General features: G+C 65.3%; 46 protein-coding genes and 2 pseudogenes (1 of these 48 cut by a window edge). 21 read left to right on the forward strand and 27 right to left on the reverse strand.

Going from position 1 to position 56713, the window contains the following annotated elements:
* Nucleotides 1–459: 459 nt before the first annotated feature.
* From IX761_RS16595 to IX761_RS16610, 4 genes are read left to right on the forward strand one after another with little or no spacing between them, the layout of a single operon-like run.
* The gene (locus IX761_RS16595) at nt 460–2373 is read left to right on the forward strand and encodes a sigma-54-dependent Fis family transcriptional regulator (protein WP_194790654.1); all 1914 of its coding nucleotides are present in this window, start codon (nt 460–462) and stop codon (nt 2371–2373) included.
* A gap of 3 nt (nt 2374–2376) precedes the next feature.
* Complete coding sequence (locus IX761_RS16600; protein ID WP_194790655.1) at nt 2377–4104, forward strand: ABC transporter ATP-binding protein; 1728 nt, start codon at nt 2377–2379, stop codon at nt 4102–4104.
* On the forward strand, nt 4094–4771 hold the full coding sequence (locus tag IX761_RS16605) for a peptidase S8 and S53 subtilisin kexin sedolisin (RefSeq protein ID WP_194790656.1): 678 nt from the start codon (nt 4094–4096) through the stop codon (nt 4769–4771). The genes IX761_RS16600 and IX761_RS16605 overlap by 11 nt, the downstream gene beginning before the upstream one ends.
* Nucleotides 4764–6053 (forward strand): NAD(P)/FAD-dependent oxidoreductase, encoded by a 1290-nt coding sequence (locus IX761_RS16610; RefSeq protein ID WP_194790657.1) that lies wholly within the window; start codon nt 4764–4766, stop codon nt 6051–6053. The genes IX761_RS16605 and IX761_RS16610 overlap by 8 nt, the downstream gene beginning before the upstream one ends.
* A 224-nt stretch (nt 6054–6277) precedes the next feature.
* Here the strand turns inward: IX761_RS16610 and IX761_RS16615 are convergent, their stop codons facing one another.
* Both IX761_RS16615 and IX761_RS16620 read right to left on the reverse strand, forming a co-directional pair.
* Nucleotides 6278–7591, reverse strand: a complete 1314-nt coding sequence (locus tag IX761_RS16615; protein ID WP_194790658.1) for a hypothetical protein — start codon at nt 7589–7591, stop codon at nt 6278–6280.
* Between the two features lie 120 nt (nt 7592–7711).
* Nucleotides 7712–9205: an aldehyde dehydrogenase family protein gene (locus IX761_RS16620; protein ID WP_194790659.1), complete on the reverse strand. Its 1494-nt coding sequence runs from the start codon at nt 9203–9205 to the stop codon at nt 7712–7714.
* Nucleotides 9206–9736: 531 nt separating this feature from the next.
* Here IX761_RS16620 and peaA point away from each other — a divergent pair.
* The 5 genes from peaA (at nt 9737) to IX761_RS16645 (ending at nt 16057) form a co-directional block, all read left to right on the forward strand.
* Nucleotides 9737–11302, forward strand: a complete 1566-nt coding sequence (peaA, locus tag IX761_RS16625) for a quinohemoprotein amine dehydrogenase subunit alpha (RefSeq protein ID WP_194790660.1) — start codon at nt 9737–9739, stop codon at nt 11300–11302.
* Nucleotides 11303–11353: 51 nt separating this feature from the next.
* Nucleotides 11354–12784, forward strand: coding sequence for a quinohemoprotein amine dehydrogenase maturation protein (gene peaB, locus IX761_RS16630; protein ID WP_194790661.1), 1431 nt, complete (start codon nt 11354–11356; stop codon nt 12782–12784).
* Between the two features lies 1 nt (nt 12785).
* Nucleotides 12786–13109, forward strand: coding sequence for a quinohemoprotein amine dehydrogenase subunit gamma (gene qhpC, locus IX761_RS16635; protein WP_046855356.1), 324 nt, complete (start codon nt 12786–12788; stop codon nt 13107–13109).
* Between the two features lie 19 nt (nt 13110–13128).
* Entirely contained in the window at nt 13129–14250 is a 1122-nt protein-coding gene (gene peaD / locus IX761_RS16640) for a quinohemoprotein amine dehydrogenase subunit beta (protein WP_194790662.1), read from the forward strand.
* Between the two features lie 136 nt (nt 14251–14386).
* A complete protein-coding gene (locus IX761_RS16645) occupies nt 14387–16057 on the forward strand; it encodes a fatty acid CoA ligase family protein (RefSeq protein WP_194790663.1) in 1671 nt (556 codons plus the stop codon).
* A gap of 402 nt (nt 16058–16459) precedes the next feature.
* Here the strand turns inward: IX761_RS16645 and mobA are convergent, their stop codons facing one another.
* The 3 genes from mobA to IX761_RS16660 form a co-directional block, all read right to left on the reverse strand.
* Nucleotides 16460–17032, reverse strand: coding sequence for a molybdenum cofactor guanylyltransferase MobA (gene mobA, locus IX761_RS16650; RefSeq protein ID WP_194790664.1), 573 nt, complete (start codon nt 17030–17032; stop codon nt 16460–16462).
* Between the two features lie 61 nt (nt 17033–17093).
* Entirely contained in the window at nt 17094–20216 is a 3123-nt protein-coding gene (locus IX761_RS16655; RefSeq protein WP_194790665.1) for an efflux RND transporter permease subunit, read from the reverse strand.
* Between the two features lie 11 nt (nt 20217–20227).
* The gene (locus IX761_RS16660; RefSeq protein ID WP_194790666.1) at nt 20228–21403 is read right to left on the reverse strand and encodes an efflux RND transporter periplasmic adaptor subunit; all 1176 of its coding nucleotides are present in this window, start codon (nt 21401–21403) and stop codon (nt 20228–20230) included.
* A gap of 158 nt (nt 21404–21561) precedes the next feature.
* On the opposite strand from IX761_RS16660, the gene IX761_RS16665 reads away from it, so the two are divergent.
* Nucleotides 21562–22263 carry a response regulator transcription factor gene (locus IX761_RS16665; protein WP_194790667.1) on the forward strand — a complete coding sequence of 234 codons (702 nt, stop codon included), beginning with the start codon at nt 21562–21564 and terminating at the stop codon, nt 22261–22263.
* 6 nt (nt 22264–22269) lie between these two features.
* Complete coding sequence (locus IX761_RS16670) at nt 22270–23568, forward strand: ATP-binding protein (protein WP_194790668.1); 1299 nt, start codon at nt 22270–22272, stop codon at nt 23566–23568.
* A 168-nt stretch (nt 23569–23736) separates the two neighbouring features.
* Here the strand turns inward: IX761_RS16670 and IX761_RS16675 are convergent, their stop codons facing one another.
* The 5 genes from IX761_RS16675 to wecB all read right to left on the reverse strand — a co-directional run bounded on the left by IX761_RS16675 (nt 23737) and on the right by wecB (nt 32209).
* Nucleotides 23737–24825 (reverse strand): sensor domain-containing diguanylate cyclase, encoded by a 1089-nt coding sequence (locus IX761_RS16675; protein ID WP_194790669.1) that lies wholly within the window; start codon nt 24823–24825, stop codon nt 23737–23739.
* A gap of 226 nt (nt 24826–25051) precedes the next feature.
* Nucleotides 25052–25885: a DUF4434 family protein gene (locus tag IX761_RS16680; RefSeq protein ID WP_194790670.1), complete on the reverse strand. Its 834-nt coding sequence runs from the start codon at nt 25883–25885 to the stop codon at nt 25052–25054.
* A complete protein-coding gene (locus IX761_RS16685; protein ID WP_194790671.1) occupies nt 25885–28887 on the reverse strand; it encodes a phage receptor in 3003 nt (1000 codons plus the stop codon). The genes IX761_RS16680 and IX761_RS16685 overlap by 1 nt, the downstream gene beginning before the upstream one ends.
* Nucleotides 28884–31058 (reverse strand): cyclic di-3',5'-guanylate-activated glycosyltransferase NrfB, encoded by a 2175-nt coding sequence (nrfB, locus tag IX761_RS16690; protein ID WP_194790672.1) that lies wholly within the window; start codon nt 31056–31058, stop codon nt 28884–28886. Before nrfB ends, IX761_RS16685 begins: the two co-directional genes overlap by 4 nt.
* Complete coding sequence (gene wecB, locus IX761_RS16695; RefSeq protein WP_194790673.1) at nt 31055–32209, reverse strand: non-hydrolyzing UDP-N-acetylglucosamine 2-epimerase; 1155 nt, start codon at nt 32207–32209, stop codon at nt 31055–31057. Before wecB ends, nrfB begins: the two co-directional genes overlap by 4 nt.
* Before the next feature lie 252 nt (nt 32210–32461).
* Between wecB and IX761_RS16700 the strand changes: the two genes are divergently transcribed.
* On the forward strand, nt 32462–32899 hold the full coding sequence (locus tag IX761_RS16700; RefSeq protein WP_194790674.1) for a PACE efflux transporter: 438 nt from the start codon (nt 32462–32464) through the stop codon (nt 32897–32899).
* Between the two features lie 187 nt (nt 32900–33086).
* Complete coding sequence (gene ilvA, locus IX761_RS16705) at nt 33087–34643, forward strand: threonine ammonia-lyase, biosynthetic (RefSeq protein WP_194790675.1); 1557 nt, start codon at nt 33087–33089, stop codon at nt 34641–34643.
* A gap of 107 nt (nt 34644–34750) precedes the next feature.
* On the opposite strand, the gene IX761_RS16710 is transcribed toward ilvA, so the two are convergent.
* The 11 genes and pseudogenes from IX761_RS16710 to IX761_RS27665 all read right to left on the reverse strand — a co-directional run.
* On the reverse strand, nt 34751–36943 hold the full coding sequence (locus tag IX761_RS16710) for an LTA synthase family protein (RefSeq protein ID WP_228533641.1): 2193 nt from the start codon (nt 36941–36943) through the stop codon (nt 34751–34753).
* 145 nt (nt 36944–37088) lie between these two features.
* Nucleotides 37089–38369 carry a hypothetical protein gene (locus IX761_RS16715; protein ID WP_194790677.1) on the reverse strand — a complete coding sequence of 427 codons (1281 nt, stop codon included), beginning with the start codon at nt 38367–38369 and terminating at the stop codon, nt 37089–37091.
* 46 nt (nt 38370–38415) lie between these two features.
* A complete protein-coding gene (locus tag IX761_RS16720) occupies nt 38416–39162 on the reverse strand; it encodes a hypothetical protein (RefSeq protein WP_194790678.1) in 747 nt (248 codons plus the stop codon).
* A gap of 35 nt (nt 39163–39197) precedes the next feature.
* The gene (locus tag IX761_RS16725) at nt 39198–39878 is read right to left on the reverse strand and encodes a C39 family peptidase (protein WP_194790679.1); all 681 of its coding nucleotides are present in this window, start codon (nt 39876–39878) and stop codon (nt 39198–39200) included.
* 65 nt (nt 39879–39943) lie between these two features.
* On the reverse strand, nt 39944–41431 hold the full coding sequence (locus IX761_RS16730) for a heme utilization protein (RefSeq protein ID WP_194790680.1): 1488 nt from the start codon (nt 41429–41431) through the stop codon (nt 39944–39946).
* 49 nt (nt 41432–41480) lie between these two features.
* Nucleotides 41481–42053, reverse strand: a complete 573-nt coding sequence (locus IX761_RS16735; protein WP_194790681.1) for an adhesin — start codon at nt 42051–42053, stop codon at nt 41481–41483.
* Nucleotide 42054: 1 nt separating this feature from the next.
* Nucleotides 42055–42471 (reverse strand): hypothetical protein, encoded by a 417-nt coding sequence (locus IX761_RS16740; protein ID WP_228533643.1) that lies wholly within the window; start codon nt 42469–42471, stop codon nt 42055–42057.
* Nucleotides 42472–42789: 318 nt separating this feature from the next.
* Nucleotides 42790–43341: an AAA family ATPase gene (locus IX761_RS16745; protein ID WP_194790683.1), complete on the reverse strand. Its 552-nt coding sequence runs from the start codon at nt 43339–43341 to the stop codon at nt 42790–42792.
* On the reverse strand, nt 43338–43904 hold the full coding sequence (pnuC, locus tag IX761_RS16750; protein WP_194790684.1) for a nicotinamide riboside transporter PnuC: 567 nt from the start codon (nt 43902–43904) through the stop codon (nt 43338–43340). The genes IX761_RS16745 and pnuC overlap by 4 nt, the downstream gene beginning before the upstream one ends.
* A gap of 133 nt (nt 43905–44037) precedes the next feature.
* Nucleotides 44038–44772, reverse strand: a complete 735-nt coding sequence (locus IX761_RS27660; protein WP_416366794.1) for a methyl-accepting chemotaxis protein — start codon at nt 44770–44772, stop codon at nt 44038–44040.
* Between the two features lie 138 nt (nt 44773–44910).
* Nucleotides 44911–45672: pseudogene (locus IX761_RS27665) on the reverse strand (cache domain-containing protein); the annotation flags it as partial.
* Between the two features lie 298 nt (nt 45673–45970).
* Between IX761_RS27665 and IX761_RS16760 the strand changes: the two are divergent.
* Entirely contained in the window at nt 45971–46801 is an 831-nt protein-coding gene (locus tag IX761_RS16760) for an undecaprenyl-diphosphate phosphatase (protein WP_194790686.1), read from the forward strand.
* An 8-nt stretch (nt 46802–46809) separates the two neighbouring features.
* A complete protein-coding gene (locus IX761_RS16765; protein ID WP_194790718.1) occupies nt 46810–47223 on the forward strand; it encodes a DUF1294 domain-containing protein in 414 nt (137 codons plus the stop codon).
* Between the two features lie 79 nt (nt 47224–47302).
* Here the strand turns inward: IX761_RS16765 and IX761_RS16770 are convergent, their stop codons facing one another.
* Nucleotides 47303–47665 carry an MmcQ/YjbR family DNA-binding protein gene (locus tag IX761_RS16770; RefSeq protein ID WP_194790687.1) on the reverse strand — a complete coding sequence of 121 codons (363 nt, stop codon included), beginning with the start codon at nt 47663–47665 and terminating at the stop codon, nt 47303–47305.
* Nucleotides 47658–48560, reverse strand: coding sequence for a LysR substrate-binding domain-containing protein (locus tag IX761_RS16775; protein ID WP_194790688.1), 903 nt, complete (start codon nt 48558–48560; stop codon nt 47658–47660). The genes IX761_RS16770 and IX761_RS16775 overlap by 8 nt, the downstream gene beginning before the upstream one ends.
* A gap of 134 nt (nt 48561–48694) precedes the next feature.
* Between IX761_RS16775 and IX761_RS16780 the strand changes: the two genes are divergently transcribed.
* Nucleotides 48695–49306, forward strand: a complete 612-nt coding sequence (locus IX761_RS16780) for an FMN-dependent NADH-azoreductase (RefSeq protein WP_194790689.1) — start codon at nt 48695–48697, stop codon at nt 49304–49306.
* Nucleotides 49307–49441: 135 nt separating this feature from the next.
* Nucleotides 49442–50491, forward strand: a complete 1050-nt coding sequence (locus IX761_RS16785) for an alpha/beta hydrolase family protein (RefSeq protein ID WP_194790690.1) — start codon at nt 49442–49444, stop codon at nt 50489–50491.
* Here the strand turns inward: IX761_RS16785 and IX761_RS16790 are convergent.
* From IX761_RS16790 to IX761_RS27410, 3 genes and pseudogenes are all read right to left on the reverse strand, one after another.
* Complete coding sequence (locus IX761_RS16790) at nt 50450–51631, reverse strand: MFS transporter (protein ID WP_194790691.1); 1182 nt, start codon at nt 51629–51631, stop codon at nt 50450–50452. The two genes, IX761_RS16785 and IX761_RS16790, sit on opposite strands and share 42 nt — an antisense overlap.
* Before the next feature lie 379 nt (nt 51632–52010).
* Complete coding sequence (locus IX761_RS16795; RefSeq protein WP_194790692.1) at nt 52011–53597, reverse strand: ABC-F family ATPase; 1587 nt, start codon at nt 53595–53597, stop codon at nt 52011–52013.
* Nucleotides 53598–53629: 32 nt separating this feature from the next.
* Nucleotides 53630–53979, reverse strand: a pseudogene (locus IX761_RS27410) (integrase).
* A 66-nt stretch (nt 53980–54045) separates the two neighbouring features.
* Here IX761_RS27410 and IX761_RS16800 point away from each other — a divergent pair.
* The 4 genes from IX761_RS16800 to IX761_RS16815 all read left to right on the forward strand — a co-directional run bounded on the left by IX761_RS16800 (nt 54046) and on the right by IX761_RS16815 (nt 56005).
* A complete protein-coding gene (locus tag IX761_RS16800; protein WP_194790693.1) occupies nt 54046–54339 on the forward strand; it encodes a hypothetical protein in 294 nt (97 codons plus the stop codon).
* A 124-nt stretch (nt 54340–54463) separates the two neighbouring features.
* Nucleotides 54464–54889 (forward strand): hypothetical protein, encoded by a 426-nt coding sequence (locus IX761_RS16805; protein ID WP_194790694.1) that lies wholly within the window; start codon nt 54464–54466, stop codon nt 54887–54889.
* A 203-nt stretch (nt 54890–55092) separates the two neighbouring features.
* Entirely contained in the window at nt 55093–55473 is a 381-nt protein-coding gene (locus tag IX761_RS16810) for a hypothetical protein (protein ID WP_416366793.1), read from the forward strand.
* Nucleotides 55474–55585: 112 nt separating this feature from the next.
* A complete protein-coding gene (locus tag IX761_RS16815) occupies nt 55586–56005 on the forward strand; it encodes an RDD family protein (RefSeq protein ID WP_194790695.1) in 420 nt (139 codons plus the stop codon).
* 15 nt (nt 56006–56020) lie between these two features.
* Here the strand turns inward: IX761_RS16815 and IX761_RS16820 are convergent, their stop codons facing one another.
* Nucleotides 56021–56713, reverse strand: partial view of an NADH:flavin oxidoreductase/NADH oxidase family protein gene (locus IX761_RS16820; RefSeq protein ID WP_194790696.1) — the 3' portion only. Its footprint extends 543 nt past the window's final position; only the last 693 of its 1236 coding nucleotides appear in the window; its start codon lies beyond the right edge, outside the window; the stop codon is at nt 56021–56023.

The raw sequence follows: 56713 nt of genomic DNA on the forward strand, positions 1-56713 counted from the left end.
GGTTGGGGGGGGAGGATTGGGATTGGGTGAGGGCCACCAGGTGCTTGCCGGTGTTTTTGTAGCGCTCTTGAGATCGAGCGCCGCCCGCGCGGCGCATCGCTGGCAAGCCAGCTCCCACATCTGTTTCGGGCCAATCCATCCTGTGAGGTCTCCACTGTCCGCCCTGATGCATGTCTTGAGTCATGTGGGGCGGCGAAAGCATCCACACTGAAACCGCGCCATACAAGCAGGGCGGACAGTGGAGATGGACCAGGAATAACTGGCCCGAAACAAATGTGGGAGCTGGCTTGCCAGCGATGCGCCGCGCGGGCGGCGCTCGATCTTGAGAACACCACAAACGCATCGCCAAGCCCCTTTTTTTGCCTGCTTCGCTGATGACGGCTGAAGATTTCTGACGCACACTGCCGGAAATTCCGTTGTCCGTTGCCCCGGTCCGCCGGGGCATCGCTGGAGCACGCAATGGCGCGACAAACACCAACAACAAACGCCCATGACCCGCTGCAACAATCCCGCCTGGTCCGCCTCAAGCTGGCCAACGAAGGCGAACTGCCTTCCGGGATGCTGCGCGACGAAATCGACGCCTCCTGGCGGCGCAGCCTTGGCCATGGCCTGGATTGCCTGCAGGGCGAACAGGTAGGGCTGGGCATCCGCCACGGTCTCGACCTGCGCACGCTGCTGGAACACAACCGACTGCTGGTCGACGCGGTCACCCCCGAGTTCGACTACCTGGTGCGGCGCCAGGGCAAGAGTGGCATCGTCATCCTCGGCGACGCCCAGGCCAACGTACTGGCCATTGAAGGCCAGAAGCATGTGCTCGAGCGCGAAGGCCTGCGCGACCTGCACCCTGGCAGTTGCTGGAGCGAGGCGTTGCGCGGCACCAATGCCATCGGCACGGCGGTGGTCGAGGGCCAGCCCACCCTGATCAACTGCGGCGAGCACTACCTCGACCGCCTCAGCCCGTTCTCCTGCACCTCGGTGCCGCTGCGCGACCCCAGCGGCGAGGTGATCGGCGTGCTCGACGTGACCCGCGAAGGGGTCATGGCGCAGCCTCAGGACAGCCTTGGCACCCTGCTGCTGGCCGCCAGCAACATCGAATGCCGGCTGTTTGGCCTGGCGCACCCCGAACACCTGGTACTGGCCTTCCACAGCCGCCCGCAATACCTGGCCAGCGCCTGGCAGGGCCTGCTGGCCCTGAGCCTGGACGGTGAGGTGCTGGCGGCCAACGACAATGCCTGCCAGCTGCTGCAGCTCAACCGCCAGGCGTTGCTCGGCCGGCGTTGCAGCGAGCTGTTGGGCGAACGCTCGCCGGCCTTCATCGCCCGCCTGTGGCAGGGCGGGGTAAGCAGCGTGCAGACCGCCAAGGGCGATTTCTTCTTCCGAGCCGTGCAGTTGCCGCGTCACGCCCAGGTCAGCGCTGCCACGCCAGGCGCCCGGCCCGCCGCGCAGGCCAGGAGCCAGGCCCTGGACGCGCTGGCCGCTGGCGACCCACGCCTGGCGCGCAACCTGCGCATGGCCCGCCAGGGCCTGGGCGCCGGCTTGCCGGTGCTGCTGCTGGGTGAGACCGGTACCGGCAAGGAGGTGGTGGCCCGCGCCCTGCATCAGGTCGGGCCCAGGGGCGACAAGCCGTTCGTCGCGGTCAACTGCGCGGCGATTCCCGAGGGCTTGATCGAGTCCGAGCTGTTCGGCTACCGCGAAGGCGCCTTTACCGGCTCGCGCCGGGGCGGCATGGTCGGGCGGCTGATGCAGGCCCACGGCGGTACGCTGTTCCTCGACGAGATCGGCGACATGCCCTTGGCGCTTCAGGCGCGCTTGCTGCGGGTATTGCAGGAACGCCGGGTGGCGCCACTGGGGGCGGGCGACGAGCAGGAGATCGACGTGGCGCTGATCTGCGCCACCCACCGCGACCTCAAGCGCCTGGTGGCCGAGCAGCAGTTTCGTGAAGACCTGTACTACCGGGTCAACGGTGTGTCCGTGCGCTTGCCGGCGCTGCGCGAGCGCGACGACCTGGCGGGCATCATCGAAACCTTGCTGGGCAAGTGCGGTGGCCGTGGCGTGAGCCTCGACCCGGCGCTGACCGGCCTGCTCGAAGGCTTCGACTGGCCGGGCAATATCCGCCAGCTGGAGATGGTGCTGCGCACCGCGCTGGCCATGCGCGAGGACGGTGAGCAGGTGCTGACCCTGGACCACCTCACCGATTGCCTGCTCGACGAACTGGCCAGCGGCGCGCCGCCGTCGGGCAGCCTGCGCGACAACGAACTGGAGCTGATTCGCAGCGCCCTGGCGCGCCACCAGGGCAATGTCTCGGCCGCGGCCGAGGCACTGGGCATCAGCCGCGCCACCCTGTACCGCAAGCTCAAGCAGTTGCGCGGCTGAACCATGGGCGGACTGTTCTCACGGCTGATCGAATCGAGCGACCCCGTGCTGATGCGCCAGGCCCTGGCCTGGCTGTACGGCTTCGTGCGCCCGCAGCGGCGCGCCATCGGCGTGCTGCTGGGGTTGTCGCTGGGCGCCTCGCTGTTGGCCCTGGCGCAACCCTGGCTGGTCAAGACCCTGATCGACGACGGCCTGCTGGCCAAGGACTACCAGACCCTGTGGCACATGGCGGCGATCATGATTGGCGCCGGATTACTCGGTACCGTGCTGGCCGGGGTCAACCGCTACCTGCACACACGCCTGTCCGGGCGCATCCTGTTCGCCCTGCGCGATGACCTGTACCGCCACTTGCAGCAACTGTCGCCGACCTTCTACGGGCGGCGGCGTACCGGCGACATCCTTTCGCGGTTGGACGGGGATGTTGCCGAGATCCAGCGCTTTGCCGTGGACTCGCTGTTCTCGGCGGTGTCGGCGGTGATCGGCCTGGTCGGCGCGTTGGCGTTGATGCTGCTGCTGTCATGGCAGCTGTCGCTGCTGCTGGCGCTGCTGGTGCCGCTGGAGGTGCTCTGGCTGCGCTGGATGCGGCGCAAGGTCGAGCGCGAAGTACGCAGCCTGCGCGAGCGTTCGGCGGACGTCTCGTCGTTTCTGGTCGAGACGCTGCCAGCGATGAAATTCATCCAGGCCAGCGGTCAGCAACGGCGCGAGGCCGAGCGCTTGGAGCGGCTGGGCCAGGGTTACATGGGCCAGTTGCTCAAGGTGCAGCTCACCGAGTTCTTCACCCAGGCGGTGCCGGGCACCCTGACCTCATGGTGCCGTGCCTGCGCGTTCCTGGTCGGCGGTTGGTGGGTGATCCAGGGGACCTGGCAGTTGGGTGCGCTGATTGCCTTCTCGACCTACCTGGGCATGGCCGTGGGGCCGGTGCAAAGCCTCTTGGGGCTGTACGTGGCGGTGCAGCGCATGGCGGTGAGCCTGGGGCGGGTGATGGAGCTCAAGCGCGAACCGCTCGGCGTGCGGCCAGCCGAGGCGCCACGGCCGATCCCCGAGGGCCCAGGCGAGCTGCGCCTGGAAGGCGTGCATTTTGCCCACGACCAGCGCCAGGGCGGCGTGCTGCGTGGCGTCGATGCCACCTTGCCCGGTGGCCTCAAGGTCGCCATCAGTGGCGCCTCCGGCGTCGGTAAGTCGACCCTGATCGACCTGTTGCAGCGGTTCTACGACCCGGATGCCGGCCATATCCTGCTCGATGGTACCGACCTGCGTGCACTCGACCTGCACGCATTGCGCCGGCGCATCGCCGTAGTCAGTCAAGACATCGTGCTGTTTCGTGGCACCCTGGCGCAGAACCTGGCCTACAGCACCCCCGAAGCGACCCGCGAACAGCTGGAGCAAGTGGTGCGCCTGACCCGCCTGGACGGCCTGGTCGACAGCCTGCCACTGGGGCTGGACGGGCTGCTCGGCGAGCGTGGCCAGCAACTCTCCGGCGGCCAGAAACAACGTATCGCCATCGCCCGTGCGCTGTTGCAGCAACCAGCGATCCTGGTGCTCGACGAGGCCACCTCGGCGGTGGACGAAACCACCGAGCGCGAGGTGATCGCCGCCATCGACCAACTGTTTGTCGGGCGTACCCGCATCCTCATCAGCCACCGTGCCTCGACCCTGGCCGATGCCGACCTGCACCTGCACTTGAGCGAAGGCCTGCTGCGCAGCAAGGAGGCCGCCGGCCATGGCCAGTGAACTGCGCATCGGCATGATCGACAGCGGTTGTGCGCCTGGGCAGGCAGCCGCGCTGCTCCAGGCCCGGCGCTTCTGGCTGGCGGATGGCGTGCTGCAAGAAGGCGAGGCCTTGCCCGACGCCCTTGGCCACGGCAGCGCCGTGCTCGAGCGCATCCGTGTTGGTGCTGGCGACACGCCACTGCTGATGGCCCAGGTGTTCGCCGAGCAGTGGAGTACCAGCGCCTTGCAGGTGGCGGCTGCGTTGCTGTGGCTGGTAGAGCAGGGTGCCTGCGTGGTCAACCTTAGCCTGGGCCTGCACCAGGACCGCCCGGTGCTGCGCCAGGCGTGTGCCGAAGCAGCGGCGGCAGGGGTGTTGCTGTGCGCCTCCAGCCCGGCCCGGGGGGCACCGGTGTACCCGGCGAGCTACCCGGGTGTTATCCGCGTGACTGGCGATGCCCGCTGCGCGCCGGGCCAGTGGTCGTGGCTGGGCACCGCGCAAGCGGACTTTGGTGCCCATGTTGGAGGACAGCAGGGCGCGGGGGCGAGCCTGGCGTGTGCCGCGTTCACCGGCCAGGTCGCCGCACTGCTGCGTGAACAACCAACCCTGGTACCCGAGGCGCTGATCCACTGGCTCAAGGGCGGCGCGGCGTTTACCGGGCCGGAGCACAAGGGGCTGGCCGATGGCTGATGCGCGCATCCTGATCCTCGGTGCCGGCCCGGCCGGCGCCGCCACGGCGCTGGGGTTGCGGCGCCTGGGTTACGCCGTGACGCTGGTGTCGGACTGGCGCCGGTTCGCGGCAGTGGAGGGCGTGTCGCAACGGGTGCTCGATGGGCTGCGCCATGGGGGCCTTGGTGGCGCACTGGCCCAAGCGACCACTGCGGCCATGCGCGAGGTGCACTGGAATGGTGATCGGCTGCGGCTGAACGAAGAGTTCCTGATCGACCGCCAGCGTTTCGACCAGGCATTGCGCGATGATCTGCGCCGCGCCGGCATCGAGCTGATCGAAGGTCGCGTGCGCGAGGTGCGCTGGGACGCTGCCCGGCAGGTGCAGCTGGACGATGACCGGGTGCTGACGGGCGACTTCCTGGTCGAGGCCCGTGGGCGCCAGGCACCATTGAGCGAAGGTCGGCTGCGTGGCCCGGAGACGGTCAGCCTGCTCAATCTGTGGCAAGGCCCGCCGGGTACGCCGGCCTCGGCGGTCGAGAGCCTGGCGGACGGCTGGGCGTGGATGGCACGGCTGGCCGATGGTCGCTGCTACTGGCAGGTGACACTGGATGCGGCCAGCGCTGAACTGCCAGGCAAGGCACGGCTGGCCGACTACTGCGCGGCGCGGCGGCGCGACTCTTCATTAGTGGCCGCGATGTTTGGCGAGCAGGCGTTCGCGCCTGCGCAGGTGTACGCGCGCAGCAGCACGGCGATCCTCGCCGGGGTCTGTGCGGGGCAGGACTGGTTGCGGGTGGGCGATGCAGTGATGGCGGTCGATCCGCTGTCGGGTAATGGGATTTTTCAGTCGCTGTCTTCGGCGTTACAGGCGCCGGTGGTGATCAACACGCTGTTGCGCAGACCCGACAGGGCCGCGCTGGCGCAACGCTTTCATCAGACGCGGATCGAGCAGCTGTTCCTGCGCTTCGCCCGCATCGGGCGGGATTTCTACGCCCAGGAGCAGGTGCGGGCGACGGGTACGTTCTGGGCTGCTCGCCGGGCATGGCCGGATGCGCTGCCGATCCATGCGCCGGCCGATTGGCAGGCGGTGACGGTCGAGCGCCGGCCGGTATTGCGGGACGGTTTCGTCGAGGAGGTCGAGGTGGTGGTGACACCTGATCAGCCGCTGGGGGTGTGGCACCTGCAAGGGATCGAGCTGGCGCCGGTGGTGCGTGGCCTACAGGCGGGGCAGGCGCTGGAACAGTTGGTCGGCGGAGAAGACCAGGTGATGGTGCGGCGCTGGTTGCGCGAACAGGGGCATGCCTGAAACAGGGCGGGGATGCGGTCCATTCGCCGGCAAGCCGGCTCCCACATCTTGCGCGGTATCTGTAGGAGCGGCCTCGTGTCGCGAAAGGGCTGCGCAGCAGCCCCAGCAATTTATACGGGAACGCAAAAACCTGGGGCCGCTGCGCACCCCTTTCGCGACACGAGGCCGCTCCTACAGGTGATGTGCAAGCTTCAGGGTGGGCTTGCTGGCGAACAGCCTGCGGATCAGAAGAAGGTCCCGACCACCAGTTGCAGGTAAGTGTCGGTCTCCCGACTACCCAATTGCACCCCACCATTCTCGGCACTGCGCTGCGGTTTGTAGAACCCCACCAACGGGCTGATCAGCCAATGCTCGTTGACCATCCACTCCACATACAGGTCCAGTTCGCGCCCACCCAGGTTGCCGCGCTCGGTGTCCAGCGGGTCGAAGTCGAAGTACAGCGCGCCCACGGTCAGCCCCTCCCGTGGCGTGGCCTTGAGTGCCACATGGTGCACCTGGCTGTTGCTGTTGAAGGGGCCTGCGTAGTTGGCTGCCACCTCACCCTGGAACCAGGTGCCGTAGCCCCGGCTCAGGCCATAGAACAACGGGTCGAACTGCTCGGAAAAGCGGCTGTAGCGGTAGGTGGCGGTGGGCGACCAGGGCAGGGCTGAGAATGTCCAGTTGCCCTCCAGATACCAGGCGTTCTCCCGCCCGTCGCTGCGGTCCTGGGTGACGTATTCGGCGGCCAGCTCCAGGTCCTTCACCCCCAGGTTGCCGCGCCCGCGCAGGCTTACCGTGTCCATGCCGTCGCGGTGCTCCAGGCCGAGGATCTCGGCGTAGCGACGGTCGACGTCCAGGCCGTGGATCCAGCTCAGGCCGACGGTGCCGGCGTCGGCGACATGCTCCAGGTTGGCCACGGCCATCGAAGTGTCGGCCTGGAAGTGATTGTCGGACTTCAACCACATCAGGTCGCCGCGCCAACCCTGCTTGCCGCCCAGGCGCAGCACCGCAGTACGGTCGAAGGCCTTGCGCGCAGCCAGGTAGTAGGCGCCGCCCCGGTCGAAGTTGGCGCCCAGGTCGACGTTGCCGGCGTTGACCGGGTCGCCCTGGATCAGGAAACCGTCGCCCAAGGTGACCAGCTGGCGGCCGCCGGAAATGTCCACGCCATCTTCGCCCAGTGCCGGGAACAGGGTGCCGGAGCGCCAGCCCAGGTACAGGTCTTCTACCGCGGTGCGGCGTTCGTCGCCGAGGGTGAAGCCAGCGGCGTCGCCATCGCCCCAGGTGGCGGAGCTGAGCAGGCTGAAGGCCCCGTACAGTGCGCCGCTGTCGGCGATCGCCTGGCTGGCACTGAGGCCGTACTTGACGTAGCCCTCGCGCCAGTTGCTGCTGCCGTCCTTGCGGTTGCCGAACTGGTCGAAGCTTTCGTCACTGTGGAAGGCGCCGAACAGGGCTTCGAGGTTGGCGTCCAGGGTGGTGCCGTCGTGGTTGTAGAGTTCGTGGGCCTGGGTGAGCGGTGCGGCCAGCAACAGGGCCAAACCGCAGGCGAGCGGGTGCTTCATGGTGTGCTCCATGTTTTTATTGTGATTGTTGTGTTGCCTGAGGCGGCCCCATCGCGGGGCAAGCCCGCTCCCACGCAATAATCCGTGGGAGCGGGCTTGCCCCGCGATGAGTCCAATTAATCAGAGCTTGATCAGCACCGACTTGAGCTCGGTGTAATGCTCGATCGCCGCCGCGCCCATCTCGCGGCCGACGCCCGACAGCTTGTAGCCGCCGAACGGCAGCGCCGGGTCCAGGGCGCTGTGGCAGTTCACCCACACCGAGCCGGATTTGATGCGCGGGATCATGCGGTGCACGGCGGCCAGGTCGTTGGACCAGATACTCGCGCCAAGCCCATAGGGGTTGTCGTTGGCCATGCGCAGCACTTCATCGATATCGTCGAATGGCATGGCCACCAGCACTGGGCCGAAGATTTCTTCCTGCACCAGGCGATGGCGCTGGTCGACATCGACGATCACCGTCGGTTTGACGAAGTACCCGGGGCCGAAACCCTCGCCGCCGCAGGCGATGGTGGCGCCCAGTTCGCGGCCCAGTTCGATGTAGCCAGTCACCCGGTCCTGCTGCTTGGCCGAGATCAGCGGGCCCATCTGCACTGACGGGTCGAGGCCGTTGCCCAGCTTCATGCCGTTGGCGATACCGGCGATATCGGCCACCACGTTGTCGAAGTGCTTGCGGTGTACGTACAGTCGCGAGCCCGCGCAGCACACCTGGCCCTGGTTGAAGAAGATCGCTGTGGCGGCGCCGGCGGCGGCTTCCTGCAGGTTGGCGTCGGGCAGCACGATGGTCGGCGACTTGCCGCCCAGCTCGAGGGTGACGCGGGTCATGTTGTCCATGGCCGCCTTGCCGATCAGCTTGCCGACCTCGGTGGAGCCGGTGAAGGTCAGTTTGTCCACGCCCGGGTGGCGGCTCAGCGCGGCGCCGGCGTTCAGCCCGGTGCCGGTGACCACGTTGAACACCCCGGCCGGGTAGCCGGCTTCATCCACCAGTTCGGCGAGCTTGAGCGCGGTCAGCGGGGTTTCGTCGGCGGGCTTGAGCACCATCGTGCAGCCCGTGGCCAGGGCCGGGCCGAGCTTCCAGCAGGCCAGCAGCAGCGGGAAGTTCCAGGCGACGATGGCCCCCACCACGCCGACGGCTTCGCGGCGCACGAAGCCATGGAACTCGTCGTTGGGCATCAAGGGCAGCGATGGCTCGACGGTGCTGCCCTCGACCTTGGTGGCCCAGCCGGCCATGTAGCGCAAAAAGTCGATGGCCAGTTGCACGTCCATCACCTGGGCGACGGCGGCACTCTTGCCGTTGTTCAGGCATTCCAGTTCGGCCAGTTGCTGGGCATCGCGCTGCATCAGGTCAGCCAGGCGCCACAGCAGGTTCTGCCGTTCACGTGGGCGCATGCGGCTCCAGGCCGAGTCGTCGAAGGCCTGGCGCGCGGCGCGCACGGCGCGGTCGACATCCGCAGGGTCGGCTGCGGGCACTTCGCCGAGGATCTCCCCCGTGGCCGGGTTGCGGAAACTCAAGGTGCGACCGCTGGAGGCGTCCTGCCAGTCGGCGCCGATGCGCATCTTCAGCTGGCGTGCCAGGAACGCACGGGTGGCGGGGAGGATCGGCAGTTCGGAGTGCATGGGGCGGTGCCTCTTGTCATTGGTTGTGACCAGGGCTGGGGCAATGGGCGTGCCAAAGGACTTCGAAGCGGGTCAATGCCCTGTTGACAGGGGCCTTTGTAGAAATAGGCATGGCGGGAACTATGGTTGACCTGTTGCATATTGAGACCCAGTGAGACGTGATGTGACACACGTGGCTATGTGTTTGGCTCAAGGGCGCTGGGGCCGCTTTGCGCCCCTTTCGCGGCACAAGGCCGCTCCTACAAGAGACCGCGATCCTCTGTAGGAGCGGCCTTGTGTCGCGAAAGGGCTGCAAAGCAGCCCCAGCATGATCAGCCCCGTCGCATGTCTCAAGGTGAAACACCCAGTCGCGAAATGGGACGATCACCTACAACCCCAGAGGCTGGCCCATATCCGCAAAACCCAGGCAACCCACTGATCCAAAACATTTTTGCCACAACTGGCACACTTCCTGTATCGCCACTGTCACATGCACACCGCACTACCCAAGCGTGCAAATAACGATAAGAACAACACCGTGGAGGTCTGACCTTGAACACGACTCGACTCCGGCGGCAGGCGGGCACACTGGCGCTGGTCGCCACCGCACTGTTCACCGCCCAGGCCATGGCGGCCGAGCAGGGCCCGAGCCTGTTGCAGAACAAGTGCATGGGGTGCCATATCCCCGAGGGCAACGACAGCTACAGCCGCATCAGCCACCAGCGCAAGACCCCCGAAGGCTGGCTGATGAGCATCGCTCGCATGCAGGTGATGCACGGCTTGCAGATCAGCGACGATGACCGCCGCACCCTGGTCAAGTACCTGGCCGACAAACAGGGCCTGGCCCCCAGCGAGACCGACGGCGTGCGCTACGCCATGGAGCGCCGGCTCAATACCGTCGAGCACTTTGACGATCAGCTCAGCCAGATGTGCGGGCGCTGCCACTCCGGCGCCCGGGTCGCCCTGCAGCGGCGACCGGCCCAGGAATGGGCGCACCTGGTCAACTTCCACCTCAGCCAATGGCCATCGCTGGAATACCAGGCCCAGGCCCGTGACCGCGACTGGCTGGACATCGCCCTCAAGCAGATGGTGCCGGACCTGGCCAAGCGCTTCCCCCTCGACAACCCGGCCTGGGCCGATTGGCTCAAGGCGCGGCCCAAGGCCGAAACCCTGGCGGGGCAATGGGCGTTCAGTGGCCATATGCTCGCCAAGGGCGACGTGCGCGGGGTGATGAGCGTCAGCGCAGGTGACGGCGACACCTTCAAGGTCGAGGTCAAAGGCACTTACGCCGACGGCACGCCATTCAATGGCAGTGGCTCGGCGATCCTCTACAACGGCTACGAGTGGCGCGGCAACGTCAAGGTCGGCGAGGCCAACCTGCGCCAGGTGTTCGCCGCCATCGACGGCCAGATGAAGGGCCGCATGTTCGAGGCCGAGCACGACGAGCGCGGCCTGGACTTCAGCGCCTCGCAGGCGGGCCAGGGCCGTTTGCTGGCGGTGCAGCCGGCGTTCATCAAGGCCGGCAGTGACAGCGAGATCACCCTGGTGGGCAGCGACCTGGCCGGCAAGCCGGACCTGGGCGCGGGGGTGCAGGTGACCGAAGTGCTGGAATCAACCCCAACGCTGATCCGGGTCAAGGCGCGTGCCGCCAAGGACGCCGCCGCCGGCCAGCGCGAGGTTGCAGTGGGCGCGCTCAAGGGCGTGACGCTGGCGGTCTACGACAAGGTCGACGAGGTCAAGGTGGTACCGGCGTTCTCCATCGCCCGCATCGGTGAAAACGGTGCTTCCGTGCCGAAGGTCCAAGGCCGTTTCGAGGCCGAGGCCTGGGGCAAGGATGCCAGCGGCCAACCGCTGCGCATCGGCTACCTGCCGGCCACCTGGAAAGTCGAGCCGTTCAACGAGCGCGCGGTCGAGGACGAAGACGTCAAGTTCGCAGGCCAGATGCAGGCCGACGGCGTGTTCGTGCCGGGCGGCGCAGGGCCCAACCCCGCGCGCAAGATGATGACCAACAACGCCGGCAACCTGAAAGTGGTCGCCACGCTGGCTGACGGTGGCCAGACCGGCGAGGGCCACATGATCGTCACCGTGCAGCGCTGGAACAATCCGCCCCTGCCATAGGGGTGGGCTGGCCGCGCAATTACCTGACGAATCGAATACCGGGAGGTCGCCATGGGCGCACTACTGAATCTGGTCGAACGCAACCTGCACGAAGTGCAGGTGGATGCCGACCGCATGCTGTTCCATATCCCCAGCAGCTCGCTGTTCGCCACCGACGCGGTGACCGGCGGCATCATCGACACCCTGCGCCGCCAGGGCTGCTCCGCCGAGGAGCTGATGCAGCAGCTCGGCCAGCAGTTCGACGGGCAGGACATCCAGGAAACCCTGCGCGAGCTGATCGCCCTGGAAGTGGTCAGCGACGGCTCGCCATTGACGCCGGAAATCGCCTTGAAGCAGGTCGAGCGCACGGCGCTGAACACTGTGGTGCTCAACGTCAACACCGGCTGCAACCTCAGCTGTACCTACTGCTACAAGGAAGACCTCGACAAGCCTTCGGCCGGCAAGAAGATGAGCGCCGCCACCGCCGAGGCGTCGGTGGAGATGCTGCTCAAGGAATCGCCCGACGAGACCCGCTACAGCGTGGTGTTCTTCGGCGGCGAGCCGTTGTCCAACCGGCCACTGATCGAGCACATGGTGGCTTACTGCGAGCGGCGTTTCGCCGAGGCCGGCAAGCAGGTGGAGTTCATCATGACCACCAACGCCACGCTGCTCACCGAAGAGATCGTCGACTGGCTCAACGCCCACCGTTTCGGGCTGTCCATCAGCATCGACGGGCCCAAGACCGTGCACGACCGCAACCGCATCACCGTGGGCGGGCAGGGCACCTACGACGTGGTGCGGCGCAAGGCCGACATGCTGCTGTCGCGCTATGACAGCCGGCCGGTGGGGGCCCGGGTGACCCTCACCCGTGGCATCACCGATGTCGAGACCATCTGGAACCACCTGTTCAACGAGATGGGCTTTGCCGAGGTGGGCTTCGCCCCGGTGACCTCCGGCGACATGGCCGACTTCAACCTCACCGGCGACGAGCTGGTGCAGGTGTTCGCCAACATGAAGGCCCTCGGCCGGCGTTACCTGGAGGCGGCGCTGGAGCACCGCAACATCGGCTTCTCCAACCTGCACCAGCTGATCACCGACATCCACGAGGGGCACAAGAAGGCCCTGCCGTGTGGTGCGGGGTTGAAGATGCTGGCGGTGGACCACGAGGGGGAGCTGAACCTGTGCCATCGCTTCACCGGCTCCAGCCTGCCGACCTTCGGCAACGTGCACCAGGGCGTCAAGCAAGCACAGCTCAACGATTTCCTGTCGCAACGCCTGGACCGCAGCGGCACCGGCTGCGACAGCTGCCGCATCCGCAACCTGTGCTCCGGCGGCTGCTACCACGAAAGCTACGCCCGCTACGGCGACCCGCAGCACCCGACCTACCACTACTGCGAGCTGATGCGCGACTGGGTCGACTTCGGCATCGAGGTCTACAGCCGCATCATGGCCGCCAACTCGGCCTTCATCGACCGCTACATCACTCCCAGGAAGGCGCACTGACATGAAGCACCTCAAACCGCTGAACAACAAGGCGCGCATCCTTGAACAGGCCGCCGCCGAGGACCGCGTCGAAGAAGTGCTGGCGATGAGCGCGGTGGCCGGCTGCACCGCCACCACCGACCCGGGCTGGGAGGTCGACGCCTTCGGTGGGGTCAGCTCGCTGTGCCAGCCGATGGAGGCCGACCTGTACGGTTGCTCCGACCCTTGCTGGTGGCCGGCCCAGGTGCCGGACATGATGAGCACCTACCAGGACTGGAACGCCCAGGCGACCAATTCTGCCGAAGACTGGCGCAACCTCGGCACCGTATTCCCGAAAGACAAATAGAACGACAAGGGGAAACCGCATGAAACCTGGATTCTGCGCGCAACTCGCGCTCACCGTCGCCGCCACGGCCTGCGCCTGGGCGGCCCAGGCCGACGACGCAGGCAAGGCCCTGCAGGCCGGCCACGAATACCTGATTGCCACCAACTACCCGAACAACCTGCATGTGGTGGACGTGGCCAGCGACACGCTGTTCAAGACCTGCCGCATGCCCGACTCATTCGGCCCGGGCACGGCGATGATGGCGCCGGACAACCGCACCGCCTATGTGCTCAACAACCACTTCGCCGATATCTACGGCATCGACCTGGACAGCTGCAAGACCACCTTCCACGCCAACCTTTCCAGCGTGCCGGGGGAGGTGGGCAAGGCCATGTATTCCTTCGCCATCAGCCCCGACGGCAAGGAGGTGTACGCCACGGTCAACCCCAGCCAGCGCCTGAACGACCACTACGTGGTCAAGCCGCCGCGCCTGGAGGTGTTCCGCACCGGCGATGGTTTGGATGCCAAACCGGTGCGTACCTTCCCGATGCCGCGCCAGGTTTACCTGATGCGCGCGGCCGACGATGGCAGCCTGTACGTAGCGGGGCCAGACATCTACAAGATGGATGTGCAGACCGGCAAGTACACGGTCGCGCTGCCGTTGCGCAGCTGGAACCGCCCGGGCTACAGCGCCCCGGACGTGCTGTACTTCTGGCCGCACCAGAGTTCACGGCATGAGTTCTCGATGCTCTACACCATCGCCAAGTTCAAGGATGCCAAGCAGGATCCGGCCACCACCGAGCCGTTGTATGGCTACCTGAGCATCGACCTGAAGACCGGCAAGGCGCACACGCAAGAGTTCGGCGAGCTGACCGAGCTGTACTTCACCGGCCTGCGCTCGCCCAAGGATGGCAACCAGATGTACGGTGTGCTCAACCGCCTGGCGCGTTACGACATCAAGCAGAAGAAACTGGTCAAGGCAGCTAACCTCGAACACACCTACTACTGCGTGACCTTCGACAAGGCGGGCGACAAGCTGTACCTGGGTGGCACCTTCAACGACCTGGCGGTGTTCGACCCGGACACGCTGGAGAAAGTGAAGAACATCAAGCTGCCGGGCGGCGACATGTCCACCACCACGCCGCAGGTGTTCGTCCGGTAATCGCTGTTGGCCCCATCGCCGGCAAGCCGGCTCCCACAGGGTTGCGTCGCGACCGGGGCCCGCACCGTACCTGTGGGAGCCGGCTTGCCGGCGATGGGGCCGGATAAATCAACACAAGAACAACAAGAGATCTACCATGACCCAGCCAAGTTACTCTCAGGGCGACCCGGCCAAACCCCTGCTGACCCAGTGCATCGGCGACGCCTTCGACGCCACCGTCGCCCGCGTCCCCGACAATGAGGCCCTGGTCGTCCGCCATCAGCAGGTGCGCTACAGCTGGCGGCAACTGGCCGAAGCGGTCAACCAGCACGCGCGGGCACTGATGGCCCTCGGCATCCAGGCCGGTGACCGGCTGGGCATCTGGGCCCCCAACTGCGCCGAGTGGTGCATCACCCAGTTCGCCAGCGCCAAGGTCGGCGCGATCCTGGTCAATATCAACCCGGCCTACCGCAGCAGCGAGCTGGATTACGCCTTGGGCCAGTCCGGCTGCCAGTGGGTGATCTGCGCCGATGCCTTCAAGACCTCCGATTACCACGCGATGCTGTTGGAACTGGTGCCTGAGCTGGCCGACAGCCACCCCGGCGCACTGGCTTGCGAGCGTCTGCCCGAGCTGCGTGGTGTGATCAGCCTGGCCAGCGCACCGCCGGCAGGCTTTCTGCCCTGGCCGGTGTTGCAGGCCCGTGCCGGGGAGGTGAGCGCCGAGCAATTGGCCACTCGTCAGTCCAGCCTGCACCCGGACGACGCCATCAATATCCAATACACCTCCGGCACGACTGGTTTCCCCAAGGGCGCCACCCTCAGCCACCACAACATCCTCAACAACGGCTACATGGTCGGTGAAAGCCTCGGCCTCACCGAACATGACCGCCTGGTAGTGCCTGTGCCGCTGTATCACTGTTTTGGCATGGTCATGGCCAACCTCGGCTGCATGACCCACGGCAGCACGCTGATCTACCCCAACGATGCCTTCGACCCACTGCTGACCCTGCAGGCCGTGGCCGAAGAGCGCGGCACTGTGCTGTATGGCGTACCGACCATGTTCATCGCCGAACTGGACCACCCACGCCGGGGCGAGTTCGACCTGTCCAGCCTGCGCACCGGGATCATGGCCGGCGCCACCTGCCCGATCGAGGTGATGCGCCGGGTGATCGGCGAGATGCACATGGGTGAAGTGCAGATTGCCTACGGCATGACCGAGACCAGCCCGGTGTCGCTGCAGACCGGCGCGGATGATGACCTTGAGCGCCGGGTGACCAGCGTCGGGCGCACTCAGCCGCGGTTGGAGAACAAGGTGATCGATGGCGAGGGTAATACAGTGGCGCGCGGCGAGATCGGCGAGCTGTGCACCCGGGGCTACAGCGTGATGCTTGGCTACTGGAACAACCTCAAGGCCACAGGCGAAAGCATCGATGGCGAAGGTTGGATGCACACCGGCGACCTGGCGGTGATGGACGAGCAGGGTTATGTGCGCATCGTTGGGCGCAGCAAGGACATGATCATCCGCGGTGGTGAGAACATCTATCCACGCGAGCTTGAGGAATTCTTCTTCACCCACCCGGCGGTGGCCGATGTGCAGGTGATCGGCGTTCCGTGCAGCAAGTATGGGGAAGAGATCGTTGCCTGGGTTCGCTTCCACCCAGGGCATAGCGCCAGCGAAGATGAACTGCGCGAATGGGCGCGGGCGCGGATTGCGCATTTCAAGGTGCCAAGGCACTTCCGCTTCGTCGATGAGTTTCCGATGACGGTGACGGGGAAGGTGCAGAAGTTTCGGATGCGTGAGATCAGTATCGGGGAGCTTGCGCGCTGAGGTGGTTTGAGCGAGAGGTGGCGGGATATTGGGTCATGGCCACCGGGTGCCCGCCGGTGTTCTTGCAGCGCCTATCAGATCGAGCGCCGCCCGCGCGGCGCATCGCGGGCAAGCCCGCTCCCACATCTGTTTCGGGCCAATTATGCCTGTGAAGGTACCGCTGCCCGCCTTGGTGCATGTCTTGAGTCTGGTGGAGCATCATCAGCGCCCACCTCAAAATCGAGTCGGACCAACAAGGCGGACAGTGAAGAACTTGCAGGAGTAACTGGCCCGAAACAGATGTGGGAGCGGGCTTGCCCGCGATGCGCCGCGCGGGCGGCGCTCGATCTTGAGAGCGCTGCATATCTGTCGCCAGCCACCTGGTGGCCTACACGCGATCCCAAGGCGATCAAACCAATAATTTCACCGCAAGAATTCCGGGCTGTTGAAATTGCTCAGCCGCTGATCATCCTGCGCACACTCCAGCCCCTGCACCGGCGCCACCAACAACGCCTTCTGCAAACTCCGCTCACCCGCCGCCCAAGCCTGCTCCAGCACCGGCAGCACCCGCCGTGGCAGCACACTGAACATCGGCTGCCAATAGCCACCCTGGCGCACCATCGCCGCGCTGTCGTGCTCGACGGCCAGCTTAAGCAAGTCTTCTACGAGTGCCTGGTCAACCAGTGGCGCATCACAGGCCAACATCACCACCCACTCATGCCTCGCCACTGAAAGACCGGCGATCACCCCGGCCAATGGTCCGGGAAAATCCGCCTCGGCATCGCCAACCAGCTGGTCGGCGTAGGCGCGGTAAGCATCCTGGTTGCGGTTGCAGGAAATCACCACGTCGTCGGACAAACCACGCACCATCCGCTGCACATGGGCCACCAGCGGCTCGCCCCGCCACGGCACCAACCCCTTGTCACGGCCGCCCATGCGCTGGCCACGGCCGCCGGCAAGGATAAGGATGGAGCAGGGGGGCAGGGTAGTGGGCATGAAAAAGGGTTCCAGGCAGTCAATGCCGGGAACCCTCTCATTCAACGCCGGGCTTGTCCAGTCAGCTTTCGCTGGTTACTGGCTTGGCCTCCTTGGTCCGATCACGCCCGGCCAGGCGCATCACCACCACGAAGAACACCGGCACGAACACAATGGCGAACGTCGCGCTGAGCATGCCGCCAATCACCCCGGTGCCGATGGCCTGCTGGCTGGCCGAGCTGGCGCCGCTGGCGATGGCCAACGGCACCACACCGAGGATGAACGCCAGCGAGGTCATCACGATCGGCCGCAGGCGCAGGCGCGCGGCCTGGATCGCGGCTTGGGTGGCATCGACACCCTGGTCGACCAGCTCCTTGGCGAACTCGATGATCAGGATGGCGTTCTTCGCCGACAGGCCGATCAGGGTAATCAGGCCGACCTTGAAGAACACATCGTTGGGCAGGCCGCGCAGGGTCACCGCCAGCACCGCACCCAGCACCCCCAGCGGTACCACCAGCAGCACGGCGGTGGGGATCGACCAGCTTTCGTACAACGCCGCCAGGCACAGGAACACCACCAGCAGCGACAAGGCCATCAGCAGCGGTGCCTGGCTGCCGGACAACCGCTCCTGCAGCGACAGGCCGGTCCATTCCAGGCCCGCGCCAGCCGGCAGCTGGGCGACCAGGCGCTCGACCTCGGCCATGGCGTCGCCCGAGCTGTAGCCGGCGGCGGGTTCACCAGAAATCGACACCGCCGGGTAGCCGTTGTAGCGGGTCAGTTGCACCGGGCCGCTCTGCCAGTGGGCGGTGACGAAGGCGCCCAGGGGCACCATCTTGCCGCTGCTGTTGCGCACATGGATCTTGAGCAGGTCCTCGACCTGGCTGCGCTGGTCGCCCTCGGCCTGCACCACCACCCGTTGCATGCGGCCTTGGTTGGGGAAGTCGTTGACGTAGTTGGAGCCCACCGCGGTATTGAGCACTTCGCCGATATCGGCGAACGACACTCCCAGTGCATTGGCCTGGCGGCGGTCCACTTGCAGTTCGACTTGGGGGCTTTCCGCCAGCGAGGCCTCGCGCACATTGACCAGCACCTTGCTCTTGCGCGCCTGCTCGAGCAGTTGGTCGCGGGCCTGCATCAGCTCGCTGTAGCCCATGCCGCCTCGGTCTTGCAGGCGGAACTCGAAGCCGGTGGACTCGCCCAGGCCGTCCACCGGGGGTGGCAGCACCGAGAAGGCGATGGCGTCCTTGAGCTGGCTGAACGCTGCAGTGGCGCGGTCGGCGATGGACTGGGCGCTGTCGTCGCTGCCGCGCTCGGACCAGTCCTTGAGCGTGGTGAAGGCCAGTGCCGCGTTCTGCCCGCTGCCGGAGAAGCTGAAACCGAGGATCAGCGTGGTGTTGGCCACGCTCGGCTCTTCGGCGTTGTGCGCTTCGATCTGCCGCCCCACCTCGATGGTGCGGGCCTGGCTGGCACCCGGCGGCAGCTGGATGTCGGTGATGGTGTAGCCCTGGTCCTCGGTGGGTAGGAAGGCGCTGGGCAACTGGCTGAAGCCATAGACAAGCACGCCCACCAGTGCGGCATACACCAGCAGGTAACGGCCGCTGCGCGCCAGGGCGTGGGTGACCCAGCGCTGGTAGCCGTTGCTCATGCCGTCGAAGCGGCGGTTGAACCAGCCGAAGAAGCCCTTGCGTTCATGGTGCTCACCCTTGGCCAGCGGCTTGAGCAGGGTGGCGCACAGCGCCGGGGTGAGGCTCAGGGCGAGGAACGCCGAGAACAGGATCGACACCGCCATCGACACCGAGAACTGCTGGTAGATGACCCCCACCGAGCCTTTCATGAACGCCATTGGCAGGAACACCGCCACCAGCACCAGGGTGATGCCGACGATGGCGCCGCTGATCTGGCCCATGGCCTTGCGCGTGGCCTCCTTGGGGGCCAAGCCTTCCTCGGCCATGATCCGCTCGACGTTCTCCACCACCACGATGGCGTCGTCCACCAGGATGCCGATGGCCAGCACCATGCCGAACAGGGTCAGCACGTTGACCGAGAAACCCAGCGCGTTCATCACCGCGAAGGTGCCCATCAGCGCCACCGGCACCACCAGGGTGGGGATCAGGGTGTAACGGAAGTTCTGCAGGAACAGGAACATCACCGCGAACACCAGCACCATGGCCTCGATCAGGGTGTTGATCACCTGCTTGATCGACACTTTGACGAACGGTGAGGTGTCATAGGGAATGTCGTACTTGACCCCGGCCGGGAAGTAGCGCGACAGCTCGTCGAGCTTCTGCTTGACCAGGGTGGCGGTTTCCATGGCATTGGCGCCGGGCGCCAGCTTGACGCTGAAGGCGCTGGTGGCCTTGCCGTTGAGGCGGGTGCCGTACTGATACTCCTGGGCGCCGATCTCGACCCGGGCGACATCGCCGACGGTGACCGTGGAGCCGTCGCGGTTGGCCCGCAGGACGATGGCGGCGAATTCTTCCGGGGTGCTCAGCTGGCCCTTGACCACCACGTTGGCGGTGATTTCCTGGGTCGGCCGGGCCGGCAGGTCGCCGATGCTGCCAGGTGCCACCTGGGCGTTCTGCGCGGCGATGGCCTCGGCCACATCGTTGGGGGTGAGGTTGAAACCCACCAGCTTGGCCGGGTCGATCCAGATCCGCATGGCCCGCTCCGAGCCATACAGCTGGGCCTTGCCCACCCCCTTCACGCGACGGATCTCGTTCATCACGTTGCGCGCGAGGATATCGGACAGGGCGATCTCGTCGAGGCTGCCATCCTCGGAGGTGAGGGTGGCCAGCAGCAGGAAACCGGTGGACACCTTCTCGACCTGCAAACCTTGCTGGGTCACCGGGCGCGGCAGGCGCGACTCGATCACTTTGAGCCGGTTCTGCACATCCACCTGTGCCAGGTCGGGGTTGGTGCCGGGTTGGAAGCTGGCGGTGATGGTGGCGCTACCCAGGCTGCTCTGCGAGGCGAAGTACAACAGGTTGTCGGCGCCATTGAGCTCCTGCTCGATGATGCTGACCACGCTCTCGTCCATGGTCGCCGCCGAGGCGCCGGGGTACACGGCGTAGATTTCCACCTGTGGCGGCGCCACGTCGGGGTACTGGGCCACGGGCAGCTGCGGCAGCGCCAGCCCGCCCAGCAGGAGAATGAACAGCGCGACCACCCAGGCGAACACCGGGCGGTCGATGAAGAACTGCGGCATGGATCAGGCCCTCACTGGCCGTTGTGCTGGACGATGGAGAGTGCGTCCGGTTGTTCGTCGACCTGCACCGAGTCACCGGCCTTGACGTGCTGCAAGCCCTCGACCACGACGCGCTCGCCGGCCTCCAGGCCCGCGCTGACGACCCAACGGTCGCCCTGGGCGCTGCCCAGCTGCACCTGGCGCTCGCTGATGCGATCCTGCGGGTCGACCACCAGCACTTTGGGTACGCCGGCGCTGTCACGCAGGATCGCCCGTTGCGGCACGCTGATGCCTTGCGGTTGCACGGCCTGCTCCAGGCGCACGCGCACGTAGCTGCCGGGCAACAGGTCGAGGTCGGGGTTGGGGAACTCGCTGCGCAGGGTGATCTGGTTGGTGCTCGGGTCGACGCTGAGGTCGGAGAACAGCAACTTGCCGGGCAGCGGGTAGGCGCTGCCGTCGTCCTGGATCAATGTCGCCTTGACCTGGTCCTGGCCCACCCGTTGCAGCTCGCCGGCCCGCAGTGCGCGGCGCAGGGCGTTGAGCTCGCGGGTCGACTGGCTGACGTCGGCGTGGATCGGGTTCAGTTGCTGGATGGTGGCCAATGGCGTGGTCTCGTTTTGACCGACCAGGGCTCCCTCGGTCACCAGCGCGCGGCCGATGCGCCCGGAGATCGGCGCGGTGACGGTGGCGTAACCCAGGTTCAGGCGGGCGCGCTCCAGGGCGGCCTTGGCTTCGGCCACGGCGGCATCGGCTTGCAGGAAGCTGGCGCGGGCGTTGTCGTACTCCTGGCGGCTGACTGCCTTGTCGTCGACCAGCTGGCGGTAGCGTTGCTCTTGCAGGCGCGCTTGATAGACCGTGGCCTCGGCCTTGGCCAGGGTGGCGCGGGCGCTGTCGAAGTCGGCCTTGAACGGCGCCGGGTCGATCAGGAACAGCACATCGCCCTGCTTGACATCGCTGCCTTCGCGATACACCCGCTTGAGCACCACGCCGGCCACCCGGGCGCGCACTTCGGCGGTGCGCGGGGCGAGGATGCGCCCGCTCAGTTCGGTGCTGATGGCCAGCGGCTGCACGGCGAGGGTTTCGACCCGCACTTGCGAGACGGGCGTCTGTTCGCTTTGTTCGGCGGCGTCATTGCAACCGGCAAGGGCGAGGGTGAACAGCGCCAGGAGCGCCAGGGGGCGCAGGCGCGTAGCGCAGAGAATGGACATACGGATCTTCCGGAATTGATCGAGCCTATGCTAAGGCAACCGTTCGCGGGGGCGCTGTTAAGCTGTGTAGGGCGTATGTGAAAAAGTGTGAAGCAGCGGCGGCACCCGGCGCAGGATTCTATATCCTGCCTTCCTTCACTTCTTCGTCAAAGCCCTTTATGCCGAACATCCTCCTGGTCGAAGACGACAGCGCGCTGTCCGAGCTGATCGCCAGCTACCTGCAACGCAACGACTTCCATGTCCGGGTGATCGCCCGGGGTGATCACGTGCTGGACGCGTTCCGCCAGCACAAGCCGGACCTGGTGATCCTCGACCTGATGCTGCCCGGCCTCGACGGCCTGCAGGTGTGCCGCCTGCTGCGCCAGGCGTCCCAGGGCTTGCCGATCCTCATGCTGACCGCCCGCGACGACAGCCACGACCAGGTGCTGGGCCTGGAGATGGGCGCCGACGACTACGTCACCAAACCCTGCGAGCCGCGGGTACTGCTGGCCCGGGTGCGCACACTGCTGCGCCGCAGCAGCATCCACGAACCACGCCTGGACAGTGACCAGATCCTGATCGGTGGCCTGCATATCAACCTGGCCGAGCGCACCGTCAGCTGGCGCGGCGAGGAGGTGGAGCTGTCCAGCGGCGAGTACAACCTGCTGGTGGTGCTGGCGCGCAATGCCGGCGAAGTGCTCAGCCGCGACCGTATTCTCCAGCAGTTGCGCGGCATCGAGTTCAACGGCACCGACCGCTCGGTGGACGTGGCCATCTCCAAGCTGCGCCGCAAGTTCGACGACAGCGCGGGCGAAGCGCGCAAGATCAAGACCGTGTGGGGCAAGGGCTACCTGTTCAGCCGCGTCGAGTGGGAGTACTGACACGCCATGCTGAAGATCCTGGTGCGCCTGTACCTGGTGATCATCGTCGCCTATGCCGGTGCCTTGCTGCTGATCCCCGACGCCATCGTCGGTGCCTTCCATGCGCGTTTCATGGCCTACAACCTGGACCAGACCAAGGGCGTGCAGTCGTTGATCGTGCGCCAGTTCCAGCAGGCACCGCGCGAACAGTGGCCGGCGGTGGCGCAGGAACTGGCCAAGGATTTTGCCCCGTTGGAAGTGCAATTGCTGGCCATGGACAAGGCCGAGCTCGACGACGAGGAGCGGGCACGCCTGGAGCATGGCCTGCACGCGGTGCGCATCGCCGACTGGGGGTACTACGAGACCGTGCTGGCACCGCTGGACAAGCAGTGGCTGGTGCGCCTGCATTCACCGCCCGACCCGCTGGACATCAACGTGCTGTCATGGGGTGTGACGGTGCTGATCGGCGCCGCCATGCTCGGCTGCCTGCTGCTGTGGGTGTGGCCGCACTGGCGTGACCTGGAGCGTTTGAAGGAAACCGCGCGAAGCCTCGGGCAGGGCCAGATGAGCGAGCGTACCCATATACCACCGCGGTCGAACATCGGCGAACTGGCCGGGGTGTTCGACACCATGGCCGGTGACCTGGAGCGCCATGTCAACCAGCAGCGCGAGCTGCTCAATGCGGTGTCCCATGAACTGCGCACACCGCTGACCCGCCTGGATTTCGGCCTGGTGCTGCTGTACGACGAGGTGCCGGCGACCGCGCGCAAGCGCCTGCTGGAACTGGTGGGGCATGTGCGGGAGCTGGATGAACTGGTGCTGGAGCTTCTGTCGTACAGCCGTATGGAGTTCGCCGAACAGGGCCGCGAACGGGTCGAGGTGTCGCTGCTGGAGCTGGTCGACAGCGTGCTCGGTAGTTTTGCCGAGGAGCTCGATGGCCGCGGTATTCAGTGGGAGGTACGCAGCGAGAACGATTTGCCGCGATTTGTCCTCGATCCGCGGCTGACTGCGCGCGCGGTGCAGAACCTGGTGCGCAATGCCATGCGCTATTGCGATGAGAGCTTGTTGCTGCGCTTGCGCCTGGAAGACGACGGTGCCTGTCTGCTGACCGTCGAGGATGATGGGATTGGCATTCCGGCCGAAGAGCGTGAGCGGATCTTCCAGCCGTTCTATCGCCTGGACCGTAGCCGGGATCGCAGTACCGGTGGGTTCGGTCTGGGGCTGGCGATCAGCCGACGAGCCATCGAAGGGCAGGGCGGGACCTTGACCGTGGCGCAGTCGGCGCTGGGTGGGGCGCAGTTCAGGATTCGATTGCCGGCGGGGTGATGGGGCTTTTTCGCCGTGCCCTTGTAGGAGCGGCCTTGTGTCGCGAAAGGGGTGCGCAGCGCCCCCGGGATTTCGGCGTCACAGCGAATATTGTCGGGGCCGCTTCGCAGCCCTTTCGCGACACAAGGCCGCTCCTACAGAGGACGTGCAGCCCAAGCAGCCTGGTTGTCAATGCTCTGCCACTGGCGCGCTCCACAGGACGAACCGATCCTTGCCACTGTGCTTGGCCGCATACAATGCCTGGTCCGCCCGGATCAACGCCAGGCTCAGGGTATCGCCGTTGTCCACCCGCGCAAGGCCGATGCTGATGGTCACCGCATGGGCGCCGACATCGTCACGCACCCGTTGGCACAGTGCGCCGACCCGCTGTTCGGCACCTTGCTCATCCAGCCCCTGGAAGAAAATCGCGAACTCTTCGCCGCCCAACCGAGCAATCTCATAATCCGCCATTGCGGCGCGAATATGCGCAGCCACCCGTTTAAGCACCTCATCACCGATGTCATGGCCGAAGCGGTCGTTGACCTGCTTGAAGTTGTCGATATCGATCATCGCCAGGAACTGCCCCGGGCCGGCCAGTTGCAGCAGGCGCTCGGCCTTGGCCATGAACGAGCGGCGGTTGGGGATTTCGGTCAGGGCGTCGATGTAGGCCTGTTCCAGCAGCACCTTGGTCAGGTAGAAATTGTGCAGCTTGGCCTGGCGCAGGCGCAGGTAGCTGTAGATCACCAGGCCGCTGAGAAACAGCGCATAGCTGAGCAGCAGGGCGCCTTCGAGTTCGAAGGGCTCGACACGGGTGTGGTGGAAGGGGTTGAGCACCACCCAGGTGATGCCCATGGCGCAGAAGAACGACCAGCGCCGCACCGGCAATACCGACACGGTGTACAGCACCGTCGAGACGGTCAGTATCAGCCACACCGGGCGCACGGTGATGGGGACGCCCTCGATGACCAGGCGCAGGCCCAGGGTGATCACCACCACGAACAGCAGGTTGAGCACATCGAAGTGCTGGCTGCGACGGGTAAAGCCGAGGACCACCGTGAGGCAGCCGAGCAGGGCGAGGAAGGCCGTCGAGCGCCAGGTCAGGCCCTGGTCGCCCAGGTAGCTGACGATCAGGTCGAACACCAGCCAGATGGCAATGCCGATGCAGAAGATCAGCAGGCAGAAGCGGCGCATGGCCTCGAATTCGTGCTGGCGGAACTCGGCGCGCAGGGCGGCCGGGGCGACCTGCTGGCGAATGTGGGCTTCGAGGGTTTTGTACATGCAGGCAAGGCTCTCGGCTTGTTGTCGTTGTTTCGGGCCCCTATCGCCGGCAAGCCGGCTCCCACTCCCAAGGCGCGCAGAAATTCTGTAGGAGCGGCCTTGTGTCGCGAAAGGGTCGCGAAGCGGCCCCAGTGATCAATTGTGCGACACAGTTGGATGGGGCTGCTCTGCAGCCCTTTCGCGACACAAGGCCGCTCCTACACAAGCTAGCGATAGGGCGCCTCGATCAGTCCAGTGTCAGCACACTCCTGCTCCACGGCCGGTAACGCAAAGCGAACACCGCCTCTGGGTGACAGCCGCCGGTCAACGCCGGCTGTGCAGGCTCGGCGCGGAACGGCTGCGCACTGAGCTGGCGAAACGCCTCGCGCACGATGCCCACCCGGCATGGCAGGGCTTGCTCATAGGCCATACGCACCATCGGCGCCAAGCGCCCGGTCCCCGCGCCATCCTGCCACCAGACTTTCAGGCCCAGGCCTGCCAGCTGGTCCAGCCACGCCCCATTGACCCGCGGTGAGAGCTGTCCGGCACTGAACGCGCTGATATGCAGCGGCTTGTCCAACTGCCGGTTGAATGCCTGCAATTGGCTGTACAGCGCTGCCCGGCGCTCGGCGTCGCGAAAGTGCAAGTCGTCCAGCTCCAGTGGCAGGTACCAGCCGGCCACCGGTAACTGCCAATGCTCGCGCACTTGCTGGTACTGGCTGAGGGACTGCCCTAGCTGGGCCTTGAAGTAGCTGTTCAAACCTTCGCCGTCGAGCTGCTCCAGGCGTTGATAGTAGGCTGGGTCCATGTACAAGCCCATTACCAGTTCCAGGCCTTGCGCGCGGGCCTCGCGCAGGCTGGCGGCGAGCCAGCCGTCGGCGCCGCCGAAGTCGCTGTCGCCGTAGGCGCTCCATTGCACGATCAGGGTCTTGCCACCCTGGGCCACGGTGGCCCGCCACAGTTGCTGCCATTGCGCCGGCGTGACCGTGGCATCGCGGTTGAGCGGTTGGTAGAACAGGCGCTGGTCGGCCAGGGCGGGCAGGCACAGGGCAAGCAGGCAGGCGAGCAGGAGGTTGCGCATCAGAAGTTCATCTCCACACCCAACAGCACACCGTTGGCCCGCTCATAGAGGTTGCCACCCAGCGATTGCTGGTACTCGGCGCGCACTTTCAGGGTGCCGCGGTAGGCGTTGTAGCGGTCGTCGTCGAACCACCACTGCCAGCGCACGCCTACGCCCGTGCGGGCATCCTGGCGCCAGTCGTTGCTTGGGTCCTGGCTTGAGAATTCGAGGAAACCGTAGGGCATGATCGTTTGCGGCGAGTCACCGCGCAGCTTCCAGGCATGCCCCTGCTGGAAGCGCGACAGCCAGGCGTGGTCGCCGGCGCGGGTCCACCAGGCGGCGTCGAGGTAGAGGAAGCGCTCGTCCCAATCGTCCTCGTCGATACGCCAGTCGTTGCGGTAGCGCCCCTGGTCGAGGAACGACGCGGTGGCGCGCAGCAGCAGGTCGTTGCTCGATTCGGCGTTGTGGCGCAGGTCGCCCCAGTTGCCGCCGACCTTGGCCGGGCTGAGCAATTCGCCCAGGCTCAGGCCACTGTAATGGTCGCTGTCGATCTGGCGCTGGTGGTAGAGCTCGGCGTACAGGTTGAGGTTGGCCTGGCCCAGCGGCTTGTAGCGCAGGCCCACGCCGGTGCCCATGCTCTGGGCGTAGTCGGTGCGGCTCTGGCCACCAAACAGCACCCGGCCGTACACCGACAGGGTGCTGCCGTTGCGGCTGGGTTCTTCGCCCAGGGCGTGGTCCCACATGGCCAGCTGCACGTTCTGCGACTGGGCGCGGCGCGAGCTGCCGCTGCGCTGGCCGGTGTCGAGGAACTTGTCGTTGGTCGAGGTGCCGGCGGGCGACCAGGTGCTGGCCAGGGTGATGCTGTCACGCCGCGAAAGCGCTTCGTGGGCGCGGCGCTGGCGGTACTTGCGCGCCTCCAGGCTGCCGTACTCGTCGTCACCGTCGACCAGGTTCTGCTCTACGTCCAGCACCCGGCGCAGTTCGCGGCGGGCGGCGGCGCTGTTCTCGGCCTCGTCGTAGCGCAGGGCGAGGGTTTCGCCCAGGCGGTAGTCCTCGGGGAAGTCGCGGGTGGCGTGCTCCAGGTAGGGGATCGACTGGCGCCGTTGCTGTTTGTCCGGCGAGGCGGACAGGCGCATGCCGTAGTCGGCGCGATAACGGGGTTGATCCGGCGCCAGGCGGACCGCCTCGGCCAGCCAGGCGGTGCTCTGGGCGCTGTCGCCAGCCTGTTGGGCGGTGCTGGCGGCGGCATAGTAATGGTCGGCGCGGGGGGCGTGGCGCAGGGCTTCGCGCTGGTAGGCCAGGGCCTGCTGGGCATCGCCCTGGCGCTCGGCGATGGCGGCACCCAGTGCCCAGTCATCGGCGCTGTTGTGCGCGGCGGCATCCCAGTGGCGGCGTGCGGCGTTGGCATCGCCGGCATTCAAGGCGCCGCGGGCGGCAGTGAGACGGGCGTTGTCGGTCCAGGCATTGGCCGGCAGGCTGTTCCAGATCGGCAAGGCCGCCTCGGAGTCGCCGGAGGCTTCCAGGGCGTAGGCCAACGGTAGCCGGCTGTTGGTGTCGCCCAAGCGCTCGGCGGCCTGGTAGTAGACCACCGCTTCACCGGGCTGTCCGGGCATGGCGCAGCGGCCAAGGGCGCGGTACTGGCCGGCCTCGGTGGGGTTGGCTGGGGTCACCCTTCGCACGGCCTCGCACTGGCCATTCTCGGCCAGGCGCCCGAGCAATTGAGCGCGGGTCGCCGCGTCCACCCGTGGCACCAGGGCGAGCATGCGCGGGGTGTTCAGCGGCCCGTCGTCACGGGCGTAGAGATTGCCCAAGCGCTGCAGCAGCGAGGCGGGCAGCCGGCCCTGGCGCCGGTCGTAGGCCTGTTCGACCAGCTGGCGGGCACGTTCGGCATGGCCTTGCTGTAGCAGCATGAAGCTCGCCTGCTCCAGGGCGGCGAGGTCGCCGGTCTGGCGGTAACGCTGCTCCCACTGTGCCGCGGTGCGCGGTTGCGCGGGTTGGGGCGGGTCGCCGTACAGGCGTTGCTTGAGGATGGCAAAGGCGCGTGGGTCGTCGTTGGCCTGGCATTGGCTCAGTTGCTCGCGGGCCAGGGTCAGGTCCTTGCGCGACAGCCAATCGACCGTTTCCAGGCACGGGCGCCCCAGTTCATTGCTCAGGCGCCGCACCAGCGCCGCGTCGTCACCCTGGCGGGCCAGCTCCCACAGCTGCTGGCGTTGCTCGGGTTGTTGCAGCTGTTCGGCGGGCAGGCTGCGCAACCAGCGTTCAGCCTGCTGGTTGTGGCCCATGGCAATGGTGCGTTCGGCCATGGCCAGGCGTGCCTGGGTCGCCGCTTGCGGCGAAGGGGCGCTGGGCAGGAGTGCGTTCAGGCCCTGCTCATCGACCTGCTGAATGTAGGCGTTGGCCAGGCGCTGCCAGTCCTGTGGGGGTAATTGCCCCTTGCTGGCCAAGGGTTGCAGCTGGTCGATGGTTTCCCCCCAGTTGCGCAATTGTTCGGCGAAGTTGGCCCGAGCCAGGCGCAACACCATACCGTCGTCCCGTGGCGGCAACTGGTTGAGCCAGTCGAGGGCGCGGCGGGCGCCGCCGAACTTGGCCAGGCTCAGGCTGTAGGCCTGCCACAGGCGCACGCGCTGGTTGGCGTTGCTGGTGGCCAGCCAGCCCTCGACCTGGCTGGCCGGCGGCGGGTCCTGTTCGATCCAGGTCAGGCGCAGCTCCAGCAGGGCGTCGGCGTATTCGGGGTTGTCGTCGAGGTCTTCGGCAATGGCCTGGGCGTCCTTGTAGCGGCGCTGGTGGGCCAGGGCCTCGGCGAGCAGGGCGCGGGCCTCGTTGTTGTTGGGCACGCGCTTGAGCACATGGCGGGTCAGACGTTCCACCTCGGCCCAGTTGTCGCGCTGCGCCTCGCGGTAGCCGCGCTCCATGAACGGGAAGCTGGTGAAGCGTTGGAAGTCGGTCATTGGTGGGGTGGGAGCGGCCTGGGCGGTGGCGCATAGCAGCAGGCTGGCGAAGGTCAGGGAAACACGGGGCTTCATGCCACCTCCCGGGTCAGGTCGTAGGCGGCCTGCTGCTCGCGGGCCTGTTCGGCGAGGGCCTGGCGCAGCACGTCTTCGGTGATGATGCCGCGGGCGATCAGGTGTTCGCCCAGGCTTTGGGTCTCGGGGTCGAAGTCGATCAGCGCCTGGTTGAACAGGGTCGCCGGCACCATGCCGCGTACCTGCAGCAGGGCGCCGAGCATGACCTGGTGGCTGCTGACCTTTTCCAGCAACTCGACGTCATCCTGGTGGCGCTCCAGCACCTTCAGCATTTCGCGGGTCTCGGGCTTCTGCCAGGGGCTGGGGTAGTGGTAGCGCAGGCCCAGGGTGACCCGGCCCTGGGGGGCCAGCCGCGCGCGCACCGGGCACTTGAGCTGACGGCTGATCACCCCCAGCGAAACCTGGCTGACCGGGCTTTCGCTGGCCAGCACCAGGGTATCGCCGTCCTCGTCCACCGGTAGCACGCCGTAGTGGGTGGCCAGCTTGCGTGGCAGCTTGGCGATCAGCTGTGGGTTGATCTTGAACGGGTTGAGTGGTGCCCACGGCAGGTCCAGTTGCGCAGCCAGGGCCTCGGCCAGCTGTTCGCTGTTCAGCCAGCCGCGCAGCAGCAGCTCACGGCCCAGGCGCCGGCGCACCGGGCTGGTGATGGCCTGGTGCAGTTGCTCTTCGCTGATCAGCCCTTTCTCCACCAGGCGCTGGCCCAGGGGGATGCGCGCTGGCGAGGCGAGGGCGGGGAATTCGTGGGTGGTCTTGTCCCAGGCCACCCGTCGCGAGTCGCCCATTTCCATCACCTGGCGCAGGGCGCGCAGGTTGGCGAAGAAGTTGACGAAGTTGCTCCACATCATCCGTGGCGCCGACAACAGGCCCTCGAAGATGCCGTAGTAACGGGTGACGAACCAGCCGCGCTGGAACAGGCGGTTGACCAGCAGCAGACCGTTGAGCCAGAGCAGTACGCTGAGCAGGCGGCTGTCGCTGAGGATCGACATGAAGCGCCAGGAATCCGGGGCGATCACGGTGACCAGCCACATGGCCAGCAGCACCAGCAGCAACAGGTTGACCAGGAAACTCAGCAGGTAGGCGAACAGCCCGCGGCGGTCGCGCCAGAGGAAGTAGTTGAGCGCGCCGGTGCGGCTCCAGCCGAGGTTGCTGGTGCCCTGGAACACGATACCGACGATCCACCGCGATTTCTGGCGAATGGCATGCTGCCAGTCGCGGGGGAAGTGCTCGCGCACGCAGATCACCTGGGCGAACTCGCGGCTCATGCCGGGGCGCCACGTCTGTTTGAGGGCCAGTGCCGGGTCGGTGATCGAGTAGCGGGCGAAGATGCACTTCATGCCCTTTTGCTTGAGGCGAAAACCGATGTCGTAGTCCTCGGTCAGCGACTGCACGTCGAAGGCGATGCCATCGCCGTCCTCCAGCAGGGCGCTGATCGCCCGGCGGCTGAAGCAGGTGCCCACGCCGGCGCTGGGTACCTGGCCGGTGAGCGCTTCGCGCACGATCACGTCCTTGCCGTGGTTCTCGGCGAACTCGTCGACATAGTGCCCGGCGGTAAAGCCCTTCCATTCCGGGGCGTAGGGGTACACCGGGATCTGAATCATGTCCTTGTTCGGCAACAGGTAGTTGAACAGGCGCAGTTCCATGGGCGAGATGACGTCCTCGGCGTCATGCAGGATGAAACCGGCGAACTCGATGCGCGCGTCCTGCTGGAAACGCAGGATGGCGTCGATGATGTTGTTCAGGCAGTCGGCCTTGCTGGTGGGGCCGGGGCGGGCGCAGACCACCTTGTGCACGTTGGGGTAGTGCAGGCACACGGCATCGACGTCGGCCTGGGTCTGTGGGTCGTTGGGGTAGGTGCCGACGAAGATCTGGTAGTTCTCGTAGTCGATGGTCGAGGCCGCCAAGCGTGCCATCTCGCCGACCACACCGACTTCGTTCCAGGCCGGGACCATGATCGCCAGGGGTTTTTCCGGCACCTCGAACAGGCGCTTCTCGTCGGCCTTCTCGAACTTGTCATAGATGCGGAAGCGGCGGACCAGCTTGCGCCCCCAGTAGCACAGGTCGATGAACAGGTCGTCCAGGCCCAGCAGGAACATCAGGCTCGCCAGGATGATGGCGAGGATCTTCAGGCCGAACAGTACATAGGTGAGGAAATCGATGAAGGCCAGGCTCATGCGTCGGCCCGTGTGCTGGCTTGTTCGGCGAACCAGCGGGTCAGGCGTTCGGCGATGCGTTCGCTGGCATGGCCGTCACCGAACGGTGTGTAGACCCTCGCCATGCGGGCGTAGGCCGCGGGGTCGTCGAGCAGTTGACTGGTTTCCTGGACGATGCGCTCGGTGAGGGTGCCGACCAGTTTGACCGTACCGCCCTTGAGCACGGCGGGGCGCTCGGTGACCTTGCGCAGCACCAGCACCGGCTTGCCCAGCGCGGGCGCTTCTTCCTGCACGCCGCCGGAGTCGGTGAGGATGATATGGGCACGGTTCATCAGCCAGACGAAGTGCGGATAGTCCTGGGGGGCGACCAGGTGGATGTTGTCGCGGCCAGACAGCACGCTGTACACGGCATGCTGCACCTGCGGGTTGAGGTGCACCGGGTAGACGAACTGCACGTCCGGGTAGCGCAGGGCTAGTTCGGCCAGGGCCAGGCAGATGCGTTCGAAGCCGCTGCCGAAGTTTTCCCGGCGGTGGCCGGTGACCAGCACCATGCGCTGGTCATCGCGCAATGCATTGAGCGGGGAGTTGGCGGCGGGGCGCCAGTTGTCCTGCTTGAGCTTGTCGCGCATCCACAGCAACGCATCGATCACCGTGTTGCCGGTGACCGCTATGTGTTCCGGGGGCACGCCTTCGCGGATCAGGTTGGCGTCCGAGTCGCGGGTGGGGGTGAAGTGCAGGTCGGCGAGTACGCCGGTCAGGCGCCGGTTGGCTTCTTCCGGCCAGGGTTGCTGCAGGTTGCCGGTGCGCAGGCCGGCTTCGACATGGCCGATGGGGATGTGCCGGTGGAAGGCGGCCAGCGAGGCGATGAAACTGGTGGTGGTGTCGCCATGCACCAGCACGATGTCCGGCTTGGCCTGCTCATAGGCCTGGTCGAGCTTGTCCAGCAGGTCGCGGGCCAGGCCGTTGAGAGTCTGGTTCTGGGTCATCACCTGCAGGTCCTGGTCCACCGTGAGGCCGAAGGCGGTGAGCACCTGCTCGAGCATTTCGCGGTGCTGGCCGGTGGAGCAGATATGCAGGTTCACCTCGGGCCAGTGGCGCAGCACCCGGGCCAAGGGGGCCATCTTGATCGCTTCAGGGCGGGTACCGAAAACCATCATGACGGTGTAGGCCATTGGGCATGTCCTCGTTCGATTCCTTGTCCGAAGTTGTACGACTTGTCACCACGTGCAGAAGATAGATACAAGCAGCCCAACGGCGGGTTGTCCAATGCGTGGCGTGCGCCCTGGGCAGCGCGCCACGCATGAGCGCAGGCGGGCTGGTGCGGGCGAGTTGTTGACGGGACAATCAACAAAATGTGCATCTGCGGCTGTTTCTTGTAGCCGACTTCTTGTAGCGTTGGGGGTCTTTTCCGAAGGGAGCCGCACATGCAAGGCAAGGCGCGCAAGATCGTCCAGGCCATCCTCTACGAGGCCATCGCCGTGGCCTGCGTGGCGCCGGCGCTGGAACTGGCGTTCGGCGCTGGCATGGCCGAGTCGACGGTGCTGTCGATCCTCATGTCGGCCATCGCCATGAGCTGGAACATGGCGTTCAACTGGGCGTTCGAGCGTTGGGAAGCACGCCAGCACAAGCGCAGCCGCACGTTCCTGCGCCGGTTGCTGCATGCCCTGGGCTTCGAAGGTGGGCTGGTGCTGATCCTGCTGCCGCTGGTGGCGTACTGGTTGAATATCAGCCTGTGGGCGGCGCTGGTCACCAACCTGGCGTTGTTCGTGTTCTTCTTCGTCTACGCGTTCGTGTTCCAGTGGGGCTTCGACAAGGTCTTCGATGTGCCGGTGTCGGCACAGGAAGCCCCCAAGGGGTGTTGACTTCCCACAAGCGCGCAGGATAAGTTCCCTGCCCATGACCACATTCCCGCACCTGCGCACCGCCAGCATTATTATTACCGCCATTATCGGATTGGCGGGCTAGCGCGTACGTGCACCGAACCCGCCCTGGAGGCGGGTTTCTTCTCTCTGACTCCTGGGCAACAACGTAGAAGACCAGGAGTCATCGATGACCAACTTGAGCGTCAGCCCTCGTACCACGCCCCAGCAACTGCTGTCCGAGCAAGTGCGCCGCATTCTCGGCGCGCCGGTCTACGACCTGGCCATCGAAACCCCGTTGCAGCCGGCCCCGGCGCTGTCCGCGACCCTGGGCAACCAGGTGCTGCTCAAGCGCGAAGATCTGCAACCGACCTTCTCCTTCAAGATCCGCGGTGCCTACACCCGGCTGTCGCGCTTGAACAGCGACCAACGCGCGCGCGGGGTGATCACCGCCTCCGCTGGCAACCATGCCCAAGGCGTGGCGCTGGCTGCCTCGCACCTGGGCATCAAGGCCACTATCGTGATGCCGACCACCACGCCCTCGCTCAAGGTCGAGGGGGTGCGTTCGCGGGGCGGCCATGTGGTGCTGCATGGCGAGAGTTTCCCGCATGCGCTGGCCCATGCGCTGGCCCTGGCCGACAGCGACGGCGCAACCTTCGTGCCACCCTTCGACGACCCGGACGTGATCGCTGGCCAAGGCACCGTGGCCATGGAAATCCTGCGCCAGCACCCGGGCCCGTTGCACGCGATCTTCGTGCCGGTGGGCGGCGGCGGGCTGGTGGCCGGGATCGCCGCCTACGTGAAGTACCTGCGCCCGGAGGTGAAGGTGATCGGCGTCGAGCCCGAAGACTCCAACTGCCTGCAGGCCGCCATGGCTGCTGGCGAGCGGGTGATCCTGCCACAGGTGGGCACCTTCGCCGACGGCGTGGCGGTGGCGCAGATCGGTGCCCACTGCTTCGAATTGTGCCGGCACTTCGTCGATGAGGTGGTGACGGTCAGCAGTGACGAGCTGTGCGCGGCGATCAAGGACATCTACGACGACACCCGCTCGATCACCGAACCGTCCGGCGCGCTGGCGGTAGCTGGGATCAAGAAGTATGTGGCCCGCGAGGGCGTGCGAGGACAGACGCTGGTGGCCATCGACTCCGGCGCCAACGTCAACTTCGACCGCCTGCGCCATGTCGCCGAGCGCGCGGAGTTGGGTGAGCAGCGCGAGGCGGTCATCGCCGTGACCATCCCCGAGCAACCCGGCAGTTTCCGCGCGTTCTGCCAGGCCCTGGGCAAGCGCCAGATCACCGAGTTCAACTATCGCTATTACCCGGGGCGGGAGGCGCGGTTGTTCGTGGGGGTGCAGACCCATCCGCAACACGACCCGCGTGAGCAGTTGCTGGCCAGCCTGGCCGGGCAGGGCTACCAGGTGCTCGACCTGACCGACAACGAGTTGGCCAAGCTGCATGTGCGCCACACCGTCGGTGGGCATGCGGCACCTGGGGTGAACGAGCGGGTACTGCGCTTCGAATTCCCCGAACGGCCGGGGGCGTTGCTGGGCTTCTTGGAACGCCTGGGCAAGCGTTGGAACATCAGCTTGTTCCACTACCGCAACCATGGTGCGGCTGAAGCGCGGGTGTTCGCTGCGCTGGAAGTGCCGGATGATGAGTTGGCAGGGCTGCCGGAGGCGCTGGCGGCGATGGGGTATCGCTACTGGGACGAGACCGATAACCCTGCGTATCGGCTGTTCCTGGGGTGAGGGCCGGGCCCGAGCTCAGTTTGAGATCGCTGGGGCTGCTGTGCCGCGATCGGGGCGCGCAGCGGCCCCAGCAATACCAGCCCCTGCGCGAAAATTGAACGGGCGCCTCAGCTGGACTGAGCTATGTGGTCGTCAACCAGCTCCGGCGCCGGCTCCTCTTCGCCCGGCAATGCGGTGATCACGCTGAAATCGCTGACTTCAACCTCGCCGCCGCCGTAGCCCAGCAGGTGGAAGGAGAAGGCCTTGCGCACCGTCGGGTTGTCGAAGTCGAACTCCATTTCCAGCGGCTGGGCGGCGGTCACCAACACTTCTTCAGGCAGGCCCAGTGGTACATCCTGCTCGCTTTCCTTGGCTTTGAGGCGGATGTAGGCGTCGTGGCGCGGATCCAGCGCGCGCACCTTGATCCGCACTTTGGTGCGCGAACCTTCGGGCATTTCCAGGTACTGGGCACCGATCAGGTTGTCGGCCCAGTCGTCGCGGATGCGTTCATGCAGGGCGATGGGTGATGGGCCGCCGAACTGGTAGCGCAGGTTGAGCGGGGTCTGCAGCAGCGATTGGTCCAGGGTTGCGGCCAGCAAGTTGACCTGCGGCCCGAGGCGGTCGTCGCCACGGCCGAGGAACTTGGCCTGCTCAGCGATGAAGCCTGGGCTGGCGTAACGCCGGCAGCGCTGCTGGAAATCGCATTCGCTAAGGGTGCCTTGGCCGTCGTGGTAGCGCAGCACGCCGTTGGTGTAGCTGATCATTTCCCGGCCGCTGTCGTAGTCGCGGTATAGCGAACGCCCGGCCAGCGCTGCGGGGATCGGCAGGGCGAAGTAGTCGAGTAGCGAGGTGGCCAGGTCGATGTGGCCATAGGTGCCGTTTTTCAGGTGTGGCAGCTGTTTCTGTTCGGGTGCCAGTGTCAGGTTGAAGCCCCAGGACGAGGCCAGGCGCACCCCGTCGATACCGTGGGATTCGTCCGAGGTGATGACGACCAGGGTGTCCTTGAGTACACCCTGGCGTTCCAGGCCGTCGAGGAAACTGCCCAGGGCATCGTCGAGGTAGGCGACCGCGGCCTGCTTGGCGGTGGCGTAACGTTGCAGGTAATCCTCGGGCGCGGAGTAGGGCTGGTGGGTGCCGACGGTGAGCAGGGTGAGCATCCAGGGCTGCTTCTGCTTGCGCAACGTCCCGACATAGTCCAGCGCACCCTCGAAGAAGGCTCGGTCGTCCTTGCCCCAGGGGAATTCCAGATAATTGTCGTTGTTGAACCACTCCAGGCCATGCACCGCGTCGAAGCCGATGTGCGGCATGATCCGGTCCTTGGCCATGAAACGCAGGCCGGCGCCCTGCAAGTAGTGGGTGCTGAAACCGGCTTGCCGCAACTGGGCCGGCAGGCAGGCCTGGTTGCGCAGGTCTTGGGTCAGCAGTTCGACGCCCTTGGGGGTGCCGTTGGCCAGCTTGTCGTAGTCGCCGCAGAGCATGGCGTACAGGCCGCGGATGGTCTGGTGGGTGTGCAGCACGTAGTCGGGGGTGTTCATGCCGCGCTCGGCCCAACGGCTGAGGTTGGGCATCAGGTCGTCGTCGAAGTGGCTGCCGATGGCCTGGCGATTGGCGCGGATATAGGCGCCGGGGATGCCTTCGAGGGTGATCACCAGCAGGTTGCGCGCGGTACCGGGGCCGGTCAGCAGCTTCTGGCCGTTGAGGTCGGCCTGGGTCAGGCCTGCGGTGGGCAGCGGGGTGATCGGCGTTTCACCGACGGCCAGCACTCGGGCGCGGTGCTGCAGTTCGCCGCTGGCAGCCGACAGTAGTTGGTGTGGCAGGTTGTACTGGCGCCACTGGTCGGCGTCGGAGGGCAGCCACTGCTGGCTGGCCCAATGCCCGGCAAACAGCAGGGCGGGCACTGCCCAGAGCGTGCGCGGCAGCTGCGTGGCGCGCTGGCCGCGACTGCGCCAGGCGCTGGCCAGTAGCATCAGCAGCGCGGCCGCCAGCAATCCGGGCAACCAGGGATGGGCGAGGGCACCGCCGGTGGAGTTTTCCATGAACTGCGGGTCGAACAGGTAGTGCAGGTCGGTCTGGTTGGGCAGGCGGCCGACGGCGCTGACCAGTTCGGCAGAGGCTACCAGCAACCCGCCCCAGGCCAGCAGCACGGGGAGTGCGAGCCAAGTGGGCCAGCGGCGCAGCAGCAACACCAGCAGGCTGCCGATGGCAAGGTCGGAGAGGTAGCCCAGCGGATCGGACCAACCCAGCAGGGCACGGACGACCAGGGGGATGACCAGCAGCAGCGTCACCAGGGCCAACAGCCGGGCGCGGGGCCGGCCGAACATGTTTCTCACGTAAGCATTCCTCTTGCCATCAAATCGTCACACAAAAGTGCTGGATGATATCAGGCCAGAGGTAGGACGGTGGCGTAGGACAAGGCTGGTTACTAAAACCTGGGCTCGCACAGCGAGCCCGTATACGCCGAAACCTTCAGAAGTAATACGGGAATTTCAGGCTGAAGGAGAAGTCCGGTGCGTCGTCGGTCAGGCCGATGGCCAGGTTGGGCACGATGGTCAGGTTGTCGGTGGCGGCGAAGGTCAAGCCGATGTTGAAGTTGGCCGCGTTGTAGTCGCTGTTGCTGATCGATTGCCAGTCGCCGCCGTCGGGCTTGATCTTGCTCTTGCGGGCGAACTGGTCGGTGACCGAGAACGACATGCTCATGCGCTCGTTCAGGGCGAAGGCGATACCGCCGCCGATCTGCCACGAATCGCCGAGTTTCACGTCACCCTTGACCTTGCTGTTGACCTGCGGGCTGATGTCGCTGAACGAGTCCTGCATGTTGTAGGTGTAGGACAGGCTGCCGAACAGCACAGCGGGGTCGAAGGTCTTGACCAGCGAGATGCCCGGGGTGATCGCCCATACACCGTTGCCGGTGGGCAGGTCTTCTGGGATCGCCAGGTTGTCGTTGCCGGGATCCTGCTGCAGCTTGATCCCGTACGGGTCCTTGCCGGTGGGCGCCTTGATGCGCAGCGTGGCGACCGCGTCGGGCCAGTTTTCCGATTCATCGATGAACTTGTAGGCCACCCCGACGTTGACGTCGCCAATGGTCGGGTCGCGGGTGACGGTGCCATCGGACGTTACCCCGGCCGCACCGCCCGCGCCCCCGGAGGAGTAAGTCGACTCGCGATAGACGATGGGCACGTTGACGTCGAACTGCCAGCGCTGGTCCATGTTGTAGCGAGCTGTGAGGTCCAGGGTCCAGTTGTCGGCCTTGATGCGGTCGATGTTGATGTTGCCGAGGAAGATCGAGTCGAGTGCCAGGAAACCGTTGAGGGTCAGCGCGCGGGTGTCGTAGTGGGTGTAGGTCAGGCCGGTTTCGACGCTGAACTTGCCGCCACCGAAGAAGCCGCTGGCCTCGTCGTACAGGTTGGACACGCTTTGTGCAGGCTGGGAGTCGTCCTGCAGCGACTGGCCATAGGAGCTTCCGGACGTGCCCGGTGTGCCAGAAGCCACGGTCTGCGCGCCCTTGACCCCTTCGGCGGGGGATTTGACCAGGCGTTTGGGGGCGGGAGCCGGCGGCGCTTCTTCGACCTGCCTCAGGCGTTGCTCCAGCACCATCAATGCATTCTGCTGCGCCTCGTAGCGCTGTTTCAGTGCGATCAGCTCCTGTTTCAGTGCTTCGACCTGTGGGTCCGTTGCTGCCTGCAGCAGGGTGGCCGGGGCCAGGGTACTCAAACAAAGGATGGTTCTGAACGTCAACAAACGATGCATGGATTAGCCGTCCCTTCTGACTGCATACGATGAGACTGAGCGTAGATCAGTATCCGAGATTGCGAAGACCTTTGAGTTGGTCCAGGTTGGCGTTCATCGGGCCCGCCGTGGCGGGGTTGTCGCGCAGCACTACATTGAGCGAGGTGAGGTTGCGCACCTGGTTGCTGCTGCCAAGCAAGGTGGTGTTCTGCATCAAGCCGCCCTGGGCCAGGCGCTGCACGGTATTACCCTGGTTGTTGTTGGCGACGATGTTCATCTGTACGCCGTTGCCGCTTGAGGAAACACTCAGCGAGCCTGCGCCATTGGAACTGGTCAGCGTCGACCCGGCTGCCAGCGCCTGGCCTTGCGGTTGGCTGGCCGACGCCTCGTTGCCCCGGGCGACATTGATGTCGACACCGTTATAGGCGGTGTTGTAGTCGCCCGCCGCGCGCACCACCTGGGTGACCCCCTCGGTGGTGTTGAGGCCGCCGCCGCCAGTGACGGTACCGGTGCCGGCGCTTGTCGACTGCGACGAGCCGCTGCCTTTGCGGTCGATCATCGACACGTAGAACTGCGGTTTGATGGTCGATTGCCGGATCTGCATCGAGGACGTGGCGCCGATCACTTCACCGTTGGCGTTTTGCCAGCTGCTGGTCATGACGATGCCGAAACTGACGATCCGCCCCGGCATCACATAGCGCCCGCGCAGGTTCGCCAGTTCCTGGTCCTTCAACTCGATGGGTTTGAACGACTCTGCCTGAACAGGCAAGCTGGCGGCGAGGCAGGCCGCGACCAGCCAGAATGGCGTCTTCATGGGTTGCTCCCCAGGGCCTCTTGCCCCGAATCTTGTTAGAAGAAGTCGCTTTGAATGAAGCCGAAGTCCAGCAGCTCGGCGTCCTTCACGGGTGTGAAGTGGTCGATGCGGTTCTTGGCACTGAGGGGCAGCGGTGGGTCGAGCAGGGCATTGCCCTTGTCGTAACCCTGGCCGATGACGGCGAAGATGATGCCGTTCCAACCCTTGACGAAATCGTCGAGCTTGAAGCGTTTGTGGCCCAGCACCGGGTCACCGATGTACACCCAGCCCTTGTCGACGCGCTGCATCACCACGAAGTGCTTGTAGCCGCGGATGTCCATCAGCACCACCACGGGGATGCGGATGTCGTGCAAGGTTTCGGGGGCCACCCGGTAGCCACGGGCACGCATGCCCAGGCTTTCCACGTAGCGTTTCATGTCGAGCATCGAGAAGCCCTGGGTGCGGACCTGGTCCTGGTCGGCATTGGCCAGCATGCCCTCGATCACTTGGTGTTCGTCCACGTCCAGCCAGTAGGCCTGGCGCAGGATGGTCGCCAGCGAAGCGGCGCCACAGCTGAAGTCGGTTTTCTGTTGCACCAGATCGGCGAACTTGCGTTCGCGGATGCTCTGGATGGGTTTGTAGATCACTCCGCCGCCCGGCAGGACGGACAACGGCATCTGGGCTGCTTCGCTCACACTGGCCAGGCACAGCAGGAACGCCAAGGCGATAATGCGCATGTTCGATGCCCCCATCGGTCTTGTTAGAAGAAGGCCCCCCGAAGGGGGCCTCCAGGTTGCCGCTATCAGAACGAGGTGTTGGAGATGGCCAGCGAGTTGCTCTGCTGGTTGCCCACACCGGCTGCCACGTTGACGCCCAGGTTGCCGCTGCCACCGTTCACCGAGCCACTCAGGGTGGCGGTGTTGGTCACAGGGTTGGCCCAGCCGGTCGGGGTCAGCACTTGGAACGAGACGCTGTTGCTCAGTGCGTACTCGCTAGCCTCGCTGTAGCTCTTCGAGATGCTGTCCGAAGATTGCGAGGATTTCTCGCCGGCCTTCTCGTAAGCCGAAGCGTTGGCTTTTTCCCAGGCCGATTCGTGTGCCTTCTCGTACGAAGAGTCGCGAGACTTGTCATACGACGAGTCGCGGGTCCGGTCGAACGAAGAGTCATACGCCTTCTCGAACGACGAGTTCAGAGACTTGTCGAACGACGAGTTGCTGGCCGACTCGTGCGACTTGTCGATCGATGCATCAAGCGAGGCATTGAGCGAGGCGTCGAAGTCGGAGCTACGCGAGCGAGTGAAGTTGCCGAAGGTTTGCGACGAAGAGGCACTGCCCGAAGCGCTGGCATCGAGCGAAGCGTTCACCGAAGCGCTCGACGACGAGCTGTGGTCGCTGCTGGCGGTGCCATTGGCATTCCAGCTGTTGGAGCCGCTGGCATTCATGCTGTTGGAGCCGCTGGAGCTGCTGCTGTTGGAGCCGCTGGCAGTCATGCTGCTAGAGCCGCTGGAGCTGCTGCTGTGCGAACCACTGGAGCTGCTGCTGTTGGACCCACTGGCGCTGTAGCTGGAGCTGGAGCTCTTGTCGACGCTGGCATCGAACGAGCCACTGCGCGAGGACGAACCACTCTTGGTGGTGGTGAAGGTCAGCGTGTCGATGGTGTACGTGCGGTCGGCGCTGTTGGTGACCTCCAGGCCAGGCCCATTCTGGTTGGCCGAGGCGGTCGCGGTGGAGTTGCCGATAGGCGCACTGTTGTTGGCAATGGCCATGGTGTTTTTCTGCTGGTTCAGGTCGCCGCCAGCGATGTTCACACCCACGTTGCCGCTGCTGCCATCAGCCGAGCCACTCATGACCGCAGAGTTCTGGGTCGAGTAGTTGTACACCTTGTTGTTGTTGCTGTACTGGTCGACCTTGGCGGTAGCGGTAGCCGAGCCGAACACGAAGCTGTTGTCGATCGCGGCATTGTCGGACGCGGTGTTGGCGATGGCCGCTGCGTTGTCCTGCTGGTTGCCGTTACCGGCTGCCACGTTGACGCCCACGTTACCGCTGGCGCCAGCAGCGGAGCTGCTCATTTCGGCTTCGTTGACGGTGCCTTCGTTGCGGATCCGGTTACCGGTGCTTCTCTGCACATCGGTAGCTTTGGCGGTGGCACTGGTGTAGACCGCTTTAGCCGGTGGGGTGTGGTGGTTGTTGTGGCCATGGCCACGCCTGTCGTTCTGATCCGCTTGTGCAGCAACAGCCATGACCGCAGCAATTGCGAAAACCAGAGGCTTGATTGCCATCGAGGGTTTCATGGTGTTTCTCCGTCTTTTTTTGGTTAAGTGTTGTACTTACCTGTTTGGGTCATTCCGCGACCCGGACGCTGAAGGTGTTGGCCATGCGGTTTCCCACCCCGGCGCTCTGATTCAACTGAATCACCCCACGGCTGCCGGTGAATGCCTGGTCGCTGGTGCTGACCTGGCGATAGCCGGGAGCGGAGTCAGTTGCATCGGAGTTGTTGAGCAGCGCCACGTTCTGTTGCATGAGGACGCTGTCATCGAGACTTTGTGGCTGGGCACTGATGCTGATGCGCAGTGCGTTGGCTTGCTGGGTACTGGCGCCTGCGCTCTGGTTGACACCCAGTGCACCGCTGCCGTGGCTGAAGGCATTGCCCTGGATATTGGCCTGGCTGTCCCTGGCGGAGTCGACCGTGACCCGCAGGCGCTGGCGAATCTCGGTTGTCGCACTGGCCGCGTGGCCGCTGGCCAGGGCGCGGGCGTTGGCTTGTTGCTGGAAGTCGCCGGCCGCCTGGTTGACCGCCATGTTGCCCTGATACTGGGCGGCGGAGCTGTCGATGGTGGCGTTGTCGATGATCGGGGATTGAGCGAAGGCCGGTGCACTGCAGAACGTGGCCAGAATCAGCAGCGAATGCCTCATCTCATTTGCCTCCGGTCAGCATCTGCAGGGGCGCCAGGCCGCGCTGCACGCTGGAGTTGACCATGTTGGCGATACCATTGCCCGAGCCTGTGCCACGCCCGGCAGCGAGGTTGGGCAGCTGGTTCTGATGGCTCATGTTGCCGCCGATGTTGTTGGTCTGTTGGGTGACCAGGGAGGAGATGCCGGCACCGCTGCTGATGCTGGCGAAGTCGCCGTCGCTCAGTTCGTTGGTCTGCTTGATGACCTGCGCGGAGGGGTTGGCATTGACCGTGGTCGGGGAGGGGTCTGGGATCAGCGGGGCACGTGTGGCCTGACGCACCTGCACATCACGAATGATGGTGATGACGCCATTTTCGGCCTGGGCCGTCAGGCTCAGGCTCGCCCCCAGTGCACAGCCGACCAGCAGCAGGCAAGACATGCCTTTTTCGAATTTCCTCACGGTGGCAACTCCTTCTCTCGGGCGCTGGTCGTTCAGCGTTGCGAGGACTGAGAGCAGAAGCTGTGCCGCTTTTGGTTTTCGCAATAAAAACAGCACGTTGCCATTGCAAACTAGAAACAGTGCGTTTCAGGTGTGTCAGGGCTGAAACAACACGCCTCGGGTGAGGGCGGCAAGGCGCTTAGCACGGGGGATGCGAGGCGGTTGTCGGGTGCTGTCTCAGCGTTGAGACACATCCCTCGGTTGTGGGTTGCGGCCCCCATTGACGGGGGCCACAGGCAGGTGGGCTGTATCAGTGGGTTAACATTCGGTGGCGCAGGCTGGCACCTGGCCATCGAGCAGCCGCGCCACGGCGGCAAGGGCGGCGGCGCTGCGTTGCGACCAGTCGCCCTCGATGATCTGGAACGGTCGTTGATGGCCCGTAAGCCAGTGCAGGCTGTCGGTGAAGAACGTTTGGCGCAGCTCAAGCGCGGGCTGGCAGCGCATGCCATCGTCGACCCAGGTCACCCCTTCGGGGCGCAGCAGCAGGTGCAGATCATAGTGCCGCGCATTCAGTGCCTGCTCGATCCAGGCTGGGCAATCGCCGAACAACGCGCGGCTCCAGAGGATATTGCTGAGCAGATGAGTGTCGAGAATCAGCAGGGCCGGGGCCTGTTGCCGGGCCTGCTCCTCCCACTGCAACTGGCCACGAGCGATGGCCGGGATGTCGGCGTAGCAGGTGTCGCGCTGCTCGCGCTCGATGAAATGACGTACGTACTCGCCCACCACCACGCCGCCGAAGTGGGCCTGGATCTCGCCACTGAGCCAGCTCTTGCCGCTGGACTCCGGCCCGCACAGCACCAGGGTCTTCATGCGCTGGCCAGCGCCGGGTCGCGACGCCACTCCAGCCAGCCGCGCACGGCGATCAGGGTGAACAGCCCATATAGCGCGGCGGTGAGGTACAGGCCCTGGTACAGGAACAGGCCGACGAAAATCACGTCCACCACCACCCACAGCGCCCAGCATTGCAGGCGCTTTTGCGCCATCCACAGCTGCGCCACCAGGCTGAAGCCAGTCAGCGCTGCATCCAGCCAGGGTTGGGTGGCATCGGTGTAGTGGGTCATGGCCGCGCCCAGCACCAGGCTGACCAGCAGGCCTGCGGCCAGCCCCTTGAGCATCGACGCCATGGGCAGACGGGTCAGCTGGCGGGCGTCCTCGACCCGGTCCGGGCGGGTCCACTGCCACCAGCCGTATAGCTGCAACACCGCGTACACCAGCTGCAGCAGCATGTTCGAATACAGTTTCATCCCGAAGAAGATCCAGCTGTACAGCACCACCATCACCAGGCCGATCGGCCAGCACCAGGGGTTCTGCTTGACGGTGAGCCAGACGGCGATGACGCCGAGCGCGGCGGCGAAGAGTTCGAGGCCGGACATCGGCGATCCTTCAAAGCGGGGAAGGGCGCGATGCTACAAGCAACCCGCTACAAGCTACAAGCTTCGACGTGGTGCGCATCCTGTCGAGGCCCGCGCAGGGCCGGTTTTGCTTGCAGCTTGTTGCTTGTCGCTGCTACACGCGGAACTGGCGCAGCAACTGCTCCAGGTCGTCGCTCAGGCGTGCCAGGGCAGTACCGGCATCACTGGACTGGCGCGCCGCCTCGGCGGTCTGTTGCGACAGCCCGGCGGTTTCGGTGACGTTGCGGTTGATCTCTTCGACCACATGCGATTGCTGCAAGGTGGCACTGGCGATCGAGGCGTTGAGCGCGCCCAGGTTGTTCAGCGCCTGGCTGATGGCGTCCAGGCTGGTGCCAGCCTCGCGCGCTTGCTCGACGGTCTGGCGCGAGGCTTCGCTGCTGGTGTCGATGGCCTTGACCGCTGCCTCGGACTGCCCTTGCAGGTGCTCGATCATGGTCTGGATCTCGGCGGTGGACTGGGCGGTGCGCTGGGCCAACAGGCGCACTTCGTCGGCGACCACGGCGAAACCACGGCCCTGCTCGCCGGCACGGGCCGCTTCGATGGCGGCGTTGAGCGCGAGCAGATTGGTCTGTTCGGCAATGGCGCGGATCACTTCCAGCACCCCACCGATCTTGGTGCTGTGGTTGGCCAGCTCACGGATCACCTGCACCGCTTGCTCGATGGTCGCCGACAGTCGGTCGATCTGCTGCAGGCTGCCATGGATGGCCTGTTGGCCATGGCCGACCTGCTGCTGGGCGCTGCGCATCTCGCTGGCCGCCTGTTCGGCATGCTTGGCCACATCGTGCACGGCGTAGCTGACTTCGTTGATCGCGGTGGCCACCTGGTCCATCTGCAGCGATTGCTGGGTACTGCGGGCCTGGGCAGCGCCAGCGTTGTCGCCAACATGGCCAGCCGATTCGGCCAGCGCGTGGGCGGCGCCTTGCAACTGGCCGACCACACCCTGCAACTTGCCGTTGAAGCGGTTGAAGTGCTCGCCCAGGTGGGTGATCTCGTCGCGGCCGTGGGTGTCCAGGCGCCGGGTCAGGTCACTCTCGCCGCTGGCAATGTTGCCCATGGCCTGAACCGCTTCCTGCAAGGGGCGGGCGATGCTGCGGGCGATCAACATGACCACCAGGGCCATCAGCAGGGCGATACCGATGCCCACCAGCGAGGCATCGCGCAGTTGGCGGGCGAACTCGGCCTGGACGTCGTCGATGTACACGCCCGAACCGATGACCCAACCCCAAGGCTTGAACAGCTGGATGTACGAGGTCTTGGCCACTGGCTCGCTGGCGCCGGGCTTGGGCCAGCGGTAGTCGACCGGGCCCGCGCCCTGTTCGCGGGCGAGCTTGACCATTTCGTTGAACACGGCGAAACCGTCGGGGTCGCGGATCGCCGAGAGGTCCTGGCCGTCGAGCTTGGGGTTGGCCGGGTGCATGATCATCTTCGGTTGCAGGTCGTTGATCCAGAAGTAGTCGTTCTGGTCGTAGCGCAGCCCGCGCACCACCAGCAAGGCTTGTTGCTGGGCGGCTTCGCGGCTGAGGGTGCCGGCGGCCTCCAGGCCCTGGTAGTAGGCCAGCACGCCTGCGGCGGTCTGCACCACGTGGCGGGTTTTCTCGGCCTTGGCCTGGTACAGGTCTCCATGCAGCTGACGCAGCATCAGCAGCCCCAGCACCAGCAGCATGGCTACGGCCACCACCAGGATCAGCCACAGGCGGCGGCTGATCGACATCGACCTCAGGGTCTTCATGATGCATTACTCCAGACTTGTTCTTTTTATTGACGGCATCCAAGCATGCTTTGCCGCTGGCCCCCACCCGACCAACGGCTAATGTGTCTAGCGTGACAATCCGTGTTGCGGTGACGCAGGTGTTGCAACAACGGCTCTGTTAGGATCTCGGCCGCGTCAGATGAAACCTTTAGGCCATTGAACGTTTCAGCTGGCGTTACCCCAGGCGATCGCTGTAAAACGGCGTCGCCGTGCGCGGTAACTGTCTGTAAATCAAAAACAAGTGGCCTGCCATGAGCAGCGCCGCACTGGGGGAATGATGGATTTTTGGAGTGCCTTGCAGGCAATCATCTTGGGCGTGGTCGAAGGCCTGACGGAGTTCTTGCCGATTTCAAGCACCGGGCACCAGATCATCGTCGCCGATCTGATCGGTTTCGGCGGCGAACGCGCCATGGCGTTCAACATCATCATTCAGCTGGGGGCAATCCTGGCGGTGGTCTGGGAGTTCCGCCGCAAGATCTTCGATGTGGTACTGGGCTTGACTACGCAAGCGCCGGCGCGGCGCTTCACCGCCAACCTGCTGATCGCCTTCATGCCCGCAGTGGTACTGGGGGTGCTGTTCGCCGACCTGATCCACGAGTACCTGTTCAATCCCATCACCGTCGCCGCGGCGTTGGTGGTCGGCGGGGTGATCATGCTCTGGGCGGAACGTCGCCAGCACCGTATCGAGGTCGATCATGTGGATGAGATGAGCTGGCACCACGCGCTGAAGATCGGTTTCGTCCAGTGCCTGGCGATGATCCCCGGCACTTCGCGTTCCGGCTCGACCATCATTGGTGGCCTGCTGTTCGGTCTGTCGCGCAAGGCAGCCACCGAGTTCTCGTTCTTCCTGGCCATGCCGACCATGGTCGGTGCGGCGGTGTACTCGGGCTACAAGTACCGTGAGCTGTTCCAGCCGGGCGACCTGCCGGTGTTCGCCCTGGGCTTCGTGGTGTCGTTCATCTTCGCCATGATCGCCGTGCGCGCGCTGCTCAAGTTCATCGCCAACCACAGCTACGCGGTGTTCGCCTGGTACCGCATTGCCTTTGGCCTGCTGATTCTCGCCACCTGGGAGTTCGGTTGGGTCGACTGGTCGACGGCGCACGGCTGATGGCGCGCATGCCGGCTGCGAGCCGTGGTGAGGTTCAGGGCGTTCGCCATCCTCGCCTGAAATTGCTGGTGTTGGCTGGGCTGTGCTTGCTGCCGTTACTGGGTGGCCTGCAGATGGGCTTGAGCGGGCAGTCGTGGCTGCCGCTGGCGCTGTACCCCCTGGCGAGCCTGGTGAGCCTGCTGCTGTACTGGCAGGACAAGCAGCAGGCGCGCAACCAGGCCTGGCGCACGCCGGAGAAGGTGCTGCATGCCAGCGAACTGCTGGGTGGTTGGCCAGGGGCGCTGCTGGCTCAGCAACTGTTCCGCCACAAGACTCGCAAGCTGTCCTACCAGGTGGTGTTCTGGAGCATTGTCGCCCTGCACCAGCTGTTCTGGATCGACCACCTGCTGCTGGGAGGGCGTTGGTTGGGGCAGTTGCTGTAGGTCGCCATCGCGGGGCAAGCCCGCTCCCACACCGCCCCCTGTGGTTTGCGTGGGAGCGGGCTTGCCCCGCGACGCTGAGTCAGTCCAGCAACAACCCTAGCTGCGTGCGCTTGGGCAAGCGCTGTACCACCAATTGGTGTGACCGCCTCAGCAAATCGCACAGCTCTTCGCGCCCCATGGGGTAGGGCGGCAGCATGCTGATCCACTTTGCCCTTGCCAGGTACGGCGCCGGGCGCACACCCGGGCGGTCGCAGTAGCCCAGGAACAACTCGTCGGCCACCTTGAACGACAGGCCGGCCCCTCCCAGGTCCAGCACCGCGAACATCTTGTTGCCGGCCACCGAGAACACCCGGATCCCGCCCCATTTGTAATCTTCCCTGGCGCCAGGCAGGTTCAGGCAGAACTGTGCCACCTCGTCTTCGCTCATCCGTTTCTCAGACATAACGCTCTCCACAGGCTTCGAACGATGCAGCCAGGTGGTCGATCCATACCCGCACCGCCGGCAGCAGGCCGCGGCGATGAGGATAGACCGCTTGCAGGTAGCCGCCTGGCAGCGACCAGTCCGGCAACAGGCGCACCAGCTCACCGCGTGCCAGTTCTTCCTCACAGAACATGCTGGGTAGCGCGGTGAAGCCCAGGCCTGCGCGCACCGCCGCATTGCGTACGACAAAATCGTCTATGGCCAGCCGTGGCTCCAGGGCAATCTCTTGTTCCCGGCCATCCGGGCCATGCAGGCGAAAATGCACCAGGCGATCCGCCTCGGCGGCGCCCAGCACGGGCAAACCGGCCAGCTCGGCAGGTTCGCGGATATGGTCGGCAAAGCCCGGCGCTGCCACCAGTTGCATCTGCGCCTGGCGCAGGCGGCGGGTAACCAGTGCTGGGTCTTCGTCGCCCAGGTCGCGCACGCGCAGGGCCACATCGATGCCTTCGGAAATCAGGTCGACGCGGCGGTTGAGCAGCACCATGTCCAGTTGCACCAGCGGGTATTGGGCGAGGAAACGGCTGATCACGTCGGGCAGGAAGGCATGGGCCAGCGCCACCGGGCAGGACACCCGCAGGCGCCCGCGGGGTTCGCTGGACATGCTGGCCACCACTTCATCGGCCATCTCCGCCTCCAGCAGCATGGCCTGGCAGTGGTGCAGGTAACGCTCACCCACGGCGGTCAGCTTCAACTGCCGGGTGGTGCGTTGCAGCAGGCGTGTGCCAAGGCGCTCCTCGAGCTCGGCGATCCGCCGCGACAGCCTTGACTTGGGGATGCCCAGCTGGCGCCCGGCGGCGGCGAAACCACCGGCTTCGACCACCTGGGCGAAGTAGAACAGGTCGTTGAGGTCTTGCATGTGGCGAATTCCATTGTCCCATCAGTGGAACAAACTAACGCATTTTTGCCGGCTTATCAGCCATTCGCTGTATCGATAGGATTCTCCCCATCGTGATCGCCCACCGCCGCGGTCTTCATTCACAGGAGAGTCCCATGAAACTGTTGCACATCGATTCGAGCATCCTGGGCGACAATTCCGCCTCCCGCCAACTGAGCCGCGAAGTGGTGCAGGCCTGGCAAGCCGCCGACCCAAGCATCGAAGTGGTGTACCGTGACTTGGCCGCTGACGCCATCAGCCACTTCTCTGCCGCCACCCTGGTGGCCGCCGGTACTCCAGAAACAATGCGCGATGCCGCCCAAGCCCATGAAGCCAAACTGAGCGCCGAAACCCTGGAAGAATTCCTTGCTGCCGATGCGGTAGTGATTGGCGCGCCGATGTACAACTTCACCGTGCCGACCCAGCTCAAGGCCTGGATCGACCGCGTCGCCGTCGCCGGCCAGACCTTCCGCTACACCGAGGCCGGCCCTGAAGGCTTGTGCGGCGACAAGAAGGTGATCCTGGTGTCCACCGCCGGTGGCCTGCACCAAGGCCAGCCGACCGGTGTCGGCCATGAGGACTTCCTCAAGGTCTTCCTCGGCTTCATCGGCATCACCGACCTGGAAATCGTCCGTGCCCACGGCTTGGCCTACGGCCCTGAGCACCGCGCCAAAGCCATCGACGCCGCCCAGGCGCAGATTGCTGGCGAGCTGTTCGCCGCCGCCTGATCCGCCCGGTAATAAAAGGCCGGCTGTCGCCTAGTGCGTCAGCCGGCCTTTTTTTCATTCAGTTTTCATAAAGCGCCTGGGCGCCCGGTTCTATGCTGACGGCTTACGTGCGGCCCGATGCGAGCGCCTTCCTGCATGAACAGATGGCGAACCCTGATCACCCTTGTCCTGCTCGGCGGCCTGATGGCCCAGGCCGAAGCGGCATCGTGGGTGGCCGGGCTGCATCGCATGGGTTTGGCCGACCCGGTGGATGGCCGGCCCATGCAGGCGCTGGTGTTCTACCCCAGCAGTGGTGACGCCCGCCCGGTGCGCATCGAGGGGTACCAGACCCGCGTCGCTGAAGAAGCCCCCGTCGCCATGGGGCGGTTCCCGTTGCTGGTGCTGTCCCATGGCAACGTCGGCAGCCCCATGGCCCTGCATGACCTGGCCAACGGCCTGGCGCGCCAGGGGTTTGTGGTGGTCGCCGTGGTGCACCCCGGCGACAACAACCGCGACCACAGCCGCCTGGGCACGTTGAGCAACCTCTATGGCAGGCCATTGCAGATCAGCGCAGCGATTACCGCGGTGCATGGCGACAAGTTGGTCGGCCCCTATCTGAGTGATGGCAAAGTCGGGGTGATAGGCTATTCGGCCGGTGGCGAGACGGCGCTGATCCTGTCTGGCGCCCAGCCCGACCTTGAGCGCTTGCGCCGCTATTGCGAGCAACGCCCCGGCGACGCCGATGCCTGCAAGACCCATGGCGTGCTGATTGCCGATCACAGTGAGCTGGCACCTCGCGCCGACCCGCGCGTAGGGGCGGTAATGCTGATGGCGCCACTGAGCCTGATGTTCGGCCGCCATGCTCTGGCCGGTGTGCACGTGCCCGCGCTGATCTACAGTGGCGACGCCGACCAGTTGCTGGCCCTGGAGCACAATGCCGACGCGCTGGCGCGCAAGCTGCCGCTGACCCCGGACTACCGGTTGCTCGCCGGGGCTGGGCACTTCGTGTTTATGGCGCCCTGCGATGAGGAGCAGCACCAGCGCATGCCGGCGCTGTGCAAGGATGCCGATGGCGTCGATCGCCGGATCATCCATCGTTCGCTGCGTAGCGAAACCACGGCCTTCTTCAGCCAGGCGCTGGGCGTCCCCGAACCCGCCGAACGCTCAGCCGCGCTGGGCCAGCAGCAGGGTCAGGCCCACCCCTGACAGGGCGAGCAGGGCGGCAACCGCGAAGATCGAGGCATAACCCAAGTGCACCGCCACCGCCCCCATCAGTGGGCCGGCGATGGCCAGCGCCAGGTCGAAGAATACGGCATAGGCACCCAGCCCGGCGCCGCGGCTGCTGCTGGGTACCTGGCGGATCGCCTCGACGCCCAGCGCCGGGTACACAAGCGACAGGCCGAAGCCGGTCAGCCCCGCACCGAGCATTGCCCACAGCGGTGAAGGCGCCAGCCACAGCAGGGTCAGCCCCAGCACTTCGGTGGCCATGCAGGCAATCGCCACGTTGTAGCCGCCAAAACGGTTGACTGCATTGACGAACAGCAGCCGCGAAAGAATGAAGCACAGGCCGAAGGCGCTCAGGCACCAGGCCGCGCCGGCCCAGCCACGCTCCAGGTAATAAAGCGTGACGAAGGTGGTGAGCGTGCCGTAGCCGATAGAGGCCAGGGTCAGCCCCAGGCCACAGGGCGCCACACGGCCGAACGCCGACCAGAATGGCAGGCGCTCGCCCCGCACCACCAGCACGTCCGGCCGTGTGCGCAGTGCCAACAGCGCCAGTAGCGCCAGTACCAACAGCGCCACGCCCAGCACACCAAAGCCCAGGGCCTGTACCAGCAGCACCCCTGCCGGTGCGCCGATGGCGATGGCGCCATAGGAGGCGATGCCGTTCCAGGAGATCACCCGCGCGGTGTGCTCCGGGCCCACCTGGCCGATGCCCCAGCTCAGGGTCGCCACGCCGATCAACCCCTGGGCGACGCCCAGCAACAGGCGCCCGCCCAGCAACAGCAGCAGGCTCAGCCAGGGCAGGGCGAGGGTCCAGGCCGAGAGCAGGGTGAGCACGCCACAGCCGGCAATACCGTACAGCCCGTAGCGAATTGCCCGTTTGCCACCAAGGGTGTCGGCCACCCGCCCGGCGAAGGGCCGGCTGAGTAGGGTGGCGAGGTATTGCAGGCCGATGGTCAGGCCGGCGATCACCGCGCCGTAGCCCAGCTGGTCGTGGACATGGCCGGGCAGTACCGCGATCGGCAAACCGATGCAGAGGAAGGCGATGAAGGTGTAGAAAACGATGGCGAGGATCTGTTGGGTGATCCCAGGGACGGTAGCAGGGGCGGGTTGTTGCGCGGTCATGGGCTGGTTCGCGGGTAGGCGGTGGGGCGTACCGGCATCATGGCCGTTGCGTGGGGTAAAAGGAAGCAGGCTAACGAATTATTCGACGGGTTTGCTCAAGCTGAAGGTTTTCGTTGTGGAATTCGCGGCTAAAGCCGCTCCCACCCAAAGCCTTGCATGGCCCGTGTAGGAGCGGCCTTGTGTCGCGAAAGGGGTGCGCAGCGCCCCCAGGTTCTCGAGTACGCCCAGGATCGCCGGGGCCGCTCTGCGGCCCATTCCGACCGGTCCGGCGCCCCGGCAAGGCCGCTCCTACAGGTGATGTGCAAACTTCAGGGTGGGAGCGGCTTTAGCCGCGAATGGGCCGGTCAGTCACCTGCGGTGATCAGGCCGGCCCCGTCATTCAGACCACCACGCCCTGGCTGCGCAGGTAGTCGTCGTAGGTGCCGCTGAAGTCCACCACGCCCTCGGGGGTCAACTCGATGATGCGGGTAGCCAGCGACGACACGAACTCACGGTCGTGGCTGACGAACAGCAGGGTGCCTGGGTAGTTTTCCAGGGCCAGGTTCAGCGCCTCGATCGATTCCATGTCCAGGTGGTTGGTCGGTTCGTCCATCACCAGCACGTTGGGCTTTTGCAGGATCAGCTTGCCGAACAGCATGCGGCCCTGTTCGCCACCGGAAATCACCTTCACCGACTTGAGGATTTCGTCGTTGGAGAACAGCATGCGCCCGAGGGTGCCGCGGATCACCTGCTCGCCGCTGGTCCACTGGCCCATCCAGTCGAACAGGGTCACGTCGTCCTCGAAGTCGTGGGCATGGTCCTGGGCGTAGTAGCCCACTTCAGCGCTGTCGGTCCACTTCACTTCGCCCTTGTCCGGGGTCATTTCACCGACCAGGGTGCGCAGCAGGGTGGTCTTGCCGATACCGTTGGGGCCGATGATCGCCACGCGCTCGCCGGCTTCGATGGTGAAGCTGAAGTCCTTGAACAGCACCTTGTCGTCGAAGGCCTTGGCCATTTTCTCGACCATCACGGCCTGGCGGTGCAGCTTCTTGGTTTGTTCGAAGCGAATGAACGGGCTGACCCGGCTCGAAGGCTTGACCTCGGCCAGCTGGATCTTGTCGATCTGCTTGGCGCGCGAGGTGGCCTGCTTGGCTTTCGAGGCGTTGGCCGAGAAGCGGCTGACGAAGGTCTGCAGCTCGGCGATCTGGGCTTTCTTCTTGGCGTTGTCCGACAGCAACTGCTCGCGCGATTGGGTGGCGGCAGTCATGTATTCGTCGTAGTTGCCCGGGAACAGGCGCAGCTCACCGTAGTCCAGGTCGGCCATGTGGGTGCAGACGCTGTTGAGGAAGTGACGGTCGTGGGAAATGATGATCATGGTGCTGTTGCGCGCCGTGAGAATCGTTTCCAGCCAGCGGATGGTGTTGATGTCAAGGTGGTTGGTCGGTTCGTCGAGCAGCAGCACGTCCGGGTCGGAGAACAGCGCCTGGGCCAGCAGCACACGCAGCTTCCAGCCTGGGGCGACTTCGCTCATCGGGCCGAAGTGCTGTTCCAGGGGGATGCCCAGGCCCAGCAGCAGTTCGCCGGCGCGGGATTCGGCGGTGTAGCCGTCCATCTCGGCGAACTCGGTCTCAAGCTCGGCGACGGCCATGCCGTCTTCTTCGGTCATCTCTGGCAGCGAGTAGATGCGGTCGCGCTCAGCCTTGACCTTCCACAGCTGCTCATGGCCCATGATCACGGTGTCGATCACGGTGAATTCTTCGTAGGCGAACTGGTCCTGGCGCAGCTTGCCCAGGCGGGTGTTCGGCTCGAGCATCACCTGGCCGCCGGACGGCTCGAGGTCGCTGCCGAGGATCTTCATGAAGGTCGACTTGCCGCAGCCGTTGGCGCCGATCAGGCCGTAGCGGTTGCCGTTGTTGAATTTGACCGAGACGTTCTCGAACAGCGGCTTGGAGCCGAACTGCATGGTGATGTTGGCGGTAGAAATCAAGTGCGTGTCCTGCGGGGGTTCCAGAGGTGTATTTAGGCCCTCTCGTCAGTTTTGGGCCAATCTTGGGCCAATTCGACTCGGGGCGGCAGCTTCTCCAGCTCCCTCCAGTCCGAGGAGGAGCTGATCCATTTCGCGTAGGTAGAGGGCAACATCTCGACGCTATGGCCGAGCTGGTTCGCGATGAACGCTTCGGTTCATCCCAGCCATCAGGCACAGGGTTGCGTAGGTGTGGCGGGTGTCGTACTGCCGGCGTTCACGGATGTCCAGCGCCTTGAGCGCTGATTTGAAGGGGCGGATTGTAACACTTGGTTCGTCGAACCACAGCTTTCGTTTGCTCGGCTGGAACACAAAGGGGATTGTGCGGAGGTCGGCTTGAAGCCATTCGCAGCAGATCGGCCAGCCGCCGCGCTACGCTGGTAGTACAAACGCCGCAGGTGAGCGCCATAAGATGATCCTGGTCAGGGCTTTGATATTTTCCGCCGCGTGGGTCGCGTTTGCCTTTGGTTTTGTTGCTTGGCTGATGAAACGAGACGACACCGCGGGGTTCTGGTTGTTCGGGCTGTTTGCGTATCCGCTGATCCTGGCGGTTTTCCTGTTGTCCGAGTGGTGGCTTGCTGGCGGCACTTCGCGCGTACGCCATCCTTGGTGGACGCTCGCCGGTCAATGTCTTGCAGGGATGTGCCTCTATCCCGCCTGCACATGGATAGTCAGTTGGGTTGGAGCCGCTTTCGGCTTCTTTTAGAGAGATGCATCGCCGAGCGGCTCCTCTGCGCGTTGCTGTGCCGGCCGCTTCGTCAGCGGAGCATCGTCCGGTAAACTGTGCCGGTTGGCTGGATTGGCCAGCCATGGACTCAAGATCTGGAACTATGGACACAAGCGCACCTCAGGTACGGAACCCCTCACGCCCGGCGCTGGTCACCTTTGCGGTGATCTACTGCCTGCTCCTCACACTCAAGATTGCCTACTGGCTTGTCAGCGAAGGCTGGGCACTGGCTCGGATGGGCGATATCGCGCTGATCATGCTGCTGCCACCGGCACTGACCTGCATGTTGTTGGTCACCGGCGGTTTGCTGCTATGGGGACGTAGCGCAAAATCCTCGTGGTGCCTGTTGGGCGCTTTGCTGCTGGGGCTGACGCTGATCCCGATCATGCTGCCGGAGATTTTCCGCGTGCCGGCCAGCCTGTACCCACAGGTTGCCTGGTATGTGCTGCCTGCCACGCTGCAGGCGGCCCTGCTGGTAGCCATTTGGGTATACAGCCTGCGGTTGCGCCGATCGGCTTACTTCAAGTAGTCAGCCAGCAACGAAAAGCCCAGCCCCGTGCTGGGCTTTTTGCATTTTGATGCAAATACGCGTCGGGCCTGGCCAACATAGCGAACCGGCATAACAGGAGGGCGGCGCGAAGGCTAACCTTTTCAATCGTGAGCTGACTACTAAAAAGGGTGGTAGCGGTCCGTCACTTGCCTGGCTCTGCCAATGGGGTGATCGGAGGTTGTATGAGGCGCTCGATTGAACCGTCCCGGCCGTTCGTACGCGGCTTGCTGATGGCCCTTGCCACGGGTGCAGTGCTGGTGGGCTGCGCGCATGATCCTGACATCCGCGCAGGGCATGACAATACCTTTGGTGCCACCGCCAAAGCGCCGCCGGAGTACCTGGGTTGCGTGAAGGGCGAATTGCCTGCCTCGGCCAAGGTATTCATGGTGGAGAACCAGGGCAGCCACGAGCTGTACGTGCAGAGCACCGACCCGAACAAGGCCGATGGGCTGGTCAAGGTCACGGGCTCCGGTGGTCAGCATCAGTATTCTGCCTATCAGCGCGATGCCTGGTATGACCATGGCCGGTTGCTCGATGCAGCATTGATGTGCGCCAGGACCTGAGTGCCACCCTCGCGCCTAGTCAAATTGGCTGGGCGCGAGAGGCTGAAATGGGCTAAACCCCGCCGTCACTTTGCCGATAGAGGGGTTCAACCTTTTTCAGTGGAATGGATCCATGGACACCCTCGACGCGCCGCCCGCCTACCAGAAACCCAACAACCTTGCTGGCCTGGGCCGCCGCTGGGGTGGGCAAATGATCGATGTACTGGTCACCTACGCCCTGTTCTTCGTCAGTGTCAGGCTGGTGGACTTCCTGCACATCCCCGGGGACGCTGGCGCCTTGCTTGCGGTGGGCGTGCCATTGGCCTATTACCTGTTCTCCGATGCCCTGCCCAACGGCCAGAGCGTTGGCAAGAAGCTGCTGGGGATGTGTGTGATCGATGAGCGCAGCTACCTGAACTGCAACATCGCGCAATCGTTCGTGCGCAACATCACCACGCCGTTCCTGAGCATCTTCGACTGGATCTTCATCTTCTTCGGCTCGCGCAAGCGCCTGGGCGACATGCTGGCCAACACCATCGTTATCCGTACCTGATACGCAACGGCAAGCTCAACCAACCCGCTGTGCCATCAGCTGCCGGTAACGCCGCGTGCGGCGCAGGGTGCTCCACTGCTCCAGCAGCAGGGCCCGCAGCGGTGAGGCTTGTGGGTTGGGCTGGGCACCGCCGGCGAGCCTGCGCATCTGCAACTTGACCAGCGCCATGTAGGCCAGCGCGGCAAACGCCTTGCGCTTCCAGCGGATCGGCGGCAGCTCGGCACTGGCACCGACCTCGCCCACGCGCCAGCGCCGGGGCAGGGCGGGGTCGACGGCCAGCGCGGTGGCGATACCGGCCATGGCCACGCCATTGGCGAGCACCTTCTCGACGATGGGCAGGCGGCGGATGCCGCCCGTCACCATCACCGGCATTCGCGCGATGGCGGCGATCTCGCTGGCGAACTCGAGGAAGTAGGCCTCCCGGGCCAGGGTGCGGCCATCCCGGGCGTCGCCCTGCATGGCGGGGGCCTCGTAGCTGCCGCCCGACAGCTCGACCAGGTCCACGGCCAGTTCATTGAGCCACAGCACCACCTGGCGGGCGTCGGCGGGCTCGAAGCCGCCGCGTTGGAAGTCTGCCGAGTTGAGTTTCACCGCCACGCAGAAGCCAGGCGAGACTGCCCCGCGCACGGCCTTGGCCACTTCCAGCAATAGCCGCGCACGGTTTTCCAGGCTGCCGCCCCAGCGGTCCTGGCGCTGGTTGGTCAATGG

This window comes from Pseudomonas sp. UFMG81, from assembly GCF_015354575.1.
GTDB lineage: Bacteria > Pseudomonadota > Gammaproteobacteria > Pseudomonadales > Pseudomonadaceae > Aquipseudomonas.

What these genes read in the sequence shown, in the direction of transcription:
- IX761_RS16700 (WP_194790674.1), top strand. Translation starts at nt 32,462, where the DNA reads ATGCAAGGCAAGGCGCGCAAGATCGTCCAGGCCATCCTCTACGAGGCC.
- IX761_RS16790 (WP_194790691.1), bottom strand. Translation starts at nt 51,631, where the DNA reads ATGACCGCGCAACAACCCGCCCCTGCTACCGTCCCTGGGATCACCCAA.
- IX761_RS16745 (WP_194790683.1), bottom strand. Translation starts at nt 43,341, where the DNA reads ATGAAGACCCTGGTGCTGTGCGGGCCGGAGTCCAGCGGCAAGAGCTGG.
- IX761_RS16615 (WP_194790658.1), bottom strand. Translation starts at nt 7,591, where the DNA reads ATGAAGCACCCGCTCGCCTGCGGTTTGGCCCTGTTGCTGGCCGCACCG.
- IX761_RS16720 (WP_194790678.1), bottom strand. Translation starts at nt 39,162, where the DNA reads ATGAAGACGCCATTCTGGCTGGTCGCGGCCTGCCTCGCCGCCAGCTTG.
- peaB (WP_194790661.1), top strand. Translation starts at nt 11,354, where the DNA reads ATGGGCGCACTACTGAATCTGGTCGAACGCAACCTGCACGAAGTGCAG.
- IX761_RS16645 (WP_194790663.1), top strand. Translation starts at nt 14,387, where the DNA reads ATGACCCAGCCAAGTTACTCTCAGGGCGACCCGGCCAAACCCCTGCTG.
- IX761_RS16725 (WP_194790679.1), bottom strand. Translation starts at nt 39,878, where the DNA reads ATGCGCATTATCGCCTTGGCGTTCCTGCTGTGCCTGGCCAGTGTGAGC.
- IX761_RS16760 (WP_194790686.1), top strand. Translation starts at nt 45,971, where the DNA reads ATGGATTTTTGGAGTGCCTTGCAGGCAATCATCTTGGGCGTGGTCGAA.
- IX761_RS16665 (WP_194790667.1), top strand. Translation starts at nt 21,562, where the DNA reads ATGCCGAACATCCTCCTGGTCGAAGACGACAGCGCGCTGTCCGAGCTG.
- IX761_RS16605 (WP_194790656.1), top strand. Translation starts at nt 4,094, where the DNA reads ATGGCCAGTGAACTGCGCATCGGCATGATCGACAGCGGTTGTGCGCCT.
- IX761_RS16715 (WP_194790677.1), bottom strand. Translation starts at nt 38,369, where the DNA reads ATGCATCGTTTGTTGACGTTCAGAACCATCCTTTGTTTGAGTACCCTG.
- IX761_RS16610 (WP_194790657.1), top strand. Translation starts at nt 4,764, where the DNA reads ATGGCTGATGCGCGCATCCTGATCCTCGGTGCCGGCCCGGCCGGCGCC.
- IX761_RS16740 (WP_228533643.1), bottom strand. Translation starts at nt 42,471, where the DNA reads ATGTCTTGCCTGCTGCTGGTCGGCTGTGCACTGGGGGCGAGCCTGAGC.
- IX761_RS16800 (WP_194790693.1), top strand. Translation starts at nt 54,046, where the DNA reads ATGATCCTGGTCAGGGCTTTGATATTTTCCGCCGCGTGGGTCGCGTTT.
- ilvA (WP_194790675.1), top strand. Translation starts at nt 33,087, where the DNA reads ATGACCAACTTGAGCGTCAGCCCTCGTACCACGCCCCAGCAACTGCTG.
- IX761_RS16710 (WP_228533641.1), bottom strand. Translation starts at nt 36,943, where the DNA reads ATGTTCGGCCGGCCCCGCGCCCGGCTGTTGGCCCTGGTGACGCTGCTG.
- IX761_RS16680 (WP_194790670.1), bottom strand. Translation starts at nt 25,885, where the DNA reads ATGCGCAACCTCCTGCTCGCCTGCCTGCTTGCCCTGTGCCTGCCCGCC.
- IX761_RS16730 (WP_194790680.1), bottom strand. Translation starts at nt 41,431, where the DNA reads ATGAAACCCTCGATGGCAATCAAGCCTCTGGTTTTCGCAATTGCTGCG.
- wecB (WP_194790673.1), bottom strand. Translation starts at nt 32,209, where the DNA reads ATGGCCTACACCGTCATGATGGTTTTCGGTACCCGCCCTGAAGCGATC.
- pnuC (WP_194790684.1), bottom strand. Translation starts at nt 43,904, where the DNA reads ATGTCCGGCCTCGAACTCTTCGCCGCCGCGCTCGGCGTCATCGCCGTC.
- IX761_RS16810 (WP_416366793.1), top strand. Translation starts at nt 55,093, where the DNA reads ATGAGGCGCTCGATTGAACCGTCCCGGCCGTTCGTACGCGGCTTGCTG.
- IX761_RS16775 (WP_194790688.1), bottom strand. Translation starts at nt 48,560, where the DNA reads ATGCAAGACCTCAACGACCTGTTCTACTTCGCCCAGGTGGTCGAAGCC.
- nrfB (WP_194790672.1), bottom strand. Translation starts at nt 31,058, where the DNA reads ATGAGCCTGGCCTTCATCGATTTCCTCACCTATGTACTGTTCGGCCTG.
- IX761_RS16765 (WP_194790718.1), top strand. Translation starts at nt 46,810, where the DNA reads ATGCCGGCTGCGAGCCGTGGTGAGGTTCAGGGCGTTCGCCATCCTCGC.
- IX761_RS16655 (WP_194790665.1), bottom strand. Translation starts at nt 20,216, where the DNA reads ATGCCGCAGTTCTTCATCGACCGCCCGGTGTTCGCCTGGGTGGTCGCG.
- IX761_RS16670 (WP_194790668.1), top strand. Translation starts at nt 22,270, where the DNA reads ATGCTGAAGATCCTGGTGCGCCTGTACCTGGTGATCATCGTCGCCTAT.
- IX761_RS16780 (WP_194790689.1), top strand. Translation starts at nt 48,695, where the DNA reads ATGAAACTGTTGCACATCGATTCGAGCATCCTGGGCGACAATTCCGCC.
- qhpC (WP_046855356.1), top strand. Translation starts at nt 12,786, where the DNA reads ATGAAGCACCTCAAACCGCTGAACAACAAGGCGCGCATCCTTGAACAG.
- IX761_RS27660 (WP_416366794.1), bottom strand. Translation starts at nt 44,772, where the DNA reads ATGGACCAGGTGGCCACCGCGATCAACGAAGTCAGCTACGCCGTGCAC.
- IX761_RS16770 (WP_194790687.1), bottom strand. Translation starts at nt 47,665, where the DNA reads ATGTCTGAGAAACGGATGAGCGAAGACGAGGTGGCACAGTTCTGCCTG.
- peaD (WP_194790662.1), top strand. Translation starts at nt 13,129, where the DNA reads ATGAAACCTGGATTCTGCGCGCAACTCGCGCTCACCGTCGCCGCCACG.
- IX761_RS16600 (WP_194790655.1), top strand. Translation starts at nt 2,377, where the DNA reads ATGGGCGGACTGTTCTCACGGCTGATCGAATCGAGCGACCCCGTGCTG.
- IX761_RS16815 (WP_194790695.1), top strand. Translation starts at nt 55,586, where the DNA reads ATGGACACCCTCGACGCGCCGCCCGCCTACCAGAAACCCAACAACCTT.
- IX761_RS16595 (WP_194790654.1), top strand. Translation starts at nt 460, where the DNA reads ATGGCGCGACAAACACCAACAACAAACGCCCATGACCCGCTGCAACAA.
- IX761_RS16685 (WP_194790671.1), bottom strand. Translation starts at nt 28,887, where the DNA reads ATGAAGCCCCGTGTTTCCCTGACCTTCGCCAGCCTGCTGCTATGCGCC.
- IX761_RS16735 (WP_194790681.1), bottom strand. Translation starts at nt 42,053, where the DNA reads ATGAGGCATTCGCTGCTGATTCTGGCCACGTTCTGCAGTGCACCGGCC.
- IX761_RS16805 (WP_194790694.1), top strand. Translation starts at nt 54,464, where the DNA reads ATGGACACAAGCGCACCTCAGGTACGGAACCCCTCACGCCCGGCGCTG.
- mobA (WP_194790664.1), bottom strand. Translation starts at nt 17,032, where the DNA reads ATGCCCACTACCCTGCCCCCCTGCTCCATCCTTATCCTTGCCGGCGGC.
- IX761_RS16660 (WP_194790666.1), bottom strand. Translation starts at nt 21,403, where the DNA reads ATGTCCATTCTCTGCGCTACGCGCCTGCGCCCCCTGGCGCTCCTGGCG.
- IX761_RS16675 (WP_194790669.1), bottom strand. Translation starts at nt 24,825, where the DNA reads ATGTACAAAACCCTCGAAGCCCACATTCGCCAGCAGGTCGCCCCGGCC.
- IX761_RS16785 (WP_194790690.1), top strand. Translation starts at nt 49,442, where the DNA reads ATGAACAGATGGCGAACCCTGATCACCCTTGTCCTGCTCGGCGGCCTG.
- IX761_RS16620 (WP_194790659.1), bottom strand. Translation starts at nt 9,205, where the DNA reads ATGCACTCCGAACTGCCGATCCTCCCCGCCACCCGTGCGTTCCTGGCA.